The organism is Ruegeria sp. CG11, from assembly GCF_056537245.1.
Genome location: NZ_JBQFRE010000001.1, coordinates 450,140 through 507,387 on the forward strand (window position 1 = coordinate 450,140; position 57,248 = coordinate 507,387).

The following is a 57,248-nucleotide window of genomic DNA, read 5'->3' on the forward strand; positions in this document are numbered from 1 at the left end:
GTTCCTGTTATATCTGATTTGCCTGGGTTTCATCGGGCTGGTGGCATACGCCTATCTGGGCCCGTTCTTCGGCGTCGACTTTTCGGCGCCGCAAGAAGAGATACGAGAGCCGGTAATCCTGAATGTCGAATAAGGCCGCCGTGGTTGCGCTGTTTCTGGCCGGTTCGGCGCAGGCACAGCAGGAACCTCTTTCCGTCATAGAATGGCTAAGCGACCCGCCAGAGAACCTGCCGGGGACTGTGTTGCTGGAACCGCCCGTGACGCAGACCGGTGTTCAGCCGGATGTCGAGGTCACACCGCTTGAGGCACTGTCACCGCCGCTGGGGTTGGTGTCATCCTCTGTGACCGGGCTGCCAGTGGACCTGTGGCAGAACAGCGACCCCGACCGTCTGGCGCAACTGATCGCCCGCGTGCCGGTCAAGTACAACCCGGCGATGCAGCGCCTGTTGTTCACCCTGCTGCTGACCGAAGCCCGCGCTCCTGCCGGGCCGAATGCGCAAGAGACATTGCTACTGGCACGGCTCGACCGTCTGATGCAACTGGGGGCTGCCGATCCGGTGCAATCGCTGGTGCAGCTGGCCGGCCCCACCGATAGCCGCGAGCGGTTTCAGCGCTGGTTCGATGCGACGCTTCTGACCGGAGACGAGGATCGCAGCTGTACCTCGCTAATCGCACATCCACATCTGTCTCTGGACTATGCCGCGCAAATCTTCTGCAAGGCCCGTCGGGGAGACTGGAGCTCGGCTGCGCTGACGCTTGAGGCCGCCCATGCACTGCAGGTTCTGCCGCCCGAGGATCTGGATGTGCTGGACCGGTTCCTCAGCCCCGAGCTTTATGAAGAAGCAGAGTATCTGCCGCAGCCCGACAACCCCGACCCGCTGAGCTTTCGCCTGTTCGAGGCCATTGGCGAAAGGTTGCCCTCGACCCCGCTGCCGCGCGCATTCGCAAATGCTGACCTGCGAGACGTTGCCGGATGGAAGGCACAGATCGAGGCTGCCGAGCGCCTGACGCGGATTGGTGCGTTGACCCCCAACCAATTGCTCGGCCTGTATACCGAACGCTCTCCCGCAGCCTCTGGCGCGGTTTGGGACCGGGTCGCGGCGGTGCAAAAGTTCGAAAGCGCACTGGAAAGCGGCAAACCCGGCGCAGTTGCCAAAGCGTTGCCCAAAGTCTGGGAACAAATGCGCAGCGTCGGGCTGGAGGTTCCTTTTGCGGAACTGTTCGCCGATCGACTATCGCAGATGACCCTGCCCGATACGGCCGCCGAAAACCTGCGGTGGCGGATTCTGCTGTTATCCGAACTTTATGAAACCGCCGCCCTGTCGCCACCCGATGACTCGGTAGAGACTCAGTTCCTGGCCGCACTCGCGCAGGGCGATCCGGGGAGGACGCGCAGCCCGTCACCTTGGGCTGATGCGGTGGCTGAAGGATTTGCCTGGGCCGCGCCAGTGCCTTCAGACATTGATGCGATGCTAACTAACGGTCAGCTGGGCGAGGCTATTCTGGAAACGATGGAACTGTTTGCACACGGTGCGCGTGGCAACCTTGTCGATCTGACTGCCGCCGTTGCAACCCTGCGCCGTGTAGGCCTTGAGGACACCGCCCGTCGCGCCGCCTTGAACCTTCTGATCTTGCAGGACACCTGACCATGGTGGCCCCGGCAACCTCGGATCTGTGGATCTCCACCTTCCTGCAGGCGCAAGCCGCCGAGCTTGGGGCGGCCAACAACACTCTGCTGGCCTATGGGCGTGACCTGAAGGATTTTGCCGCTTGGTTGGAACGCCGAAAAATCGGGTTCGCCGAGGCCGAGCGAGATCGGATCGAAGACTATCTGATCGACTGTGACGCGCAGGGGCTGGCGCAATCGACCCGTGCGCGGCGGTTGTCGGCAATCAAGCAGATCTATCGTTTCGCGTTTGAAGAAGGCTGGCGCGACACCAACCCTGCCATTCAGATCAAAGGCCCCGGACGGCAGAAGCGCCTGCCCAAAACTCTGGACGTGCCCGAGGTCGACCGGCTGCTGCAGGCCGCACGTCAGACCGGACGCACCAAGGGCGACCGGGTGCGCAACACCTGCCTGATGGAGGTGCTCTACGCCACCGGTATGCGCGTGACCGAGCTGGTTTCGCTGCCGGTTTCATCCGCGCGCGGCGATCCCCGAATGCTTCTGGTTCTGGGCAAGGGCGGCAAGGAACGCATGGTGCCGCTCTCCCCTCCTGCCCGAGAGGCGCTGGCCGCGTGGTTGATCGTCCGGGATGAGGCCGAGGATCAAGTGGTCGCAGACGGAGGACAGCGATCCAGGTTCCTGTTTCCGTCTCGTGGGAAATCCGGGCACCTGACGCGCCACATGTTTTTTCTGCTGGTCAAGGAACTGGCGGTTCAGGGCGGCGTTTCCTCGGAAAAGGTCACGCCGCACACGCTGCGCCATGCTTTCGCCACGCACCTGCTAGCCAACGGAGCCGACCTGCGGTCGATCCAAACGCTGCTGGGCCATGCCGATGTGGCGACCACCGAAATCTATACTCATGTTCTGGACGAACGTCTGGCCGAACTGGTGTTAGAGCACCACCCGCTGGCCAAAGACCCCGAAGACAAGGGCTAACCCCTTGATCCGCAGGGGACGCGCCCCCATAACGGATGCAGCAACACCAATAACCAAGGACCGATGGAACCCTCTTCTTCTCTGATCGACGGCGCATTCTGGTTTACCACAGGCGCCATTCTGCTTTTGCTTGTCCTGTCGGGCTTTTTCTCGGGTTCTGAAACGGCATTGACCGCCTCATCGCGCGGCAAGTTGCGGGCGCAGGCCGATAAAGGCTCGCGCGGGGCGCAAAAGGCGCTGGATATCACCGATGACAACGAACGGCTGATCGGTTCGGTCCTGCTGGGCAACAACCTGGTGAACATCCTCGCGGCCTCGTTGGCGACCGCGCTGTTCACGCGGCTGTTCGGCGAAAGCGGCGTGGCGCTGGCAACACTGGTGATGACGCTGCTGGTTCTGATCTTTGCCGAGGTCCTGCCCAAAACCTACGCCATCACCAACGCGGAAAAAGCTGCCGCCCTTGTGGCGCCGATCATCAGCGTGGTTGTCACCGTGTTCTCACCCATGGTTGCTGCCGTGCGTTTGCTGGTACGCGGCGTGTTGCGCCTGTTCGGCGTGCAGATCGACCCCGACAGCAACATCCTTGCCGTACGCGAGGAGATCGCCGGTGCGCTGCATCTGGGCCACTCGGAAGGTGTGGTCGAAAAGGAAGACCGCGACCGTATTCTGGGCGCCCTTGATCTGGGCGACCGCACGGTCGAAGAAATCATGCTGCACCGCTCGAATATCGAGATGATCGATGCCGACGACGCGCCCGAGGCCATTCTGCAGCAATGTCTGAAAAGCCCGCACACTCGACTGCCCGTGTTCCGGGATGAGCAGGAGAACATCGTGGGCGTGGTGCACGCCAAGGACCTGTTCCGCGCGATGTACGCACATGCGGGCGCCAGCGAGGAAGACAGCGACCGGTTGAAATCCTTCGACATCTCGAAGGTGGCGAACGACCCTTATTTCGTGCCCGAAACCACCACGCTGGACGATCAGATGCGAGAGTTCCTGCGGATGCACAGCCACTTTGCGCTGGTGGTGGATGAATATGGCTCGCTGCGCGGCCTGATCACGCTGGAGGACATTCTCGAGGAAATCGTGGGCGAAATCGCCGACGAGTTCGACATCGAAGAAGACGTCCCCGTGACCCGCACCGACGACGGACAATTCCTTGTCGAGGGTGCGATGACCATCCGCGATGCCAACCGGGCGATGGACTGGTCGCTGCCGGATGAAGAGGCCAATACGATCGCTGGCCTCGTCATTCACGAGGCGCAGATGATCCCGGTGACCGGTCAGGTGTTCTCGTTCCACGGGTTTCGCTTCGAAGTCACTGCACGCGAAGGCAACCGGATAACAGAGCTGAAAATCCGCCCGCTCTGATCCCCGTTCAGCGACAAGCGATGTCGTGAACGGAACAGCCCACTCTGCCGCGCGCCTGCAGTCTTTGACCAAAATGTATGGGAGGCAGGAACATGAAGACCACAACTCAGGTAGCCGTCATCGGAGGCGGCGTTGTCGGGTGTTCGGTACTCTATCACCTGACAAAGCTGGGTTGGTCCGATGTTATGCTGCTGGAACGGTCGGAGCTGACCAGCGGGTCTACGTGGCACGCAGCCGGAGGGTTCCACACCCTGAACGGTGACACCAATATGGCTGCGCTGCAGGGCTATACCATCCGCCTGTATAAAGAACTGGAAGAGATCACCGGCATGTCCTGCGGCCTGCACCATGTAGGTGGGGTAACTCTGGCCGACAATCAGGACCGGTTCGACATGCTGTTGGCCGAACGTGCCAAGCACCGGTTCATGGGGCTGGAGACCGAGATCGTCGGACCGGAAGAGATTAAGAAGATCGCCCCGATTACTAATACTGACGGCATCATTGGCGCGCTCTATGATCCGCTGGATGGGCACCTTGATCCGTCGGGCACCACCCACGCCTATGCCAAGGCGGCTCGAATGGGCGGGGCAACCATCGAAACCCATTGTATGGTACGTGAAACCAATCAGCGCCCCGGTGGCACCTGGGACGTGGTAACTGATAAGGGCACCATACACGCCGAACATGTGGTCAACGCGGGGGGGCTCTGGGCACGTGAGGTCGGCGCCATGGCGGGCGTCTATTTCCCGCTGCACCCGATGGAGCATCAATATCTAGTCACGGACTCGATCCCCCAGATCGAGGCGATCATCGACGCTGGTGGCGAACACCCGCATGTGATGGACCCCGCCGGGGAAAGCTATCTGCGGCAGGAAGGTCGCGGTCTGTGCATTGGGTTCTATGAACAGCCCTGTAAGCCTTGGGCGGTGGACGGCACTCCGTGGGAGTTCGGGCACGAGCTGCTGCCAGACGACTACGACAAGATCACTGACAGTATCGAGTTCGCCTATAAACGCTTCCCCGTTCTGGCCGAGGCCGGGGTGAAATCGGTGATCCACGGGCCGTTCACTTTTGCACCTGACGGCAACCCGTTGGTCGGGCCGGTTCCGGGGATGCGGAACTATTGGTCTGCCTGTGGTGTGATGGCCGGGTTTAGCCAAGGCGGTGGTGTGGGCTTAACGCTGGCGCAATGGATGATCGAGGGCGAACCCGAACGCGATGTGTTCGCCATGGACGTTGCCCGGTTCGGCGACTGGATCAGCCCCGGCTATACTCGCCCGAAGGTGATCGAAAACTATCAGAAGCGGTTCAGCGTCGCCTACCCCAACGAGGAACTGCCCGCCGCGCGTCCCAACCGCACGACCCCGATGTACTACATCTTCAGCGATCTGGGCGCGGTCTGGGGTCAGCAATATGGGCTGGAAGTGCCAAACTATTTCGCCCAAGACGGCGAACCCGGTTACGAAACACCCTCATTCCGTCGCTCGGACGCGTTCGACGCAACGGGGCGTGAAGTGCGGGCAGTTCGCACAGGTGTCGGCATAAACGAGGTTCACAACTTCGGCAAATACCGCATCACTGGCCCCGCGGCTCGCGCCTGGCTGGACCGGCTCATGGCCGGACGGATTCCGCAGCCGGGTCGGGTGTCCCTGACACCGATGCTATCCCCCAAGGGCAAGCTGATCGGAGATTTCACCGTCTCCTGCCTGAGTGAGACTGAATTCCAACTAACGGCCTCCTACGGCGCGCAGGCGTTCCACATGCGGTGGTTCCTGCAGCACCAACAAGACGGCGTGACCATCGAAAACATCAGCGACCGTCTAAACGGGTTTCAGATCGCCGGTCCGAAGGCCTCTGACGTGTTGTCCGCCTGTACCCGCGACGACATCTCGGACCTGCGGTTCCTCGACGTACGGCACATGACGGTTGGTATGACCGACTGCATCGTGCAACGCGTCAGCTATACCGGCGATCTGGGGTACGAGATTTATTGCGATCCGATGGCGCAGAGGCAGCTCTGGTGGACACTGTGGCAGGCCGGTCAACCGCACGGCATGGTACCCTTTGGAATGCGCGCGATGATGAGCCTGCGCCTGGACAAGTTCTTTGGCTCATGGATGAGGGAATTCTCTCCCGATTACACCGCTGCCGAAACGGGACTGGATCGGTTTATTGCGTTCTCGAAACCCACAGAGTTCATCGGCCGGGCCGCAGCTGAACAGGACCGGACCCAAGGAACGGCACGCAAACTTGTGGCCTTAGAGGTCATAGCCGACGACGCCGACGTGAACGCGTATGAGCCGATCTGGCTGGACGGCAAAGTCGTGGGATTCTGCACGTCAGGCGGGTACTCGCATTATGCCCAAAAGTCGATTGCACTCGGGTTTCTGCCGACGGATCGGGCGACGGACGGTTTGGAGGTCGAAATCGAAATCCTCGGCAAATTGCGTAAAGCCAAGGTGATCTCAAGGCCTCTGTTCGATGCGGACGGAACGCGAATGCGGGGATGACACCGCACGGATCCGGCGGCATGGTGGCGGCATGACCGACATACCCATTCTATTGCTGGCCGCCGGGCAATCCAGCCGCATGGGCGGCACGGACAAACTGTTACAGATCGTGGACGGCGTGCCATTGCTGCGTCGCTCGGCCCTGATCGCCCTGCGTGCGGCCCCGGTGATTGTCGCGTTGCCCCCAGCCCCGCACCCACGGCATGACGCGTTGGACGGGTTGGACCTGCAGCGGGTCGATATCCGGGATGCCCATGAAGGCATGAATGCCAGTCTGCGCGGAGCGCTTGAACATGTATCAGGCGATGCACGCGCTGCGATGGTCTTGCTTGCGGATTTGCCAGACATCACCACCGAGGATTTGACAGCCGTGCTTGGTTCGGTTCGATCCCACCCGGACAAGTTGATCTGGCGCGGCGCAACGGCCAATGGCAAACCGGGCCATCCTGTCGTGTTTGATCGCAGCCTGTTTGAGCATCTTAGCGGGTTGTCAGGTGATGAAGGCGCGCAGTCCGTCGTCCGCGCCAATGCCGACAAAGTACATCTGCACACCCTACCCGGTCAAAATGCCATGCTGGATCTGGACACACCCGAGGATTGGGCAATGTGGCGCGCCAATCGCGGTACCTGAAACTAACGCGGCCCGGTCGAATTCGACCGGGCCGGTACCCAAAACAGGACTACCACTTTTCATCAATCCCGGAAACGCGGCCAATAATGCCTAATGGCATCCTGGCTATTCCGCCGCCGAACCTAAACAAGACCCCCTCGTTAACATGCCGCTCAGCGTTTCCAGTGACTGTGACAAGCCTTAGGCACCCCCTAGTGCCACTGGCTCCCCCTCGCTTGGGCTTTTTCATCGTCACCGATCCGATGCGATCAAACAACGTAAAATTGGAAAGAACGGTTAATTTTGCATCTTTCGGGATGGTTTTTGCGCAACATTGCCAAGATGAAATTCAACCTTAAGAAGAGCTGGAATTCCGCCTCATGCCCCATCAACCGCCATTAAGCACAAACCTAAGAAGATATCTGTCGTTTTTGCGCTCAATTGCATCTACGAGATTCGTCAATGTCCAAGCATGAACACAACTCAAGGGCGATCGCCGAAAAATGGAAAAATTTGGCAGCTGCTTTGTTAACGAAATTGATTCAATTCAACCCTTTTTGCCCCTTGGCATCCAAACCGGCAACAATCCACCGATTCGTACACGGTGATTCGCACAAATCCTCCGATCTCCGCCTTCGACTCGGCGGCATAGAACCGTCTGTTTGTGGCAAAATTAAGATTTCTTAACATTTCGCTCAGGAAACACTCAGACAAAGCGCGCATCTCCTGTTCCAACGCGCGGCCGCAACCGCGTGATATAAACAGGAGATAAAAATGAGCATCCGCAAAACCTCTCTTCTTTTGCCCGGGACAGCCAGTTGGGTTGGCGCCGGCGCGCTGAGCGCCGCCATGCTGACAACCACCGCCCTACCCTCGATGGCCGACGAAGCTTTGGCCGATCTGGTCGAAAACGTATCGCCTTCGGTCGTCACCATCATCGCGGAACAGGGAGCAGCACCGGTTCCTGCGCAGAACTTCAACCGTGACCAGCACTCGTTTGAGGAGTTCTTCAAACGCTTTGGCGCACCCGAAGGCTTTAACGCACCACAGCGCGGGCCAGCACAGGGGCTGGGGTCTGGATTTGTTCTGGATGAGGCCGGATACATCGTCACCAATCACCATGTCGTCGACAATGCTGAATCCGTGACAGTGCGCATGTCCGATGACCGTTCCTATGACGCTGAAGTCATCGGCACCGACCCGCTGACCGATATCGCGGTCCTTAAGATCGAAGCGGATGAGACTCTGCAGGCCGTCAATCTGGGCGACAGCGACGTGATCCGCGTAGGTGAGGACGTCGTGGCCATCGGCAACCCGTTCGGGCTGCATTCGACCGTGACCACCGGGATCGTTTCGGCCAAGGGCCGCAACATCTCGGCCGGGCCCTATGCCGAATTCATTCAGACCGATGCGGCCATTAACAAAGGCAACTCGGGCGGTCCGCTGTTCAACATGCAAGGCGAAGTGGTTGGCGTGAACTCGGCCATCTACTCCCCTACCGGCGGGTCCGTGGGTCTGGGCTTTGCGGTGACATCGAACATCGTGGAACACATTGCCGCCGATCTGCGCGATGACGGTCAGGTCAGCCGCGGCTGGCTGGGCGTGTCGATCCAGAATGTCAGCCCCGAGATCGCTGCGGCCATGGGCATCGATGCCTCGCATGGCGCACTTGTCGCAGATGTCGTTGATGGCAGCCCGGCGGATGGCGTGCTGAAGCAGGGTGATGTCATCCTGACCTTCAACGAGGAGGCCGTCGACTCCAGCAGCGATCTGCCGATCCTTGTCGGCACCACCAAGGTGGGCACCGACAGCGTTCTGACCGTTCTGCGCGATGGCACGGAACAGCAGATCGAACTGACCATCGGCCAGCATCAAAGCGCCTCGGCCGAGATCGACAAGTCCATGGACGAAACAATCTCGGGCACCGCATTGGGCGTGACCGTAGCCCCGCTGACCGACACCAACCGCGCCGAGATGGGTGTGGGTGAAAATGTCGCCGGTGTGGTCGTCACCGACCTGAAACCGGACAGCCCTGCCGCCAAGGCCGGTCTGCAGCGTGGCGATGTGATCGTGAAACTGGGCGGTCTGGAAACCGCGACACCGGACGCATTGAAAGCCGCGCTGGACAGCGAAAAGACCGATCCCGCGCTTGTGCTGATCAATCGCGGCGGAAACCAGATCTTCGTAGCGGTGGAAATCGCCTGATCTGACACCAGCGCGCGCCACGTGATGGGGAAATATGGCGGGCGCCTCCCTGGCGGGTTTGAATTGTCCGCAAACCGCCGGGACTGCCGGGTGCGAAATACCGCACCCGGCAGATTACTTAGCAAAACCATGTGCTTTGCCCGAAAACTATGCTTTACTTCCAGTAGAAAGGAATTCGGATCATGAGCCGTCGCCTGTTGGTCGTCGAAGATGACGCAGACACCAGAGATTTCATCGCCAAAGGATTTGGTGAAGAAGGGTATGTCGTCGAAGCAGCCGAGGACGGTCGCGAGGGCCTGTACCATGCCACGGACGGCGGATTTGACGCCGTGGTTCTGGACCGGATGCTGCCGGGGCTGGATGGGCTGTCCCTGATCAAGTCGATGCGCGCGGCTGGCGTGAAAACCCCGGTTCTTATGCTGACCGCGATGAGCGCCGTGGACGAGCGTGTCAAAGGGCTGCGGGCTGGGGCCGATGACTATCTGGTCAAGCCGTTCTCGTTCCAGGAACTGCACGCCCGGATCGAAGCCCTTCTGCGTCGCCCGCAAGAGGCCGAGGAAAGCCCCACCCTGACCTGCCGTGACCTTGAGATGGACTTGTTGACCCGCAAGGTCACCCGCAACGGGCGCGAGATCACCCTGACCCCGCGCGAGTTTCAGATCCTTGAGTTCTTCCTGCGTCGGAAGAACCGCGTGGTGTCGCGTACCATGCTGCTGGAAGGCGTTTGGGATTATCATTTCGACCCGAATACCAATGTGGTCGACGTCCATATCTCAAAGCTGCGGCGTCAGCTGGACGAAGGTGGTGAGCCGCCGTTGATCGAAACCGTCCGGGGTGCGGGCTACATGATATCTGATGGATAACATAAGGCTTTCCTTCAACAATTCACGCACACGCCTTGTACTGGCCAGCATGGTTCTCAGCACTTTGCTGACGGCCACCGTGCTGGCATTGGTCTATGTCACTGCCAACCGCAGTATTGAGGGCGAGACCCGTTCGGTCGTGTCGGCGGAACTGACCGGGCTGGCGGATGAATATGAACGCCGCGGCCTGATCGGATTGATGACCGCGATTGAACGGCGCATTCCGACCGCCTCGGAACGGGATGCTCTGTATCTTCTGACGGATCGGTTCGGTGCCAAGCTGGCAGGCAACCTCAAACAATGGCCCGAAGGGATCACGGCGGGCAGCGGTTGGGTCGATCTTGAGCTGCACCGCGCCGATAATGACCAGTTGGTGCCCATCTCGGCAGCCTCGGTCCGCCTGCCCGGCGGCGAACGCCTGCTGGTCGGGCGCGACGCGCTGGCGCGGCAACAGTTTGACCGGGTTCTGCTGCGCTCGGTTGGCATCGCGCTGGCGATTGCGCTGGCGCTGAGCGTGTTGACTGGCTGGCTGTTCACCCGTCTGGTCTTTTCCCGCCTGTCCGATATCGCCAGCACCGCCGAAAATATCGTCTCGGGCGACTTGTCCCGCCGAATGCCCCTACGTGGCACCGGCGATGAGTTCGATCAGGTGGCCGGTACACTCAACACCATGCTGGACAAGATCGAAGAACTGGTCAGCAATCTGCGCACCACATCGAATTCCATCGCGCATGACCTGCGCTCGCCCCTGTCGCGGTTGAAACAGAGGGTCGAGGCGTTGTCTAACCCGGGCAAGACGGATCAGGAGCGTGAGATCGACGTTGCGCGGGCCAGCACTGAAATCGACCACGTACTGCGCGTGTTGGGACAACTGACCGAAATCTCACGCGCCGAGGCCGGTGTCGGTCGGGAACAGTTCGAACCGGTCGACCTGCAACAACTGGTGGCAGATGTGGCCGAGTTGTACGACCCTGTTGCCGATGACCAGGGTATCCAGCTTGAGGTCACGGGCAGCGCTGGGTCAATCCCCGGGCACCGGCCGCTGTTGTCTCAGGCACTGTCGAACCTGCTGGAAAACGCAATGCGCTATGCCCCGCAGGATACGACGGTCACGGTCAACCTGTCCGAGGACGGCCCCTATGTCTGTCTCAGCGTCCGCGACCGGGGCCCCGGCGTACCGCAAGAGGACCTGCCGCGCCTGCAGATGCCGTTTGTCACGCTCGACCCAGCCCGGACCGAGCGCAATGCCGGGCTGGGATTGGCCCTGGTTGCCGCGATATCCCGAATGCACGGCGGCACGTTTGAAGCGCATAATTGCGATCCGGGACTTGAGGTGGTGATCAAGCTGGCGCGCAAGCCCTAAACCGGAATACCTTTGATCGCCATCGTCTTGTTTTTATAGCGTTTGTCCGCAGTCACATCTGCACCGAACCACTCGGGTGGGGTATAGTCTTCGGCTTCGGCCTCAGTCTGAAACTCAACCTCGACCAGACGTAGCGGCGCCAGATCTCCCAGAAACACGTCCAGCTCGAACACCCGGCCATCCGGCAACTGCCCGGTAAAGCGTTCCTTTTCCACCCGGCGCCCGTCCGTCTCGGGCCAGAAGGTATCGAACTGTTCCGCCGAGATTTCAGCCTCGCGCTCAACCCGAGCCAAAGCGCCTTCTCCCTTGAGGGTCAGAAAGTACCTGTCGTTTTTCTGACGCAGACGCAGTTCAGTGGAGTCGTCAGGTGCGGTCAGATAGCCCTGACGCACAACGGCCTTTTTCGCGCCGCTCAGGTCTGGCAGGTCCGCGACCAGAAACTTGCGTTCAATTTCGGTGCTCATTTGGTTGAAATCACTCCGTTTTCCAATTCATCGAACAGCGCCTGATAGGCGACATTTGCGGCGCTGCGCCCGGCGTAGATGCTGACCGGGGCGCGGTTCTGGCCCATGCGTTCGATATCCGCAGCAAAGGGAATCTCGGCGTGCAGGAACCGTTTTTTGTACACTTTGCGCATCTTCTCCATCGACTCCAGATGCAGGGTTTTGCGCCGCTGCACCATCGAAAAGAACGCCTTGAGTTTCTTCTTTGGCAGCTTGTGATCGTCGAAGAAATTCACCAGCTGTTCAAGCGTCCGTTCCGACAAAGTCGTCGGGATAACAGGTACGAGAATCTGATCGGCGGCTTTGAAGATATTCTCGGACAGGGTCGAAAAGTTTGGCGGGCAATCCAGAATGATCACATCATAATCACTGCCCGCGGTGACCAAGGCCTTTTTCAGGCGCGACCGTTTGTTCCTCATCCGCGAGAGGAAGACGTCGAAATCACGAAACGTCAGGTTGGCCGGCAATACGTCCAGCCCGTCAAAATCACTGGCCCGGATCGACTTGGTGAACCGTTCAACATCTTCGAAGAACCGCGCATCCGTCAGTTTTTTCGACGGCTTCACCCGGAAATAGAACCCCGACGCCCCCTGCGGATCGAGATCGCACAGAAGCACCGTGTACCCCGCTTGCGCATAGGCGTAAGCTAGATTCACCGAGGTCGCGGTTTTCCCCACTCCGCCCTTGTTGCTGTAGCAGGCAATGATCTTCACTCCTCAATCCTCCTTGTGGTGAAACAGGGTTCGGAACAGGTTCTGGATGTCCGGGCTGTCGAAATGCTGGAAATTGGCGATCACGCGGTCGCGTTCTGCCTTTTGGCGCTGGTCGAGCACAGCGATCAACCCGCCGACAGACATGGCGAGTTGCGCATTTGCCCGACCTTGCGCGTTGTTTTGGGATGCCACGAACTCCAACAACGCCTCTTGCTGGACCGAGTAGTCATTGAAGAGGCCCAGGTTATCCTGAAGCCTTTTCAACGGCTTGATGAGTGTTTTGAAATCACCCTTGTCGAACAGAGGGCCGAAAAACTCCATCAAATAGCGCAGTTTCTTGCAGTCGATCCGCAGGTCATGCACGATCTCATCCGGTGTTTCCGCTGTGATGCTGCGGGCCAGCTTGCACACCTTGCGATACCGTTTCCAGATTAGCGCACAGGCATAGCTATAGGCCCCGCGATCCGCATTTGGACCAGGTTCCAACCCTTTCAAGTCGGCGAATAAAGCCGCCAATTCATCCATCTTCTTGCCGTAGGCCGCGCTGCGAAGGCGCCGGGTCAGCGCGGTCAGAGCGCGGGTGCGCTCCTTGGCGAATTGGGCGAACATGGCCTCGGCACCTGAATGAAGGTTGGGCGGTATCAGATTGAAGTAAATGTCTTTTTCCAGAAGGTAGACATCCAAATCCCGCACTCGCCCAGTCGGGGCCATCAGATCCGAGAATTCGCGTTTCAGCGCGTTGGTCTGTTCCGGTGAGAATACACCTTTGAACAGGCTCAGCACCGACCGGACCCTGCGCAGCGAGACGCGGTAGTCGTGCAGGAACTCGGTGTCGATATCGGCGATCACGCCTGCCTCGTTCTGGCGCGCGACGGCCAGATAGGTGCGAATGATATCCGCTGCCACCTCGATGGACGGCTCCTGTGTGCCCAAAGTAACATCGGGCTTTGCGTTATAGGGGGTGGCGCCAGGAAAAAGGCTTGCAAACACCGCCTCAAACCCCGAGGCCGCCATGGTCTTCAGCGCCGTGCAGACAGCGTGAAAGGCACGGTCATAGCCGCGCATCGGCTGCACGTTCAGAAGGGTCGCCTGCCCCTCCTCTGTGGATAATGTCACAACGCTGCCCCGGACCTGCGTCTTTTGCAGGTCATCCAACACAGCAAAACTGCCGGTTTCGATCAGGCCCGAGCCTATGCTCATCAACGCGCGCAGTTTGGGGAACCCCGTCACCGCCGTTTTCACAGGGCCGTCCGGCAGGTCCTGAACGAACTTTCTTTTGCCGCTACAGGCCTGACCCAGAAAATCGCCGTCGGCCTGCAGCAATTGCAATGCGCCGTCGGCCTCAATCAGCAACTGCCCTTCTGACCGCAGCGACTGATCATGACAGTCCAGCAGGTCAAACGGTCGCGCGGCTGCTGGTATCTCGAATTCGGGCGTCAGCCCCTTGAGCGCGTCGGCAAACCCCGCCAGATCGAATTTGCCCGGAACGATGAAAAACCCGCTTGCCTGCCCCATCACGAATGACCCTTTTTCGGCGTATCCAGATAGTCATTCACCAAAGACTCGATGATCTTCCGGACGCTTACCCCCTCTTCGATTGCCCGGATCTTGAGGGCTATCAACGTCTTGCCGTCCAACCCAATAGAAGTGTTCTTTTTGCTCTTGTCAGGCGTTTCGCCGGCTTCCGTGTTCTTTGACATGGCCAACCTCTTGACAGCATAACGTCATGAAATCGCAGGGCAGCCTATCTGGCAAGTCCGATGTTGCACAAACCCTGCGTCAGGTCGACATCACTGCTCCACAGGGCTATGAGTTGGGCATGTCCGATCCCGTCTCTTCAATCCGCAACCTTGGCCCCGCTTTCGAACAGGCCTGCGCCCGCGCAGGGATTCACTCGGCGCAGCAGTTGCGTGAATTGGGTCCAGATGAAGCCTATGCCCGCTTAGTGCGTGCCGGAACCCGGCCACATTTCATCGGCTATTACGTGCTGGTGATGGGGTTGCAGGGGCGGCCGTGGAATGACTGCAAAGGCGATGAGAAAAAGGCCCTGCGTCAGAGGTTTGACGCGATCAAGGACAGCGTCAGCACTGCGCCTGAAACTCAGATGATCTCTGATCTGGACGCGGTCGGCGTGCGGGTCTCGGTGGACGACCTCAAGCCGGTATGAAAAAAGCCGCACCCGTTACCGGGAGCGGCCCATAAATCCGATCTGATGGCGGATTAGCCGACCAGTTCGATGCCCGAGAAGAAGTAGGCGATCTCAACAGCTGCGGTTTCCGGAGCGTCCGAACCGTGGACCGAGTTTTCACCAACCGATTCAGCGAACTCGGCGCGGATGGTGCCGGGTGCTGCGTCTGCGGGGTTGGTTGCGCCCATGACTTCGCGGTTCTTGGCAATGGCGCCTTCGCCTTCCAGAACCTGAACAACGACCGGAGCCGACGACATGAATTCGCACAGTTCGTCATAGAACGGACGCTCGGCGTGGACTTCATAGAACTTGCCGGCTTGTTCCTTGGTCATGTGGATGCGCTTTTGCGCGACGATGCGCAGGCCGGCTTCTTCGAACTTGGCGTTGATTTTGCCAGTCAGGTTGCGGCGGGTTGCATCGGGTTTGATGATCGAGAATGTGCGTTCCAGTGCCATGTCGGCCTCTCCTTAACATAAGGCGCGGGGTCGCGCCGAAATCCATCGCGCGCCGCCTAACACGGTATTTGGCTCATGAAAAGTACAATGATGAAACGGCGTGGATTTGCCGATCAGATTGTGTCGAGTGCCGTGTTCAACTGGTCGATCCAATGCGCGCAAGGCCCCGGCTAAAATGCCCACAGCGCCACGGGCGCTTGGCGAAGCAGAACCGATACCCGAGGATGATTGCCCCGAAAGCGCGAAGGATTGACGCAGTTTTCTGTATGAGCTTTTCTTTTCCGACTTTTTTAGTCAGCTATTCATTGCGCGAACAGAGACAGAAAACAAAATGAGAGCATCACGATGAAAATGACACTGACCCTGATCGCCGGTTTGACGGCAACCACCGCATTGGCCGCTGATCTTGCGGTGCCGCTGACATACGAAGTCTTTGAAACCTCAGTGGCCCACACGGATCTGGAAACCTGCCCAAAGAACTTGCCCCAAACCGAAACCTTTTGTCGCGCAACGCTATACCATGATGAGATCCACGTATTTGCCTTCAGCGAAAACGGCGACGGCCCCATGGTTGGCTTCAACTCTTACCCGTTAGAAGAGATCGCGTCGCACCTGAAATGATGTCAGGCAGCCAGCCTTAGCCAGCTTTGCCCTGATCAATCCCATTGACAAGGCTCGGGCGGTGCCTCAGTGCTCGGGCCATGTTACGGATCGAAGATATCACCTATGCAGTCGAAGGCCGCCCCCTGTTTGACGGGGCAAGTGCCACCATTCCCGACGGCCACAAGGTTGGACTGGTGGGGCGGAACGGCACCGGCAAGACCACCCTCTTCCGTTTGATACGGGGCGAACTGGCGCTGGAGTCGGGCAATATCGTGCTGCCGAAACGCGCTCGGATCGGCGGTGTGGCGCAAGAGGTGCCCTCCTCCGATGTGTCGCTGATCAACACGGTGTTGGCCGCCGATACAGAGCGCAGCGCACTGATGGCCGAAGCCGACAGCGCCGAAGACCCGGCGCGTATAGCCGAAATTCAGACCCGTCTGGCGGATATCGACGCTTGGTCGGCCGAGGCGCGCGCGGCCTCGATCCTCAAGGGACTTGGGTTCGACGATGAAGACCAGCTGCGCCCCTGTTCGGATTTCTCGGGCGGTTGGCGGATGCGTGTGGCGCTGGCGGCAGTGCTGTTTTCTCAGCCCGACTTGCTGCTGTTGGACGAACCGACCAACTATCTGGACCTCGAAGGCGCGCTGTGGCTGGAGAGCTATCTGGCCAAGTATCCTCATACTGTGATCATCATCAGCCACGACCGTGGGTTGCTGAACCGGGCCGTGGGGTCGATCCTGCATTTGGAAGACCGCAAGCTCACCTACTACGCGGTGCCCTACGACAAGTTCGCAGAACGCCGCGCCGAACGTATTGCGCAGGCGGAATCGGAAAATGCCAAGGCCAAGGCGCGCATCGCCCATCTGCAGAGTTTCGTAGATCGGTTCCGCGCCAAAGCCACCAAAGCAGTGCAGGCCCAGTCTCGCCTGAAGATGATTGAGCGCATCCAGTTGGTCTCGACCCCGCAAGAGGCAGCACTCCGTGCGTTCAGTTTCCCCGAGCCCGAGGAACTGTCCCCCCCTATCATCCACCTCGAAGGCGGTGTGACAGGTTATGGCGAAACCGAGGTGCTGCGCCGCCTGAACCTACGCATTGATCAGGACGACCGGGTTGCGCTGCTGGGCAAGAATGGTCAGGGCAAGTCGACCCTGTCCAAGCTGCTGTCCAACCGCCTGCCCCTGATGGCGGGCAAGATGACCCGCAGCAACAAGCTGCGCATCGGCTATTTTGCGCAGCATCAAGTGGATGAACTGCATGTGGACGAGACACCCCTGGACCACCTGCGCCGGCTGCGCCCTGATGAGGCGCCGGGTAAGTGGCGTTCGCGTCTGGCCGGGTTTGGGCTGAACGCGGACCAGGCAGAAACTCTGGTCGGGCGACTGTCCGGTGGTCAGAAGGCGCGCCTGTCATTGCTGATCGCGACCATCGACGCGCCGCATATGCTGATCCTTGACGAGCCGACCAACCACCTGGACATCGAAAGCCGCGAGGCTTTGGTCGAAGCGCTGACCGCGTATTCCGGCGCGGTGGTTCTGGTCAGCCACGACATGCACCTGCTGTCGCTGGTCGCGGATCGGCTGTGGCTGGTTTCGGACGGCTCGGTCAAGCCCTTCGACGGCGACCTCGAGGCCTATCGCACCATGCTGCTGGCCCGTGAAAAACCGGTCAAAGTGAAACCGCAGACCGCCAAGCCCAAGCGCCCCTCACGCGAGGCGATGTTGGCACTGCGCTCCGATCTGCGCAAATGCGAGGACCGGATAGAAAAACTGACGGATATGCACGACAAGCTCTCGGCCAAGCTGGCGGACCCGGCTTTGTACGAGGACGATAAGATCAACGATCTTGAAACCTGGAACCGGAAATTCGCCGAGGTCGTCGAAGCCATGCAAAAAGCCGAGGCCCTGTGGGTCGCCGCAGCCGAACGTCTTGAAAACGCCGAGAATGCCGCATGATGGATCTGGCCTTTTTCATCACCGCCTTCACCACCCTGTTCGTTGTGATCGACCCCTTCGGCACCACACCTATCTTTGTGGCGCTGACGCAGGACATGGACGCTAAAACCCGTCGCAAAACAGCGATCCGCAGCTGCCTGACGGCCGTCTGCATCCTGATCGCTTTCGCCGCTTTTGGCGAAGCCGTTCTGGGTTTTGTCGGCATCTCGATGGCCGCCTTCCGCGTTGCAGGGGGTGCGCTCTTGTTCCTGACCGCACTGGATATGCTTTTCGAACGCCGCACCAAACGGCGCGAGGACCGGGCCGAGGAAGAGGAACATCCCGACCCCTCAGTTTTCCCATTGGCTATCCCGCTAATCGCCGGACCGGGTTCAATTGCAACGATCATCCTTCTGGCGGGGCAGCATCCTGGCATTCTGGGCATCGTCGAGGCCTGCATCGTAATGCTGGCTGTCATGGCCGTCGTTCTGGCCTTCTTTCTGTCCGGCGGCCTGATCGCACGTGCGTTGGGTAAGACCGGCTTGAACGTATTGACCCGATTGCTTGGAATGTTGCTGGCGGCACTGTCGGTTCAGTTCATCCTGGATGGCCTCAAGGCCTTTGGTTTTGCGTCATAAACCCCATATACCTTGTAACAAACTGGTAAAGGTAACGGTATGGTCGGCGACGATATTGGACGTTTGGTTTATCTGGTCGTGCTTGGCACGGCGGTGGTGTTTTGGTTCGTTTCACAAAACCGCCAATCGCTGAACAAGACAATGCAGCAGGTTATGGCCTGGGTGTTCATCTTCGTTGGCGTCATTGCCGTTGTCGGATTGTGGGAAGACATCCGCTCGACCGTTGCCCCCGCTCCGCAGATGACCGTCACCGGCGAGACCATTGAAGTGCCCCGTGCCTATGACGGCCACTATTACCTGCCCGTTCTGGTGAACGGAGAGCCGATCAATTTCCTCGTCGATACCGGTGCCAGCCAGATTGTGTTCAGCGAACAGGACGCCAGACGCATAGGCGTTGACCCCGACCAACTGAATTACATCGGGCGCGCATCGACCGCAAACGGAGAGGTGCGCACCGCGCCCATCCGGCTGGACAGTCTTGAGCTGGGCCCGATCATCGACCACGGCGTTGCGGCCTGGGTCAACGAAGGCGATTTGCGTCAGTCGCTGCTGGGCATGGACTATCTGCACCGGTTCTCGAATATCCAGTTCACCGACGGCCGTATGATCCTGTCGCGGTAAAAGGTCTTTAGCGGCATTCCCCGATTGAGAACAAAGTGAGAACATGCTAGATTGATGGCATGTCTACAAACCTTCTTGGCCGCAAACCCGCGCGCGAGGCGCCGGGGCTAACCCTGCACACGCAGATCACCCTGCAACTGGCCCGCGTGCACGAGGCCTGTGGCCCCGCCCGGCGCAGCTTTGCCATGTGGTTGGCAGGTCAGACGCAGGGGCCGGTGCTGTGGATTTCGCCCGCGTGGGAACCCGGCCAGTTGAACCCCGACGGGATGATGCCCTTTGCCGACCCTGCCCGGTTCATCTTCGTTCGCCCCACCCGCGCCGAGGATTTGTTATGGTGCATGGAAGAAGCCCTGCGCAGCGGAGCGATCCCACTGATCATCGGCGACCTGCCCGGTGCGCCTGGCCTGACGCCGGTGCGGCGCATGCATCTGGCCGCAGAACAGGGTGGCGCGATGGGGCGGGCTCCGCTGGGTCTGCTGCTGACGCCCGGCGATGGCGGCGCGCAAGGGGTTGAGACTCGCTGGCACATGGCCGCCAACCATCAGGGAGAGACCCGCCGCTGGACCCTGACCCGTCGCCGCGCCCGCGCCCTGCCCCCGGTCAGTTGGCAAGCCACCCAGACCAAACCGCGCGCCGGACTGAACCTGCAACGGATCGAGACCGAAGATGTTTTGGTGTGACACCTCACGAGGATCACAAAACTTGTGACTGGCCAAAGCCCGGACCCCGTCCTAGCGTTCCAGCATGAGCCACCCAATCCATGACAGCCGCTATTCCTGGATACGCCTTCTAATCACGCTCGCCATTGCCACGGTGGCAAATGTGGGCATGTGGGCGGTGATCGTGGTGATGCCTGCAGTTGAGGCGCAGTTCGAGGCCAGCCGGGCCGAGGCTTCTCTGCCCTATGTACTAGCGATGATCGGTTTTGCGCTGGGGAACATGTGGCTGGGGCAGATGGTTGACCGGCTGGGCGTAACCAAGGCGCTTATCGGAGCCGCAATTCTAAGCGCAATCAGCTACCTGCTAGCAACATGGGCACCGAATATCCTGCTGCTGTCAGTGGCGCATCTGCTGCTGGGGCTGGGCACGTCGATCGGGTTCGGGCCGCTGATCGCTGATATCTCGCACTGGTTCATGCGGCGGCGCGGGATCGCCGTCGCGCTGGTGGCCAGCGGGAATTACCTGTCCGGGGCGATCTGGCCCACCCTCCTGTCGGGCATTCTGGCCCGCGACGGTTGGCAGCAGGTTTATCTGACGCTGGCTGTCATAACCTTGGCAGTCGTCATCCCCCTGTCCCTTCTTCTACGCCGCCAGGTACCGGTCGAGGCGCACAGCACCGCCGCCGCCAATGCGCAGATCAACGCCCGCAGCGTTGGGATTTCACCGCGTGCCCTGCAATACATTTTGGGTCTGGCCGGGATCGGGTGCTGCGTGGCCATGTCGATGCCGCAGGTTCACATCGTCTCGTACTGCGTCGGTCTCGGATACGGTCCGGCCGTCGGGGCCGAGATGCTGTCACTGATGCTTTTGGGCGGCGTGGTCAGCCGGGTAATCTCGGGCCTTGTGGCCGACAAGCTGGGCGGGGTGATGACCCTGCTGATCGGCTCGATCCTGCAATGTATCGCTCTGTTCCTGTTCCTGCCTTATGACGGGATGGTCTCGCTTTACGTCATCAGCCTGCTGTTCGGGCTGGCCCAAGGCGGCATCGTGCCCAGCTATGCGCTTGTGGTCCGCGAATACATGCCCCCGCAAGAGGCCGGCGCCCGCGTCGGGTTCGTCATGATGATGACGATCATGGGCATGGCTCTGGGTGGCTGGATGTCCGGCTGGATTTACGACGTGACCGGTAATTATCAACTGGCCTTCATCAACGGCATTCTGTGGAACGGCTTGAACATTGCCATCCTGCTGGTGCTGCTGAACCGTTCACGCCCCCGCAGGCAGGAGGCCTTGGCATGACCCACCTGACCCGGCGCACGCTTCTGGCCGGGTTGGCCACACTGCCTCTGATCCACCCGGCCCACGCTGGCCAGAGCCGTTACGTGCTGGTGCCCAAAGGAACATCCGTTGCCTTCACCTTCGATCTGTCAGGCCTTACCCAATCCGGCACAATGCCGATCCAGTCGGCAGATATTCGGATCGACCTGAGCAATCTGACCAACAGCCGCGTCAGTGTCACCCTGAACGCCGCCGAAGCCCGCACCAGACTGCCATTTGCCCGAAACGCGATGCTGGGAGCGGGCGTTTTGGAAGTTGCGCGGTTTCCAACCATTCATTTCGTATCGACCAGAGTGCAGTTGGGCGAAGGCGGGCGCATCTCGCGCGGGGCGAAAGTCATCGGTGACCTGACCCTGCGCGACGTCACGAAACCGATTGCCCTGCAGGCCGACCTCTTTCGCCCCTCGGGCAGCGCGTCGGACAATCTGGACATGTTGTCCATCCGCCTGACCGGCGCGCTGAACCGTCACGATTTCGGCGCGTCCGGCTATGCCGATCTGGTGCAGGACACCGTCGGACTGGACATACGGGCCGAGATCAAAAAAGCGGAATAGGCAAAAAACGACGCCTCCGCGTCGATAAGGCGCGCGCATTACTGGAATATTGAGTAAAGCTGGGCCCATCATGCGCACGATCATTTCCTTTGCCGCCCTTTTTCTTTCCGTCATTCTGCTGCAGCTTTCCACCGGCGGCGTCGGACCGCTGGATGCTATCTCGGGCATTACACTGGATTTCACGACCGAGCAGATCGGCCTGCTGGGGTCGTCGCATTTTCTTGGTTTTTTCATTGGTTGCTGGTGGGCCCCACGGCTTATGGGGAACGTCGGACACTCGCGGGCCTTTGCCGTCTGTACAGCCTTGGGGGCAATGGGGCTGATCGGGCACACACTGACTGACAACCCTTATTTATGGGCCCTGTTGCGGATCGCCTCGGGCACCTGCGTTGCGGGCAGCTACACCGTGATTGAGGCCTGGCTGAATGCCAAAGTCACCAACGAAACCCGTGGGCGGGCGATGGGGACGTATCGGTTCGTCGACATGGGGGCATCACTGGGGGCGCAGTTGATCATTGCCGTACTGCCGCCCGCCTCGTACGTGTCCTATAACCTGTTGGCGATCCTGTGTTGCGCTTCGCTATTGCCGCTGACACTGACCCGTGCCAGCCAGCCGATCACACCTGACGCCCCTCGCCTGCGACCCAAACTGGCTTGGCGCAGTTCGCCCCTGGCGGTGGCGGGTGTGATCGTTGCAGCGCTCAGCTCGGCCTCGTTCCGCATGGTCGGCCCCGTTTATGGGCAAGAGGTCGGTCTCGGCGTGGACCAGATCGCGTTCTTCCTCGCCTCATTTGTTCTGGGCGGAGCTTTGGCGCAATACCCGCTAGGCTGGCTGGCAGATAAATATGACCGGCGCTGGGTTCTGATCTGGCTATCCGGTGCTGCCGTGCTCAGCTGCGGTGTTACGATGGCCGCATCCGGCACCGGTACGCTGGGTGTAATGCTGGCGGCTGGGATCTTTGGCCTGACGACCTTTCCAATCTTCTCGGTATCGTCCGCGCACGCAAATGACTTTGCTACTACGGAGGAACGGGTGGAATTGTCAGCCGCGCTGATGTTCTGGTACGCGCTGGGGGCAATTGCCTCACCCTACATCTCATCCACGCTGATCGAGCAATTTGGTCCAGGTGCCCTGTTCGCCTTTGTGGCAGCCGGACATATGGTTCTGATCGTGTTTGGCGTCGCCCGGATGCGCTCGCGCCCGACACCGGACGAGCGGACCAACTATGTCTATGCGCCGCGCACCTCGTTCACCATCGGGCGGTTGCTCAAGAGGTCGCGCGAGGAATAAAGCCCTGGCCGTTACTCCGGCGGCGAGGACGGGATCATTTCATCCAGAAGTGCACCTGCCTCATAGCCCAACAGGTCAACTTCCATACGCGCCGGATCGCCGAAAGCCCAAGCGCCGACAAGGCGTTGCATCTTCTCATAGCCGACGAAATCAGCCATCGCCTTGTTGCCGTGCGCATTTTCGGCAAACATGATCTGACCCGCCGCTACTTTCTGCGGCATCACGCGTTCCAGATACAGTTCGACGACATTGATACCGGTCACATTGGAGCCGCCGTGATGGACGACATACATCTCGTCCCAGACCCTTTCGCTGACAGCAGCACGCGCATCAGACACAGCCTTGTGCAACGCGGAAAGCTCGGCCCGCGCCGCTTCGCGCATGTTGGCTGCCCAGACCGGTCGCATGTCGTTGATGGCATCTGAGACATCCTGCCGGTTGAGGGTGCCGCGCTGAACCGCTGCATTTGTGAAGTTACGCGCGGCCTCAAGCATTTGCCGTTGCCGGGCGATATCTTCTTCTGGCAGGTCGAGTTTCTCAATCCACGGCAAAAGCGTGTCGATTTCCTGCGCAATGGCCGCAAAGTCCTTTTTCCAACTTGCATCATCATCGTTTCCTTTGGGCCACGGTGTAACAGCACCGATAATCCCCAGAAGAACGTGGGATGTGGATTTGAAAATCAGGTAGTTAGGCGCGTCCCTTGGAAACGACACCTGACCATCCGTGGACAGGATCGTCACATCCCGAGCGATCACCATGACCGGCCGTGTCTGCGCCGTCAGTTCATCCTGACCGCTGTGGAAAATCGACAGCATCGCTTTGTCAAAACTGTCAATCGCATCCAAGGCTTTGCCTTGGTCTGCTTGGCCGCTTGGCGCTAAGAAAAGGGTGAAACAGAGAATTGCGGACGCCTGCATCAAGCGATGAACCAAGAATAGCTTCATTTTATCCCCCCTGAAAAATATGCACGCCCACCATACACGGTTCGGGACCATCACGCGAAGACCATGCTGGACATGCAGTTATCCGTCGTTTCGGGCGTTTACCGGCGAAACCGGGCTTTTGCTGACCGATCACATAAGGTAGACGGGCGCGCAGATAGATACGTGGAAACGCAAAATGGCTCGGATTCTCATCACCTCGGCGATCCCTTACATCAACGGGATCAAGCACCTCGGCAACCTGATCGGCTCGCAATTGCCTGCCGACCTGTACGCGCGCTACCAGCGTGGCCGGGGGAATGAGGTCATGTTCCTATGTGCCACGGACGAGCACGGCACGCCGGCCGAACTGGCCGCTGCCAAAGCGGGCAAACCCGTCGCGGAATACTGCGCGGACATGTATGCCGTTCAGGCCGACATCGCGCAGCGTTTTGGTCTGAGCTTCGATCACTTTGGCCGCTCGTCCAGCGAGCAGAACCGCAAGCTGACCCAGCATTTTGCGGGCAAGCTGGACGATGCCGGGCTGATCCGCGAGGTCAGCGAAAAACAGGTCTATTCCAACGCTGATCGCCGTTTCCTGCCCGACCGTTATATCGAGGGCACCTGCCCCAATTGCGGTTACGAACGTGCGCGCGGCGACCAATGCGAGAACTGCACCAAGCAGCTGGACCCGACCGATCTGATCGAGCCGCGCTCGGCCATTTCCGGCTCGACCGATCTGGAGGTGCGCGAGACCAAACACCTGTATCTGCGTCAGTCGGCGATGAAGGATCAGCTGGACGCGTGGATCGACAGCAAGACCGACTGGCCGATCCTGACCACCTCAATCGCCAAGAAATGGCTGCATGACGGCGACGGCCTTCAGGATCGTGGTATCACCCGAGATTTGGATTGGGGTGTACCTGTCAAAAAAGGTGATCAGGACTGGCCGGGGATGGAAGGCAAGGTTTTCTACGTCTGGTTCGACGCGCCGATCGAATACATTGCCTGCGCCAAGGAATGGGCGGATGCCAACGGCAAATCTGATGCCGATTGGGAGCGCTGGTGGCGCACCGACAAAGGCGCCGATGACGTGCGTTATGTCCAGTTCATGGGCAAGGACAACGTGCCCTTCCACACCCTGTCTTTCCCGGCGACCATTCTGGGTTCGGGCGAGCCGTGGAAGATGGTCGACCACCTGAAATCTTTCAACTACCTGAACTATGACGGTGGCCAGTTCTCGACCTCTCAGGGTCGTGGCGTGTTCATGGATCAGGCGCTGGAGATTCTGCCCGCCGATTTCTGGCGCTGGTGGCTGCTGAGCCATGCCCCCGAAAGCAGCGACAGTGAGTTCACGTGGGAGAACTTCCAACAATCGGTGAATAAAGACCTCGCCGACGTGCTGGGCAACTTTGTCAGCCGGATCACCAAGTTCTGCCGCTCGAAGTTCGGCGAAGCCGTGCCGGAAGGCGGCAGCTATGGCGAACGCGAACAAGCGCTGATCGAAGAACTCACCCGTCGTGTCCGCGCCTATGAAGGGCATATGGAGGCGATGGAGGTTCGCAAATCCGCGCAGGAGTTGCGAGCGATCTGGGTGGCGGGCAACGAATATCTGCAGGCTGCTGCCCCTTGGTCCACGTTCAAGGAAGATCCGGAACAGGCGGCAGCACAAGTGCGTCTGGGCCTGAACCTGATCCGGCTCTACGCCGTTCTCAGCGCCCCGTTCATCCCCGAAACCTCGGCCAAGATGCTGAGCGCGATGAACACGCTGGACACCGGCTGGCCCGAGGATGTCGAGGCCGCGCTCAGCGCCCTGCCCGCCGGTCATGAATTCACCGTGCCGGACGTTCTGTTCGCCAAAATCACCGACGAGCAGCGCGAAGACTGGCAGACCCGGTTTGCCGGTACACGCGACTGATCCAAAACTCAATGTCGAACACAAAAACGGGGGCCCGCGTGGCCCTCGTTTTTTTGTTCCGGCAGAAACTTGAAAAAGCGGGCTTAAGAAAGTCAGCCTAAGTCAGCCTGACGGCGCGAAAAATTCTGCCGACCGGAACGATTAATTCGCATTCAAGATGCTTGAGGTATACGCGCAAAACAGCCATCCTGACCGGAAATTCACTCGACTCGTCGGGGCGGTCAGTCTGCCCGGGCGCAAGATCCATAGCTTTAACGAGGCGCCTGCCATGTCCCTTGCATTGAAGAACTCTAAATCCCGCTTCTACGGGCCAGCCGTCGCCGCTTTGGTCTGTATGGGCATGGCAAATGCAGCCCTGGCGCAGGATCAAAGCGACGCCCCGCCCCCCAAGGTGTCCATCGCTGCGGCCTATACGCAGGAAATCACTGAAGAAGCCGTTTTTATCGGTCGTGCCGAGGCGATCGACAAAGTTGACATTGTAGCGAGGGTCAACGGATTTCTTGAGAGCCAAGAGGTGACTGACGGTTCACTCGTAAGCAAAGACGACTTGTTGTTCACGATTGAGCCCGATCTCTATGAAGCGACACTCGAAGCCCGCAAGGCCGATTTGGACCGTGCTGAGGCCAATCTGGAACTGGCAAAGGTAGAGCTGGCCCGAAAGGAAGAGCTTTACCTACGCGACGCGACCCCCGAATCCGAGCGGGACATCGCACGTGCGAATGAATTGGTCGCCGAGGCTGAAGTCAAATCAGCCCATGCCGCAATCCAGCAAGCTGAACTGGACCTGAGCTATACCAAAATTCACGCCCCCTTTTCCGGGCGTCTCGGCCGCGTCGCCACAAGTGTGGGCGACGTGGTTGGACCAACGAACCCTCCTCTTGTGAATCTGGTCAGCGAGGCGCCGATCTACGTGAACTTTTCGTTGAACGAAAAACAATTCACAACCGTTCTGGAGCAGTATGGTGAGAGCGCAGCCTCGTTGGCCGAAAGCAGCAAAAGTCCAAACGTGCACTTAACCCTGCCCAACGGCACCAACCTGGATGAAACCGGCAAGATCGTCTTCGTTGACAACCGCATCGACCCTCTGACAGGCGCAATTGCAGTTCGGGCGGAATTTGATAACACTGCTCGTTTGATCGTCGACGGTCAGTTCCTGAGCGTTCAGATCGAAGCTTTGGAGCCAACACTTGAGGTCCTGATCCCTCAGGCCGCGCTGCAACGTGACCAGCGGGGAGAATTCGTGCTGGTCGTGAATGACAAGCAGATGGTCGAGCAGCGCTATATCACCACCGGAGACACCGTCGAGACTGCAATCATCGTAAAGGATGGCCTGCGCGAAGGTGAAAGCGTCATCGTCGAGGGCCTACAAAGGGTTCGTCCGGGTGTGGCCGTGGATGCGGTCGTAGCCTCTGAGCAGCCGGGAGAGTAACCGATGTTCTCTGCCCTGTTCATCAGCCGGCCAAAGCTGGCGCTAGTTATTTCGCTTGTCCTGACCATCATGGGCATCATCGGCTACATGGTTCTGCCGGTGGCCCAGTTTCCGGACATCACGCCGCCCGTGGTCAGTGTGTCCACTACCTATACCGGCGCCAACGCCGAGACCGTGGAAAACACCGTCGCCGCACCGATTGAGGCACAGGTGAACGGTGTGGACGACATGATCTATATGACGTCCACTTCGTCCGACAACGGTTCGTACTCGCTGAACATCACCTTCGAGGTTGGTACCGATCCCGATATCGCCTCGGTCAACGTGCAGAACCGGGTGGCGCAGGCGATGTCTTCGCTGCCGACCGAGGTGACGTCCTCGGGCGTGGTAACGCAGAAGGCGTCGACCAACATGCTGTTGCTGGTCACGCTGACCTCGCCCAATGGCACCTATGACAGTGTGTTTCTGTCAAACTATGCCTCGATCAACCTGAAAGATGCTCTGGCTCGGGTTCAAGGCGTTGGTAAGGCGGACGTTCTGACAAATCTGGAATACGCTATGCGAATCTGGATGGATCCGGACAAGATGGCTGCATTGTCCATTACTCCGGGCGACGTAATCAGCGCCATCCGCGAGCAGAACGTTGAAGTGTCGGCCGGCTCAATCGGTGCCCCCCCTGTTCCCGAAGGGCAGACGTTTCAGTACACGATCAAAACCAAGGGGCGCCTGACCTCAGCCGCCGAATTCGGTGAAATTGTCATTCGAACCGGTGACGCGGGTTCGATCGTTCGGGTCAAGGATATCGCACGGGTTGAACTGGGTGCGCAATATTATGCGGCCTCCGGTTATTTTGACAGTGTTCCTGCAACCGTCATCGGTATCTACCAGGCTCCCGGCGCAAACGCATTGGCTGTGTCCGAGCGGGTCCAGGCCGAACTAGACCGCCTGTCGCGCAGTTTCCCTACGGACGTGGAATATGACGTTCCCTTCAACACCACCGACTTTGTGGAACAATCTCTGAACGACGTGATCACGACCCTGATCCTGACCTTTACTCTGGTGATCTCGGTTGTGTTTGTCTTTCTGGGCAGTTGGCGGGCAACAATCATTCCGGCCGTTGCGATCCCGGTGTCATTGATCGGGACGTTCGCTTTCCTGCTGCTGTTCGGAATGTCGCTGAACACGATCTCGCTATTTGCGCTGGTTCTGGCTATCGGGATCGTCGTGGATGACGCGATTGTTGTGGTCGAAAACGTCGAAAGGATCATTGCCGACGAGGGGCTGCCCCCTGCCGAAGCCACCCGCAAGGCCATGGGGCAGATCACCGGCCCGGTGATTGCGACCACGCTGGTTCTGCTGGCTGTGTTCGTACCGGTGACCTTCATGCCAGGTATCTCGGGGCGGCTTTATTCGCAGTTCGCAGTGACAATCTCGACCGCTGTTGTGATCTCGTCGATCAACGCACTGACCCTGTCACCGGCCTTGTGCGGGCTGGTTCTGCGCGCCCGCTCGGGCCCGCCAAAGGGGCTGCTGGCCGTCTTCGAGAATTTCATCGGCGGCATTCGCAACGGGTATGTGGCCATCGTGCGCAAGCTTCTGATCCTGCCGGTCGTCGGTCTCGGAGTCATCGTTGCGCTGGCGATGGGCACTGGTACCATCATGTCCAACACGTCCAGTGGCTTCCTACCCCTTGAGGATAACGGCTATCTGTTCGTTGATATTCAGCTGCCCGACGCGGCAACGCTGGAGCGTACCGAGATTGTCTCAGCCCGCGTGGATGAGCAGATTCAGCAGATCCCCGGCGTGGCAAGCACCGTTCTGATCAACGGCTTCTCGATCCTGAACGGCACCACGACGAACGGCGCTGCGATCTTTGTGAACCTCGACAACTGGGATGAGCGTCAGGAAGACGACCTGAGCGCGGACGCGATCCTGCAAAAGGTCCTGGCCATCGCCTATGGCGAGTCCGCGGCCTCGATCGTGGCCTTCAACCCGCCGCCCATTCAGGGCCTGGGCATGTCTGCCGGTGTCGAGATGGAAGTCCAGCAGACCGGCGGCGGATCGCCTCAGGATCTGGCCTCGGCCGTGGGGTCGTTCGTTTATGCGGCGAACCAGCGGTCTGAAATCGGTCAGGCCTACACCACCTTCCGCGCAAACGTGCCGCAGCTGTTCGTTGATCTGGACCGCGAAAAAGCCAAGACGCTGCAAGTGTCCGTGGCCGAAGTGTTCCAGACCATGCAGGCCCAGTTGGGATCGTACTACGTGAACGACTTCAACCTGTTCGGCCGGGTCTATCGCGTGATGATCCAGGCGGATGGCAGCTATCGCGACAAGGTCGATGATATCTCGAACCTTTACGTGCGTTCGACAAAAGGTGAGATGGTCCCTCTGGGTACGCTCGTTGATGTTGAGAACGTGCTGGGGCCGGTTCTGTTGAAACGCCACAACCTGTTCCGCTCGGCAACCGTGACGGCGGTTCCTGCCCCGGGACTTTCCACAGGTGATGCGATCACCGTCATGACCGAGGAATCGGCCACCGCCCTGCCCCCGGGCTATGCCTTCGAATGGACCGGGACAGCGCAACAGCAGCTGGCCTCCGGCAGCCTCGTAATCGTCATTCTGGGTCTGGCGATCCTGTTCGGCTATCTGTTCCTTGTCGGGCAATATGAAAGCTGGACGATGCCGGTTTCAATCCTTCTGTCGGTGATTGTCGCCCTGTTCGGAGCGGTAGCCGCAGTGGCCATCGTTGGCAGTGACATCAACCTCTATACGCAGATCGGGATGATCATGCTTGTGGGGCTGGCGTCGAAAAACGGCATTCTGATCGTTGAGTTTGCGATGGAACAGCGGGCCAATGGCCTGTCGATCAAGGACGCCGCCGCCGAGGCCGCTTACCAGCGTTTCCGCGCGGTGATGATGACCGCGCTGTCCTTCCTGCTGGGTGTTGTGCCGCTGCTGGCGGCCAGCGGTGCAGGCGCGGCCAGTCAGAGGGCCATCGGTGTCGCCGTGTTCGGCGGTATGCTGGCGGCCACGCTGGTCGGCGTCATTCTGGTACCGGTTCTGTATGCTCTGATGCAAAGCCTCAGGGAGTGGATCAAGGGAACCAAGAACGATCCAGAACCTTCCGAGGAAGCGGCGTAACTCAAAGAAAAGCCCCGCGAGATCGGCGGGGCTTTTTTCTTAGGCAGCGGCTTGCGCGCAGCGTTGTGACATCCAGTTTTCAATCCGGGCAATTTGGTCGGTCGTCAATCGCAGACCCAATTTGTTCCGGCGCCAGACCACATCCTCGGCCTTGCGCGCGTATTCCCTGTCCATCAGCCATTCCAGTTCCCGCGCAGTCAGCGTAGCACCAAAATCCTCGCCCAAATCCCCAAAGGTTTTCGCATCGCCCAGAATAGCGCGGGCTTCGGTACCGTAGGCTCGCACAAGACGTTCAGCCCAGGCGCGATCCAGAAAGCTGTAATCCGCCTCAAGCCCAGCCACCAGATCCTGCACCCCATCGACAGGGAAATCACCGCCGGGCAAGGAAACGCCTGCAGTCCAAGGTCCGGGCAGGTCTGCGAAATGCTCGGCCACTTTCTCCAACGCACTTTCGGCCAGCCGCCGGTAGGTCGTGATCTTGCCGCCAAACACATTCAGAACGGGCGCCCCGCCCTGCGCGTCGACCTTCAACGTGTAATCCCGCGTTGCCGCCGTCGCGCTGCTGGCCCCGTCATCGTACAAAGGACGCACGCCGGAATAGGTCCAGACAACATCCTCTCGGGTCACCGGCTTCTTGAAGTATTTCGTCGCGAAGGCGCACAGATAATCCTGCTCGGCCTCGGTACAGATCGGAGGTTCGGACGGGTTCGGATGATCCTGATCTGTGGTGCCGATCAGGGTGAAGTCGCGCTCATACGGAATAGCAAAGATGATGCGGCCATCCTCACCCTGAAAGAAATAGCATTTGTCGTGGTCGAACAGCCTGCGGGTCACGATATGGCTGCCACGCACCAGCCGGACACCTTCGCGCGAGTTCACGCGGATTTTTGACTGGATGATATCGCCGACCCACGGGCCGCCGGCGTTGATCAGCATTCTGGCACGAACCACACGTTTCTCGTCGCTGTCACGATCCCGGAGCGTCACCTCCCACAAGTCATCCGCGCGTTCCGCCGAAAGAACCTCGGTGCGCACCATGATCTTTGCCCCGCGCGCCTCAGCATCGCGGGCGTTGAGGACAACCAACCGGGAATCCTCAATCCAGCAATCCGAATACTCATAGGCCGTCTCGAACTTCTCCTGTAGCGGCCGCCCCTCGGGTGCGGTTTTCAGGTCCAGCGCGTCTGTGCCCGGCAGGATTTTGCGCCCACCCAGATGGTCATACATGAACAGACCCAGACGGATCAGCCAGGCCGGACGCCGACCCTTCATCCACGGCATCACCGTGCTGAGCAGGCGCGAGGTCGGGGTTTCCGAATCAAAGCGCATATCCTCGTGATACGGCAGCACAAATCGCATCGGCCAACTGATATGCGGCATTGCGCGCAGCAGGGTTTCCCGCTCGATCAATGCCTCGCGCACCAGGCGGAACTCGAAATACTCCAGATAGCGCAACCCGCCGTGAAACAGCTTGGTCGAGGCCGAAGACGTCGCCGAGGCCAGATCGTTCATCTCGGCCAAGGTCACCGACAGCCCACGCCCCGCCGCATCGCGGGCAATGCCGCACCCGTTGATGCCGCCGCCTATGATGAAGAGGTCAGAGACCTGTTGTTGTGTCTGTTTCATATCCGGGTGATTCCCCATTCGTGGAAAACGCGCGTTCATTAACCTTGCGCCCCCGCGTTTCGTCAACGTTTGTTTTCGTTTATGTTCGTTTTGTCACAGAGATTGTCAATTATTGCGCCCTTGGATGTCATTTTGTTGAATATTCCGAAAAATAGAACAAAAACGAACTCACCCAGTTTGGAGCCAACCGTGTCCCAATCTTTTCGCCAGTCCGACATTCTGAATATCGCCAGACAGGATGGCCGCGTGATGGTCGAAGATCTGGCCGCGCGGTTCGAAGTAACGGTTCAGACCATTCGCCGAGACCTGTCGGAACTGGCCGACATGGGAAAGCTCGACCGTGTGCATGGCGGTGCAGTGTTGCGCTCGGGCGTATCCAATATCGGCTATGAAGACCGCCGCGCCCTGAACGCCGACACAAAGGCGCGCATCGCGCAACTTTGCACGCAGGATATACCGGACGGAGCGTCCGTGTTTCTGAACATCGGCACCTCGACCGAAGCCGTTGCCCGGCAGTTGCTGGGTCACAAGGACCTGATGGTGGTCACCAACAACATGAACGTCGCAAACATCCTGGTCGAAAACCCAGATTGTCAAATCGTCGTGGCTGGCGGCGTGCTGCGTCGCTCGGATGGAGGGCTGATCGGCAACCTGACAATCTCAACCATCGAACAGTTCAAGTTTGACTATGCGATCATCGGCTGTTCCGCACTGGACATAAACGGAGACCTGCTGGACTTCGATTTTCAGGAAGTGCGCGTCAGCCAGACCATCATCTCACAGGCGCGCAAGACCTGCCTTGTTGCCGACCAGTCCAAGTTTCAGCGTACCGCCCCGGCTCGGATTGCTTCACTGTCCGAGGTGGACGTGTTCTACACCGACCAAGCCTTGCCCAACGATCTGACCCGCAAATGCAAGGAATGGAACACGCAGATAAAACTCTACGGTTGACGTCAAGTAATTCGCACTAAAGGTGAATCCAAGTCACTGGTTCTTGCCAGACTGATCTTCGCCTGACACACTCGCGCATATTGCAATCGTCGCACGGGAGGGGAGATCCGGGCCATGATAGCGCTTTTGTTTGCGTTACTTACAGCCACGATGGGGCTGAATTATTTTAATCGTACAACAGCCGCCAATGTGCTGTTCTTTTTCACGCTGGCGTTGAGTGTGTATTGGCTGAAATTCCACGCCACTAGCCAACTGACGATCCAGTTGTAGGAGAGCCCGGATGACACCTGAACTCTCACGCACGCTGAACGCACTTGGCATGTTGGCGGTCAGCCTCGTGCTGTTGCTGGCCTATGTCTATCAGTTGAAGCTCTATGAGCTGCCCTGCCCTTTATGCCTGTTGCAACGGGTTGGCTTTGTCGCTGTAGGCGTGGGTTTGGGGCTGAACCTGCTACATGGCGCCCGCCCCCGACACTATGGCATCATGCTGCTTGGCGCGTTGTTTGGCGGCAGTGTTGCCGTACGACAGATCCTGCTGCATATCGTTCCGGGCACCGGGCATTACGGCTCGCCCGTGCTGGGGCTGCATTACTACACTTGGGCGGCGATCTGCTTCTTCCTGATCTTGGTGGGCACGTCATTCATGCTGATGTTCGACCGCCAGTACGACAGTAAACCTCAGCCCCGCTTCGGCGGTAGTGTGCTGGCAAAAGCCGCATTTTTCATCATGTTCGGTCTGGCCGCGTTGAACGCGGTCTCGACCTTGGTGGAATGCGGGCCGGGCATCTGCGCTGACCCTCCCACCAGCTACAAATTGATTGACGAAATGGGTGGCAACGGCTGAGGATGGGGCAACCTTCCCAAAAGGAGGCACGAGCATGGGATTACTGGGACAGCCGCTTGGCTTTTACGACTATCTGACATTCGTGGCACTGATATTGCTGCTGGCGGCAGTAATGGCGCTGTTTCTGTTCATCATGGGGCTGCCCGGGCGGATCGCGATCAAGCGCAACCATCCCCATGCCGAAGCCGTCAAGATCATGGGCTGGATGGGTTTTCTGGCCGTTGTCCCCTGGGTTCATGCCTTCATGTGGGCATTCCACGATGGCGTCACGGTCGATATTCGTCGCACGCCCGACGACGAGAAAGACGCCATCCGCAAGGAAATCAAACGGTTGGGCGGTTCGGTAAAGGAAGAATACCGCGACCCGCTGGACCCTGACGACACCCAGAAGAGCTAAGGCCAAAGGAATTCACAGACTATGTTCGTCGCCCTCGGCATTACGCTGTTCTACATCATTTTCGTCTGGTTCATTTTTTTCAAAGTCCAATGGCTGAAATTCAACATCACCTGGGGGATTGTCACCTTCTGGATTGGCGCGCACCTGTTGTTGGTGTTTCTGGTGGCGCTGCGCTTCTTTCAGCCCTTCTCGATCGACAGCCATGTTGTGCGGTCAACCATCCAGATCGTGCCGCGTCTGACCGAACCGACCATCCTGACCGAGGTATTGGTCGAGCCAAACACCGAGGTCACGAAGGGCGATCCCCTCTATCGCTTCGACGACACCGTGTTCTCGCTTGAGGTCGAGGAGGCCACCGCGCAGCTGGTTGCTGCCGAGCAGAATGCCAAGATTTTGGAACAGGATGTCATTGTCGCGGCGGAAAACGTTGAACGTGCGAACGCGCAATTGGCCTATGCGCTGACACAACAGGCACGCTATGAAAATCTCGTGCCTGCGGGCGGCGCACGTCAGGACGAATTGGACCGCTGGAACGAACAGGTCACCGAGGATCAGGCGCAGATCAAAGAGGCCGAAGCCAATCTGGAGAAAGCACAATTGGCGCTGGATTCTCAGATTGACGGGGTGAACACGGGCATCCTGCAAGCGCAGGCGCAGTTGGAGAAAGCCCAGTATTTCCTTGATAACACGACAATTTACGCGCCCGAAGACGGCATGATCGTGTCGCAACAGGCGCGTCCGGGTCTGGTCGTGGGGGATATCCGCCTGGGGGCAATCGCCAGTTTTGTCACCAAGGACAACCCTTACATTCTGGCCACCTATCGCCAGCAGAACCTGAAATTCGTCGAAGTCGGCCAACCGGTTGAGGTCGCGCTGGATCTCTATCCCGGCGAGATTCTGACCGGCAAGGTCGAGGCGATCTGGTGGGCGACTCGTCAGGGTCAGTACCTGCCCTCTGGCCGTCTGCCAGGGTTCGAGTTGCCGAAACTACCGGGGCGCATTGCTGTACAAATCTCGGTCGACATTCCCGACGGTCACACTTTCCCTGCTGGTGGCCACGCGGCGGTGGCAATCTACACCGGACAGGGCAAAAGTTTCGAGTTCCTGCGGCGCATCAACATCCGCCTTTACTCCTTCGCCAACTTCATCCGACCACTGGATATCTGAGGACGCATGACATGACCCGGGCCAAGCTTCACCGCAGACTGATCGGCACCGCTCTATGCACGGCCCTGCTGGTCGGCTGCACTCCAGTTGGCCCGGACTTCGTGCGTCCGAACTCGCCCGTCGTGAAGGAATGGATCGAGGTCAACAGCCCCAGCGCTGGTCCCAGCGGACTGACCTCGCGCAGCGCGCCGGTGGTGAAATGGTGGGAGACCTTCAATGATCCCACCCTGAACAAGCTGATTGCCGAGGCCTACGCCCAGAACCTCGACCTCCAAGTGGCCGGTGCCCGTGTCCTGCAGGCCCGCGCGCAGTTGGGGATCGCATTCGGAGAGCTATACCCACAATCGCAAGCCATCGGTGGGTCGATCGAACGGCGGCAGATCAGCGACAATCTGGGGCCGATTTCGGATATCAACCGGATCATTCCTCTGGATACCGAGTTTTCGACCTCGCAGGTCGGGTTCGATGCGCAATGGGAGTTGGATGTTTGGGGCCAGCAACGCCGCGGCGTACAGGCGGCGCGGTCCAATCTGGCGCTGCAGGTGGCCAACTATGACGACGCACTGGTAACACTGACCGGAGACGTTGCAGCGCTGTATGTGAATATCCGCGCGCTGCAAGAATCTTTGAGGGTCGCGCGTGAGAACATTCAGCTGCAACAGGCTTCTGCGGACCTGACAGAATTGCGTTTCAACAACGGCGTGACAACCGAGTTGGACGTGCAGGAATCCACCGCCCTGCTGAACAACACCAAAGCCCTGGTTCCCGAGATCGAAAGCGACATTCAGCAGGCCAAAAATGCGTTGGCCGTGTTGCTGGGCACCACCCCATCGCGGATGACCAGCCTGCTGGGCAATTCCGGGCGCATCCCCTCGGCCCGCTCCAACGTGGCCGTTGGTGTTCCGGCCGAGCTATTGCGTCGCCGCCCGGATGTGCGTGCGGCCGAGCTGGCGGCGGCCACGCAATCGGCGCAGGTGGGGATCGCAATGGCCGACCTCTATCCGCAGTTCATTCTGTCGGGGTCCATAGGCCTGCAAGCCTCGGGCGGGCGGGATTTGTTTTCTTCGGCCAGCACAACCAGCCTGGCCAACGCCGGAGTGGTCTGGAACGTGCTGAACTATGGCCGGATCAAGAACAACGTCCGCGCGCAGGACGCGGCCTATCAGGCGTTGATCGCCAACTATCAGAACACCGTTCTTACCGCCTATTCCGAGGTTGAAAGCGCGATGGTTGCCTATGCCCAATCCCGCAAACAGGTTGGGTTTTATGAGAACAGCGTCGCTGCGTCCCGCAAGGCGGCCGAGATTGCAGTGGACCAATACCGCGACGGCATTGCCGACTATTCCCGAATCCTGAACACGCAGACTGCATTGCTCCGGTCGCAGGCCAATTTGATCGAGGCGCGGCAGCAGGTGTCCAGCAATTTGGTGGCGGTCTACAAAGGTTTGGGCGGCGGCTGGCAGATCCGTCAGAATCAGGAATTCCTGCCCGAAACCGTGCTGGCAGAGATGGCCTATCGCACCGATTGGGGCGACCTGCTGCAGCAAGATCCGACCCGGGCCAGCCTGAACTAAGCTACTTGGTCAGCCCGCGCAGCCCGCCGGATATTAGGATATTCACTTCATACAGGATTCGCGGTGCCGCGAAGCCACCGGGGCTGGCCAGATAGTTCGGGCTCCATTCCGGATCAAATTTCTGCTTGAACGACCGCAGCCCTTCGAAGTGATAAAACTGCTCACCATGCTCATAGACAAACCCGCCGACGCGATTCCAGAATGAAGCCAGCTGCCGATTCTCGATACCTGAAAACGGCGCAGCCCCCAGCGAGAACCAGTGGAACCCCTGCTCTGCGCCCCAGGACATCATCTCGGCAAACAAAGCGTCCATGATGAAATTCGAACCGTCCGGCTCGTACCGCATCAGGTCCAGCGACAGTTCGGATTTGTGGCCACCTTGAAACAGATTGGCAAAGGCAACGATCTGGCCTGTATCACCCTTCCGCAATACGGCGTGATCGAAGTAAGACAGGTATTTCTCGTCAAACCCGCCAAGGGCAAACCCCTTTTCCTCGCCCGCCTTTTGCGCAAGCCAGTCATCGGAAATTTCGCGTAGTTCGGGCAATACCGGGGCCAGTTCCTCTTTTGGGATGACTTCAAACACATAGCCTTCACGCTCGGCCCGGTTCTTGGCCTGCCGGAACCGCTTGCGGGACTTACCATCCAGCGAGAAGTCTTTCAGCGGCACCCGCGCGACCTCACCGATTTTCAGGATCGAAAGGCCAAGGTCCAGAAAGGTCGGCAGGTATTTGGTGGACACGCTGTAAAAGGCACAGAGCTTGCCTTCCCGATCAGCCATTTCGCGCAGTTGCCAGATCAATTGCTGACCAGCTTTTTCGTCGCCAACCGGCTCACCCTTGGTGATCAGCGCGTTGCCGGTATCGGCGTAGGCCAGAAACGCGCTTTCATCCGGTGCGATCAGGAATTGTTTGTCCCCGGTCAGCGAAATCTGCGCCTCGGTATCTTCGCTTTCCAAGGCCAGACGTTCCACGGCCGGAGGAATCTCGGTGCGCAGCAACTGGGGAATCTCCCGCCCGAACAGCGAGTTCACGGCCACCACACCTAGGATGACTGCTACTACAAGGCTGGACCGCAAAAAGCGCGAGGCATCGCCGTTCCACGCGAACTCCCACCACAGCGCGTTTTGGTATTCGACATGAGAATAGGCGAACAGCCCAATCCAGAAGATGACCGCCAGCAAAGCGAAGACGCTGACCAGCCATGGGATGTTCAGGCGAAAGATCGAGGCCCCGCTGACGCGGTAAAACGCCCCCCGGAACGTGGCCAGCACGGCGATGGACGCCAACATGCCTATCGCCTCATGCGTATCCAGCCCCTTGGTCAGCGACGCGACAAACCCCGCCACCATCAGCAACATCGCTACGATCCACGCGCGATAGAGTTTGCGGAACAGCCCGCGCGAGACAAGGATCAGCAGCACGCCGACCGCACTGCCCGCCAAATGCGAGGCTTCGACAAAAGACAAAGGCAGGAAGTCCCGCAACACACCGAGATTCTGCGTGCTGGACGGCAAGGCCCCCGAGACCAGCAGGATGACCCCCGCCACCGCAGTCACGCCCGCAGCCACCATCGGCACAATCGGTCGGATCGCACGATAGACCCAGGTCGCCGCGCCGCTGATATGGTGGCGATGCGTCAGCGCCGAGGCGACTGCGATAGACAGGCTGGCGATGACGAAGGGCAAGAAGGTGTAGACCAGCCGATACAGCAGCAAGGCCGCGATCACGTCTGAGCGACCCGAAGCGCCCAGACCGGCGATCAGCGTCGCCTCGAATGCGCCGATCCCGCCCGGGGCATGGCTGACGATACCAACGGCAATCGCACCGATATAGATCGTGAAGAAATAGGGATAGCCGACCCCAAGGTCATCGGGCATCAGCGTGTAAAGCACCATCGAGGCGCCAAAAAGGTCACCGATCGCGGCCAGAGTCAGCAAGCCAGCCAGCTTGCCACCAGGCAGGTTGAATCCAAGCCCGCCGTAAGCCAGCTTGCGGCCACCTTTCGCAAGCCAGATAAACAAGACTGCGAGGGCGGCAAGCATGCACAACCCGATCACTGTTTCCGTGGTGTCACTGATGGGCAGAACGTTGGAAATACCGTCGGGATGCAGCGTCAGCAGTATGCCCAGCAACAGAACCAGCCCAGACCAGAACGCGATCCAAGAGGTCGCGATGACGCCCGCGACCCGACTCAGGTCCAGCCCAAGCGAGGCATAGATGCGATACCGGATCGCCGTGCCGGTGATGTAGGAAAACCCAAGGCAATTGGATACGGCATAACCGCTGGCCCCGGCCATGCCTGCGACCGGCAGGGGCACCTCTCCATCTGCCACGCTTTGCACGGCGAACACGTCATACATGGACAGTGAAAGAAAACTGAAACAGGTCCAGCAGAAGGCGACGAACATCAGCTTCCACGACGTATTCGCCACATCCGTCTGCACGTCGCCCCATTTCACATGATGAGACAGCTCATGCAGCACCACCAACGCGATCAGGGTAACCAGGACCGGCACCGCAATCCTGACCAGAGGTTTTTCGAGAAACCCGGTGACCCGCTCAGCCCAGCGTACGGCCCAGAGTTCTTTGCCTGTCTCCTGCGTGGTCATGGTTTTTCCCTGCTCTGAGGTGCTGCTATGATCCCGCGGGCGGATCGGCCGCGCGAGGGAACTCTTGCACATTTTCCTTGAACCTCAAAGCACTATGGGCGGCTCAGACACGGCCCTTGCGCGTGGACAGCAACAGGTTGGTCTCGGACTTGGTAATCCCCTCCATCCGCCGAATCTGAAACAGAACCTCGTCCAGCTCGGCCAGAGTCTCGGTCCCGATTTCAGCGATCAGATCCCAACTGCCGTTGGTCGTATGCACGGCGCGGACCTGACGCAGGGCGGCAATACGGGCCATCGTGCGCTCAGTTCCGCGGCCTTCGATTTCCAGCATCATCAACCCGCGCACCGGGCTTTCCGCCACGTCCTGCCGGGTCAGGACGGTAAAGCCCACGATCTCGCCCGATTGCTTCAGGCGCTGCAGCCGGCTGCGCACCGTCGTGCGGGTGACCCCAAGCGTTTCGGCCAGTTCGGACAACGATGCCCGTGCGTCCCGGTGTAGGGCATTCAGCAATCTGCTATCCAAATCGTCCATAATTACTTTCCACTTCGATCGTGCGAGTTTCATTTTGAACAATTTGATCTCTTCTCGCAACCCAGCCCGCAGCTCTAAATAGTCATATGGACAACAAACACGTAATATTGGTCGGCGCCCCGATGGACGCAGGCAAGCGGCGTCAGGGCTGCCGGATGGGGCCGGATGCCTATCGCGTGGCGGGTCTGGATCAGGCCTTGACCGATCTGGGGCACCGGGTCACCGATCTTGGCGACATCAACCCAGACGAAACGGACACCCCTGAACACACACATCTGTTCGCCCTGCCCGAGGTGATCGGATGGACCAGCGCTTTGAGCCGCACGGCACAGGATACAGCGCCAAGAGGCCTGCCGATCTTCATGGGCGGCGATCATGCCCTGTCGATGGGAACCGTGGCCGGCATGGCCGCTCATGCGAAACAGATCGGACGCCCCCTGTTCGTGCTCTGGCTGGACGCCCATAGTGACTTTCATACGCCAGACAGCACCGGCAGCGGCAACCTGCATGGTACACCGGTGGCGTACTTCACCGGCCAGCCGGGATTTGACGCCTTTCCACCGGTGCCCGCCCCAGTACCGACCGACCGCGTTGGCATGATCGGCCTGCGTTCCGTCGATCCAGCCGAGCGCGCACGGCTGGAACAGGACCGCGCCATGCTGGCCGATATGCGCAGCATCGACGAGCACGGGATCAAAGCGCCGCTGATGGCGTTTCTGGATCGGGTTCGGGCGGCCGATGGCATTCTGCATGTCTCACTGGACGTCGATTTCCTCGATCCATCCATCGCCCCTGCTGTCGGCACCACTGTTCCCGGTGGAGCGACCGAACGCGAGGCGCATCTGGTGATGGAGTTGCTGCACGAAAGCGGCCTCGTCTGTTCGCTGGACCTGGTCGAGCTGAACCCGTTCCTCGATGAACGCGGCCGCACCGCAAAACTGATGGTCGACCTGGCCGCCTCATTGCTGGGCCGCCGCATATTCGACCGCCCAACCCGGAGTTTCTGATGCAATCTCTGCAAGCCCCATCAGCCGTCGTAATGATCCGGCCCCATGCCTTTACCTCGAACCCCGAGACACAGGGTGACAACGCGTTCCAGACACTCGCTACGCACACGGCGACACCCTCTGACGCTGCGCGCGCGGAACATGACAAAGCGGTCGCTCAATTGCGTGACGCCGGTGTGAGGGTTCACGTCTTCGACGATCACGGCGATCTGGACACGCCTGACAGCGTATTCCCGAACAACTGGTTCTCGACCCATCCCGGCGGGCATGTTGCGATCTATCCGATGTTTGTTCCGTCGCGTCGACGCGAGCGCCGGGCGGATGTCATCGAAGTGCTGAAACAGGAATACCGCGTTCAGGACGTGATCGATTATTCCGGTCTGGAACAAGACAAACTGGCGCTGGAAGGTACCGGCGCGATGGTCTTGGATCACATCGGCCGCGTGGCCTATACGGTCAAGTCCAACCGCGCCGATCCCGTGTTGCTGGAGCGTTTCTGCACCCATTTCAACTATGAGCCCATCGTGTTCGAGGCGAAGGATGCAGAGGGGCGCGATGTTTATCACACCAACGTCCTGATGGGCATCGGCACCAACTATGCACTGATTTGCCTGGACATGATCACCGACCTGGAGCGGCGTACGACGGTCAAGGCGCGACTTGAGGAAAGCGGCCGTACCGTCATTGATCTGAGCCACGAACAGATCGCCGAGTTCGCGGGAAACGCCATCGAGCTCAGCGGTCGCGACGGTCTGGTTCTGGCGCTGTCCAGCCGGGCGCTTGCCGCGCTTACCCCTGATCAAATCGCCACAATTGAGGCCAGCGCGACGCCGCTGCCGCTCTCGGTTCCGACAATTGAAACTGCCGGTGGATCCGTGCGCTGCATGATTGCAGGCATCCACCTGTCCCGCCGATAGGAGACCCCGATGCAACCTTCTGATAAGGCGCTTGTGCCCTTCGTGTCCGTCGACAACATGATGCGTCTGGTGCATCACGTCGGGGTCGAAAAAATGATCACCCAGATCGCGGCCCAAATTGAATCCGATTTCAAACGGTGGGAGAGCTTCGACAAGACCCCGCGCATCCCGGCTCATTCTCCGCACGGCGTGATCGAGTTGATGCCGACCTCGGATGGCGAGGCTTACGGGTTCAAGTACGTCAACGGCCACCCAAAGAACACGTCTGAGGGGCTGCAGACCGTAACCGCCTTTGGCCTGCTGGCGGACGTCTATACCGGTTACCCCACCCTGCTGACCGAGATGACAATGCTGACCGCGCTGCGAACAGCGGCAACCTCGGCACTGATCGGCAGCTATCTGGCGCCGAAGTCCTCAACAGTCATGGCCATGATCGGCAACGGCGCGCAATCGGAATTCCAATGTCTGGCCTTCAAGGCGATGTGCGGAATTACGACAGTGCGCCTCTATGACACCGACAGCAACGCGACCAGGAAATGCGCCGCCAACCTGCAAGGGACCGGTTTGACCGTCGTGCCCTGCTCAACCCCCGAAGAGGCTATCGAAGGCGCGCATATCATAACCACCTGCACGGCCGACAAGAAATACGCCACGATCCTGACCGACAACATGGTCGGCCCTGGCGTACACATCAACGCCATCGGCGGCGACTGCCCGGGCAAAACGGAACTGCACCGCGATATCCTTCTGCGTTCGGACATCTTCGTGGAATACCCCGAGCAAACGCGGATCGAAGGTGAGATTCAGGCGCTGGAAGACGATCACCCGGTGACCGAGATGTGGCAAGTCATGACCGGACAGGCCGAGGGTCGCCGCGACGACCGGCAGATCACCTTGTTTGACAGCGTGGGCTTCGCGATCGAGGACTTCTCGGCTCTGCGCTACATAAAGACCGCCATCGAAAGCACTGACTTCTTTGAACCTTTGGACATGTTGGCAGATCCGGATGACCCGCGCGATCTGTATGGGATGCTGATGCGGGCAAGCTAAAGAACCCGCAAATAGCAGTACCTCGCCCCCGGTTAACCCCGGGGGCTTTTTCTATCCGGCGAGGGACGGCAGGTAGAGAACGATGCCTGGGAACGCCACGAGCAGTGCGATGGTGACTGCGTCCGCGATGAAGAACGGGGTCACGCCTTTGAACACATCCTGAACGCTGAGATCGGGGCGTACCCCGGCCACCACGAAACAGTTCAGACCGATGGGCGGCGTGATCAGACAGAACTCCGCCATTTTCACGACCAGAATGCCGAACCAGATCGCACACATTGGGCCGGACATGCCGAACGTGCTTTCTGCTGCGCTGACCGTCTCTCCGCCATTCAGGGCCATCACCGCCGGGTAGACTACGGGCAATGTCAGCAGCAGCATACCGATGGCGTCCATGAACATGCCCAGCACAGCGTAGGCCAGCAAGATGCAGATCAGGATCAGCATCGGTGACATTTCCAGCGAAGTGATCCAGTCCGAAAACGCACCCGGCAGGTCAGCAAATCCGAGGAACCGCACGTAGATCAGCACGCCCCAGATGATCGAAAAAATCATCGCAGTCAGCTTGGCTGTTTCAAGCAGCGCGGATTTTAGCTCGGTCCAGCGCATGCCATGGATCAAGGCAAAACAGAAGACGATGAAAGCGCCGATGGCACCACCCTCGGTCGGGGTGCCCCAGGCCTTTTCACCGAACGGGTTGTAGACAAAACAGATGATGATCAGGATCACAGCCACAATCGGGAAAGCACCGGGCAAGGAAGCAAAGCGCTGTTTCCATGTAAAGCCCGTGACCGGGGGCCCAACGGTTTTGAAAATCACCGCGATTCCCACAATCAGCAGGCCGTAGATAACTGCCGAAAATGCCCCCGGGATGAACCCGGCCAGCAGCAGCTTGCCCACGTCCTGCTCGACGATGATGGCGTAGATCATCAGGATGGCTGACGGCGGGATCAACGAGGCCAGCGTGCCTCCGGCGGCGACAACCCCGGCAGCGAACTGTTTGTTGTAGCCGACGCTCAGCATCTCGGGGATGGCGATGCGCGCGAATACAGCGGACGTGGCGACCGATGCGCCCGAAACGGCGGCAAACCCGGCCGTCGCGAACACAGTCGACACAGCCAGCCCGCCTGGCACCCACGCCACCCAGCGTTTGGCCGCCTCGAACAATGCCTTGGTCAGGCCCGCGTAATAGGCCAAGTATCCGATCAGGATGAAGGTTGGGATCAGGCTGAGCGTATGGGCGGCCACCTTGGAATGCGGCACCTGCCCTGCCGTTTTGACAGCCACCGTTAAGGCTTTGCCAAACCGATCCGGGTCGTATCCAAACTTGGCCCAGAAAATCCAGACCAACCCCACCAACCCGGCAAGCCCAGCGGCAAAGGCGACCCGCATACCTGTGACGACCAATACCAGCAGGCCACCTGTAACCCACAGGCCGATGTCTATCGTGTCCATGCGCTAGTCCTGCCCTTCGAATTGCTCGGCTTCAGCAGCGGCCTGCGCTGCTGCATCCCGGATTAACGGCACAGCCACAGGGTGTTCGAGCCCCAGTACAAAAGCACGCCCATATCCCCAGATCTGCAACACCAGCCGCACGCACAGCACTGAAAATGCCACCGGCGCCAGCAACTTAGCGGGCCAGAGCGGGATGCCGATGTCAATCGAACTGTCGCGGCTCCATAGCGGTGCACCAAAATCGAAGGAGCGGTCGAAATGGGACCAGCTGCCCCAGACCAGCGCCAGCATCAGCACAAGGATCAGGACGACCGAGATCAGCTCGAAAAACCACAGCGCCCGGCCATGCAAGCGCGAGATGACGATGTCCATGCGGATATGACCGCCGCTGCGCTGCACGTAGGAGATGCCCAGAAAGGCGATCAGGGGCATGGCCTGTTCGATCCAGTCCACGTAACCCGGCAACGGCGCGTTGATCGCATTGCGGCCGCTGACAGAGACCACGGCCAGCACCATCAGCCCGAACACGGCCAGACCGCTGATCAGCGCAAGAAACTGCTCTAACTTTAATAGATGACGGTCCAGCCGACTGAGACGGCTGCCGTCCTCAAGCACCGTGGCCTGTCCTGCCATTCCGGTGATCCCCTGTATATTGATTGGTGTCCGGGTGCCCGGTCAGGCACCCGGAACGGGCAATCAGTTGCCGCCGCGTTGCTGCTTCAGCGTTGTCTGGACCAGATCATAAAGATCCTGCGCCGGAAAACCCTGAGCGGTCATGTCCGCGATCCACTGTTCACGGATCGGATCAGCGGCCTTGGCGCGGAACTCTTCGAGCACGGCATCGTCGATCGCGACCTTTTGGACGCCCTTTTCTTCCAGAACGCTGTCCCATTTCTCAAGCAACCCGCCGTAATTGGCGAGGTAGTGATCAATCGCCTCGCTGATCGAGCTGTTCAGCGCCTCTTTGTGTTCTGCGGGTAGCGCCTCATAGGCTTCGATATTCACAACAACCGGGCAATTGACGGTGCCGGGGTTCAGGTTGGCGGTCCACCAGTCGGCCTCGTTGATTGTGCCAAAAGACAGGTGCGCGTGCTGGGCAAAGGCGACTGTGTCGACAACCCCCGACTCCATCGCGTTGAAGGCTTCGGTTGCAGGTACCGAAGTCGGTACACCGCCGACCGCTTCGAACGCCTGCCCAAGACCACCGGTGGCGCGCACGCGCATCCCATCGAACTCGGCCAGTTCATCGCGCGGCTCACCGGTACCCACGATATTGTACTGAGGCATGGGTGAGGTCATGATGATGCGCGCGTTCCATTGCGCCATTTCATCCTTGACCGCCGGGTGATCATAGACGGCGTGACTGACGGCAACTTCCTCTTCGAGAGTGTTCACACCCAGAAACGGCAGCTCAAGTACAGTGATGGCGCGGTTCTTGTCGCGGTGATAACCGGCACAGAACTGGGCCATCTCGAAGGCGCCGATCTCGATCCCGTCCAGATTTTCCTTGGGCTTGGACAGGCCGCCATAGCTGACATTAATGGTGAACTCGCCACCGGTCTTTTCACTGACCAGTTCGGCCAGCTTTTCCACATGTTCAGTAAAGGCGCGCCGCTTGCCCCAGACAGACGCATTCCATTCGGTTGCAGCGGCCTCAGTGACGAATGCAACACCCAAGGCGGCGACGGCAGCGCCGCTCAATATCTTTTTCATGATGAGTTCTCCCTTTGCTGCGCTTCTTGTCCAAGCGCTTGATATTCAAGCTAGCGTCAACATCGAAATGTGCCAACCCCGGACGGGCCGTCGCATCGGTGACCGCCAGCGCTAACAACCAAAAGATGAAATGAATGTGCGCACAATATCGAAACCGCCCTGACGGGACACATCGGAAACTATTAACACTCAACATTTTGTTTTTTATTTATTTTCTCATTTATATCGTAATTTTTTTACTACTTTGCCAACGTTGGTAAAATTTGTTTACAAACAAATGCTGGAATTTCGGTAATTTATTTCATTGTTTTCAGTTCTCCGTATTATCCATGTAGGGGAGGAAACGGATCGACAGCGCTCGTCGGGCGGGCAATATCGGTCCAGAATTTTCAGTCCAGAGGGAGGAGCCTCAGTATGACAACCGCTGCCCAGGCAGATGCCAACGTCTATCCGCCGTCCGCCGAGACCGTTGCGCGTGCACATGTCGATGCCGACAAGTACAACGAAATGTACAAGGCCTCGATTGAAGATCCCGTTGCGTTCTGGGGTGAGCAAGGCAAGCGGATCGACTGGATCAAGCCGTACACCCAGGTCAAGGATGTCAGCTATGACTTTGGGTCGGTCAATATCAACTGGTACGCCGACGGCACGCTGAACGTTTCCGCCAACTGCCTGGACCGCCATCTGAAAACGCGCGGTGACCAGACCGCAATCATCTGGGAGCCGGATGATCCGTCTGAAGCGGCACAGCACATCACCTATGCCGAACTGCACCGCCGCACCTGCCGCATGGCCAACATCCTGGAGTCGATGGGTGTGCGTAAAGGTGACCGTGTCGTCATCTACCTGCCGATGATCCCCGAAGCGGCGTATGCGATGCTGGCCTGTGCCCGTATCGGTGCGATCCACTCGATCGTGTTCGCCGGTTTCTCTCCTGACGCTCTGGCAGCCCGTGTGAACGGAAGCGACGCCAAGGTTATCATCACCGCCGACGAAGCACCGCGTGGTGGACGCAAAACCCCGCTGAAATCCAACGCGGATGCCGCGCTGCTGCACTGCAAGGACACGGTGAAATGTCTGGTCGTCAAGCGGACGGGCGGTCAAACCACTTGGGTGTCCGGTCGGGACTACGACTATAACGAAATGGCTCTTGAGGCGGATGACTATTGCGCCCCCGCCGAGATGAGCGCCGAAGACCCGCTGTTCATCCTTTATACGTCGGGTTCGACTGGTCAGCCGAAAGGTGTTGTTCACACCACCGGTGGCTATCTGGTTTATGCTGCGCTGACCCACGAAATCACGTTCGACTACCACGAAGGTGACGTGTACTGGTGTACTGCGGATGTGGGCTGGGTCACCGGCCACAGCTATATCGTCTATGGCCCGCTAGCCAACGGCGCGACCTCGGTGATGTTCGAAGGTGTTCCGACCTACCCCGATGCGGGTCGTTTCTGGGAAGTCTGCGCCAAGCACAAGGTGAACCAGTTCTATACCGCTCCGACCGCCATTCGCGCCCTGATGGGCCAGGGCAACGAGTGGGTCGAAAAACATGACCTCAGCGATCTGAAAGTGCTGGGCACAGTGGGTGAGCCGATCAACCCCGAGGCGTGGAACTGGTACAACGAGGTCATCGGTAAAGGCAAATGCCCAATCGTTGACACTTGGTGGCAAACCGAAACCGGCGGTCATCTGATGACTCCCCTGCCCGGCGCACACGCTATGAAACCCGGTGCGGCCATGAAGCCTTTCTTTGGCATCGAGCCAGTAGTTCTTGACCCTCAGTCGGGTGTCGAAATCAACGGCAACGGTGTCGAAGGTGTTCTGTGCATCAAAGATAGCTGGCCCGGTCAGATGCGCACCGTCTGGGGTGACCACGAACGGTTCGAGAAGACCTATTTCTCGGACTACAAAGGCTACTACTTCACCGGTGACGGCTGTCGCCGTGACGAAGACGGCGATTACTGGATCACCGGCCGCGTCGATGATGTGATCAACGTGTCGGGTCACCGCATGGGCACCGCCGAGGTGGAAAGCGCGCTGGTGGCGCACGCCGCCGTGGCCGAGGCCGCCGTGGTGGGCTATCCCCATGAAATCAAAGGGCAAGGCATCTATTGCTATGTCACTCTGATGAATGACCGCGAGCCTTCCGACGACCTGGTGAAAGAACTACGCACTTGGGTCCGGACAGAAATTGGCCCGATCGCCTCACCGGATGTAATCCAGTGGGCTCCCGGCCTGCCCAAGACCCGTTCGGGCAAGATCATGCGCCGTATCCTGCGCAAGATTGCCGAGAACGACTTTGGCTCGCTGGGTGACACCTCGACCCTGGCCGATCCGTCGGTGGTCGAAGACCTGATCGAAAATCGCGCGAACAAGTGAGGTTGTGATGGACGTTGCCGCTACCACTACCCCCGCAGTTCTGATCCTTCTCGGCCCTCCGGGCGCCGGGAAGGGCACGCAAGCGCGTATGCTGGAAGACAAGTTCGGGCTGGTTCAACTCAGCACCGGTGATCTGCTGCGCGAAGCCGTTGCTGCAGGCACCGAGGCTGGTCTGGCCGCCAAGGCCGTCATGGAGGCCGGTGATCTTGTAAGCGATGAGATCGTCATCGCCATCCTGCGCGACCGCATGGCCCAACCGGATTGCGCCAAGGGCGTCATTCTGGATGGCTTCCCCCGCACCACGGTTCAGGCCGAGGCGCTGGATGGCCTGCTGGGCTCTGCCGGTCAAAAGATCAGCGCCGCGATCAGCCTCGAGGTTCAGGACGCCGAAATGGTGATCCGCATCTCGGGCCGTTACACCTGCGCCGGTTGCGGTGAAGGCTATCACGATCAGTTCAAGCAACCTGCCGAGGACGGCAAGTGCGACAAGTGTGGCCACACCGAATTCAAGCGCCGCGCCGATGACAATGCGGAAACCGTGGCCTCGCGCCTTGCCGCGTATCACGCGCAGACGGCGCCGCTGATTGACTACTATCAGGCCCAAGGCGTGCTGAAAGGCATCGACGCAATGGGTCAGATCGATGACATCGCCAACGACCTGCAAGGGCTCGTGCGCGAGGTCATGAATTAAGGGGAGGAGATAAGCCCCCGCGGCTTTGATCCTACAACAGAATACTTCAAAGGACCCGCCTTGGCGGACCGGTGGAGTTTTGCCTGACGCCAACCCGGTGTTCGGCACAATCGAGAAGCGGCCCGACGCGCTGGAGGAGTTGGGTGACGGGCCGCCCAACGAGGAAGCAAGGAGGAACCCGCAATGGCGGATAATTCTACAAACTCCGCGCAGGCTGCCGAGTCCGATAAGGGCTATTGGCAGGCCAACCTGCGCCTCATCTACATCAGCCTCATCATCTGGGCACTGGTGTCGTTTGGATTCGGCATTCTGCTGCGTCCGCTACTGTCGGGCATCGCCGTAGGCGGAACCGATCTGGGCTTTTGGTTCGCTCAGCAGGGATCGATTCTGGTCTTTCTGGTGCTGATCTTCAACTACGCCTGGCGCATGAACAAGCTGGACGCCGAATACGGCGTGGACGAAGAGTAAGGGAGAGCGGGGAAAATGGATCAGTTTACCATCAACCTGCTGTTTGTTGGCGCGTCCTTTGCGCTATACATCGGCATCGCGATCTGGGCCCGTGCGGGTTCCACATCGGAATTCTACGCCGCCGGTCGCGGCGTTCACCCGGTCACCAACGGTATGGCGACAGCGGCGGACTGGATGTCCGCGGCCTCGTTCATCTCGATGGCGGGCCTGATTGCCTTTACCGGCTATGACAACTCGACCTTCCTGATGGGTTGGACCGGTGGCTACGTGCTGCTGGCCCTGCTGCTTGCGCCTTACCTGCGTAAGTTCGGCAAATACACCGTCTCGGAATTCATCGGCGACCGTTTCTACAGCCAGACCGCACGTATCGTTGCTGTGATCTGTCTGATCGTCGCGTCGGTGACCTACGTGATCGGTCAGATGACCGGCGTGGGCGTGGCCTTTGGCCGCTTCCTTGAGGTCTCGAACACATCCGGTCTGCTGATCGGTGCCTGTGTCGTGTTTGCTTACGCGGTGTTCGGCGGGATGAAGGGTGTGACCTACACCCAGGTTGCTCAGTACTGCGTGCTGATCACAGCCTACACCATTCCGGCGATCTTCATCTCGCTGCAGCTGACCGGCACGCCGATCCCGGCCCTGGGTCTGTTCGGTGACACCGCCAGCGGTGAGCCCCTGCTGACCAAGCTGGACGCAATCGTGACCGAGTTGGGTTTTGCTGACTATACGGCGCACCACTCGAACACGCTGAACATGGTTCTGTTCACGCTGTCGCTGATGATCGGTACCGCCGGTCTGCCGCACGTGATCATGCGCTTCTTCACCGTGCCGAAAGTGTCTGACGCACGTTGGTCGGCTGGCTGGACGCTGGTCTTCATCGCTCTGCTGTACCTGACCGCCCCTGCGGTTGGCGCAATGGCGCGTCTGAACATCACCGACATGATGTGGCCCAACGGTGGCATCGAAGGTGGCGCTGTCTCGGTCGAGGAAATCGACACCGATCCGCGTTACGACTGGATGAAAACCTGGCAGAAAACCGGTCTTCTGGATTGGGAAGACAAGAACGGCGACGGCAAGATCCAGTACTACAACGACAAGTCCGAAAAGATGCAGGTCATCGCGGAAGAAAAAGGCTGGGTTGGTAACGAGCTGACCAAGTTCAACCGTGACATTCTGGTTCTGGCCAACCCCGAGATTGCCAACCTGCCGGGTTGGGTGATCGGTCTGGTCGCGGCTGGTGGTCTTGCGGCTGCCCTGTCGACCGCTGCGGGCCTGTTGCTGGCGATTTCGTCGGCTGTGTCCCACGACCTTGTCAAAGGCGCAATCAACCCGCAGATCTCGGAAAAAGGCGAGCTGATGGCGGCTCGGATCGCGATGGCTGTGGCTATCGTTGTCGCAACCTATCTGGGTCTGAACCCACCGGGCTTTGCGGCGCAAACCGTGGCCTTGGCCTTCGGTCTGGCGGCTGCCTCGATCTTCCCGGCGCTGATGATGGGGATCTTCTCGACCCGCATCAACAACACCGGCGCGGTTGCAGGTATGCTGGCGGGTCTGACCGTTACGCTGATCTACATCTTCCTGCACAAGGGCTGGCTGTTCATTCCGGGCACCAACTCGTTCACCGATGCTGACCCGCTGCTGGGTCCGATCAAGTCGACCTCGTTCGGCGCCATCGGTGCGATGATCAACTTTGCAGTCGCATATGTTGTCGCCGGTATGACCAAAGAGACTCCGCAGGAGATCGTCGAATTGGTCGAAAGCGTTCGCATTCCCCGTGGCGCGGGCGCAGCTCAGAACAAATGAGCATGATGCGGCATCTGGCTAACTTCCATGTGCCGCATTTTTCGATCTACTACTCCCGTCCGGCACACCACCGGGCGGGATTTTTGAACCAAAGACCCAGGATTTCGTGATGCCCCTTTCACATGATCAGATCACCCGGTTTCTGAAATCCGTACACCCCTATGACGCCCTACCCGCCACAGCACTGGACGATCTGGCCAAACAGATCGAGGTGCGTGAGGTGGATGAAGGCTCCCCGGTTTACAGACTGGGCCACAGCCTGCCCGGAATCTTCCTGATCTACGAAGGACAGGTTGAGATCACCGATGAGAACGGCGCCGTGGTCTCTCATCTCGGGCTTAGAAATTCCTTTGGCGAGCGCGGCCTGCTGAAAGACGGCAAAGCCGCAACGCATGCGTACGCTGACACTCCGGCTGTTCTTTTTGTTCTGCCCCCCGCTGTGGTGCGCCAGCTGATCGACAACCATGACTTCGTCGCCAAGTTCTTTAACCGAACACGCGGCGAACGGTCCGGCCCGCAAAGCCTAGCCACCAGTGCGATTGATGTATTGATGGCCCGCAACCCGGCCACCTGCCCCGCAGCCATGCCGGTTCAGGAAGCTGCGCGGTTGATGCGTGACCGCCATATCTCAAGCCTCTGCGTGACCGAGGGCGAGTCGTTGTTGGGCATCGTCACGCTGCGCGACATCTCTGGCAAATACGTGGCGGACGCCATGCCCGAGGCCACGCCGGTGTCGGCAATCATGACCGCTGATCCGATCACCTTGTCGCCCTCCGATATCGGCTCGGATGTGCTGCATGTGATGATGGAGCGCGGGATTGGTCATATCCCGGTCGCCGAGGGCGGCAAGCTGGTCGGCATCGTGACACAGACCGACCTGACCCATTATCAGGCCGTCAGTTCTGCAGAACTGGTTCGCCAAATCGCACTTGCCAATTCGGCCGAGGAAATGGCGCAGGTCACCGCTGAAATCCCACAACTGCTGGTGCAACTGGTTGCGGCTGGCAACCGTCATGAAATCGTAACCCGTCTGATCACCGACATTGCCGACACCGCCACGCGCCGACTGCTGGCGCTGGCGGAAAGAAAGCTGGGCCCGGCGCCGGTGCCCTATCTGTGGCTGGCCTGCGGTTCGCAGGGGCGTCAGGAACAGACCGGCGTGTCGGATCAGGACAACTGCCTGGTACTGGATGACCGCGTGACCGATGGGGATATGGCCTATTTCACGGAACTGGCGAAATTCGTGTCAGACGGGCTGGATACCTGCGGATATTTCTATTGCCCCGGGGACATGATGGCGACCAATCCCCGCTGGTGTCAGCCGGTGCGCGTCTGGCGCGACTATTTCAAGGGCTGGATCGCGAAACCGAACCCCGAAGCGCAGATGCTGGCCTCGGTAATGTTCGACTTGCGCCCGATCGGCGGCGCGTTCGAGTTGTTTACCGATCTTCAGTCCGACACGTTGGCTGCCGCCAATGCGAATTCGATCTTCGTGGCACACATGATCTCGAACTCGCTGAAACACACACCGCCGCTTGGCCTGCTGCGGGGCTTCGCCACTATCCGCTCGGGCGAGCACCGCAACACGCTGGACCTGAAACACAACGGCGTGGTGCCGGTAGTCGATCTGGCCCGCGTCTACAGCCTCCAGGGCCGGCTGACCGAGGCCAACACCCGCGCCCGCCTGAAAGCTGCCGAAGCGGCCGGAGTGCTCAGCCCCGCAGGTGCGCGCGACATTCTGGACGCCTATGACCTGATTGCCGAAACGCGGCTGGAACATCAGGTGAGGCTGGTCAAATCCGGCGAAAAGCCCGACAACTATCTTCCGCCCTCCGCCCTGTCGGATTTCGAACGAAGCCACCTGCGCGACGCCTTCGTTGTTGTAAAAACGATGCAATCTGCGGTGGGGCATGGCAAAGGTATGCTGGGCTAGGCCGGAATAACACTAAAGGGACGCAAGCGTCTGAAATTCGGAGAGACACATGTTTCTGGAACTGATCGGCACCATCTTTGCAGGCTTCGCCTTTGCAGGCGTGGTGATGGTATTGAACAAACTGACGGGCGGCCGCCTGCCCCGCTGGGCCGCTCCGGTCGCCGCGGGTCTGGGCATGATCGGCATGACCATCGCCAGCGAATATTCCTGGTACGACCGCACCGTTGAAACCCTGCCCGAAGGCATGGAAATCGTGCAAGAGGTCGAAAGCCGCGCTTTCTATCGCCCATGGACCTATGCGGTGCCTTTCGTCGACCGGTTCGCGGCCATCGATACGGTCTCGGTCCGCACCAATGAACAGGTACCCCAGCAACGCCTTGTGGACATGTATTTCTTTGGCCGCTGGGCACCGATTTCAAAATTGCCGGTAGCCGTCGATTGCGCCTCCAACAGCCGGGCCAGTCTGGCCGACGGCGTTGAGTTTGGAGATGACGGCCATCTAATAAACGTCGACTGGCTGAGTGTCGAAGACGGTGACCCAATCATCGAGGCAACCTGCGGAGTGTAACATGCTGACCCGGCTAAGCCTGCGCATACGTATTTTCCTGTTTTTCTGCCTGCTGGCCTTGGGGGGCGTGGCGGTCAGCTCTCTGGCGCTGTGGATCAGCTACAGGCGCGCAGCCGACCCGGCCCTAGCAAATGCCTTCATATTCGCCGAAATCCTGATGGCCTTCGGCATGGTCGGGTTGATTGTCGGCGTGTGGCTGCTGTTTGACGACAATGTCGCCAAACCGATCGAGCGTTTGTCGGCTCAACTGCGCGCCCGTGCTCATGCCGGCGTCAGTACGGATGTCGACATGCAGGCCGCGCGCTATCTGGGCGATCTGGCCCCAGCCGCCGCCGGTCTCGCCGATCAATTATCCGGCAAGACGATGGATGTCGCCGAGGCCGTGGCGGCCGAAACGGCGCATTTGGCCGCCGAAAAGCAAAGGCTGACGGCGCTGCTGACCGAGATCCCAGTGGCGATGGTTCTGGCCAGTCCGACCCATAAGATCGTTCTCTATGACGGTCAGGCTGCCGGGGTTCTGGCACAAATCGCACATCCTCGCCTGAATTCCTCTCTCTTCGAGTACCTGCAGCCCGCAGCTCTTCAAGAAGCCTATGAAAAACTAAGCAAAACCGGGCTCGAGGTTACTTGCACCCTGACCAGCATCGACGGCGCGCAGACCTATTCCACCCGTATGAAACCGTTGGGCGACGCTCCCGGTTACCTGCTGATCTTTGATGACAGCGCAGCCAATATCGAACCAGAGGCCGCGCGGCCTCTGGTTTATGACTTCGACCTGCTGAACAGTGCGGCCGGAGGCCAGTTCGAAACCCTCGCGCTGCAGGATCTGTGCTTTGTCGTCTTTGACACCGAAACCACCGGGTTGCTGCCGCACAAGGATGAGATCGTTCAGATCGGCGCGGTTCGGGTGGTCAACGGCCGGATTGTCGAGGGTGAGAAGCTGGACATGCTTGTCAATCCGGGGATGCCGATTCCGCCGGCATCGACCAAGGTTCACAAGGTCAGCGACCGCATGGTCGAAGGCGCACCGAATATTGCCGATGCCGGACGCACCTTTCACCAGTTCGCGCGGGATGCGGTGATCGTCGCGCACAACGCGCCCTTCGACATGGCCTTTCTGCGGCGTCACGCCAAACGTATGGATGTCGAATGGGGCCACCCCATTCTGGACACGGTCTTGTTGTCTGCGGTTCTGTTTGGGGCCAGCGACAAACACACGCTGGACGCCCTCTGCGACAGGCTGGAGATCACCATTCCGCACGAACTGCGCCACACGGCGCTTGGGGATGCGGTCGCCACGGCTCAGGCACTGGTCAAGATGCTGCCGATGCTGCACGCACGCGGAATGACGACCTTCGGGGCCGTCATCGAGGCCACCCGTCAGCACGGCCGTCTGCTGGAAGACCTGAACTAACCGTAAAATATTCGAGCCAAATTCACCTTTTCATGGACAATCCCCGCAGGCCGTGGCACCTGATGCGCGGCCACTGCACGAGCGCGCGATGTCGGAAAAGACCTTCACCCCTACCCCGGATAACAGCCCCGCGTTTCGCGAAGCACTGGGGTGTTTCGGAACCGGAGTCACCGTCGTCACGACGGACTCGGGCAACGGACCGCGCGCGATCACCGTCAATTCGTTTTCGTCGGTATCACTGGACCCGCCGCTGGTGTTGTGGTGTCTGGCCAAGGACTCGCACCGGTTCGCCTCCTTCAATGCGTGTCTACACTACTCCATTCACGTGATGGCAGAAGAGCAGCAAGATCAGGCATTGCGGTTCGCTCGCGACGGGCTGGATTTCTCACATGCAGATTGGGAAACCGATCACAAAGGTCGCCCGCAACTTGCCAATTGTCTCGCGCGGTTTGACTGCCAGCTTCATGCCAAGCACGACGCCGGGGACCATCTGATTCTAGTGGGTGAGGTTGAAAAGGTGATGTACCGAACCGGAAAGGGCCTGATCTTCAAGCGTGGCCAATTCGGCGGATTTGCGGATTTGCTCTAAAACTCAAATCTGCATATGTGCTAGGGCTGTCCGGGCGTAAATCATAGAAACAGACAGTAAAGCATGATCAGTAAGAAACACCGCTTTTTATTTGTCCATATTCCCAAGAATGCCGGCACTTCGATTTCGGCGGCTCTCCAAGGGCATTTCAGGAATCTAAACCCACTTGAAAAACTGGCAAACAGAATCTCCAAACGCGTTTCTGGAGAAAAAATAATAAAGCCGGTTGAACGGCTTAAAGATCACGCGTCAGCATTAGAGTATATTGAACATTTGGGCGATCAATACTGGAAAATGTACAGCTTTACCTTTGTCAGGAATCCCTTTGATCGCTTGGTTTCGCTGTTCCACTACATCCAACAAAACCCAGCCCATCAACTGCACAACCAAGTTCAAGAGTTAAATTTCACCGAATTTGTTTCTCTGGCCCGCACCACACCGAGATTAACCCGCAGCCAAACGTCTTTCTTCACGGACTCGGACGGAAACTGCCTTGTTAAAAAAGTAGGCAGGGTAGAAAACGTTGAAGCGGATTTTGGCGACGTATGCCGCAATTTACATGAAGACATTGAACTGGGTCATACCAATCAATCAAAAAGAAAAGATTTTTCTGTATACTATGATGCTGAGTTAACAGAATCCGTGGTCAATCTGTTCCAGCAGGACTTTGACCTTCTCGGCTACAGCACTGAGCTCAACAGCACCGAAACATCCCCCATGCAAATGGAAATGCACCCCAGACTGGTGGGTTAAACGTCAGTCATCCAACGAGCCGTGAATAGCGAGCGCTTCAAGATGGGTTTCTTGCGGGATGATGGTGCGGAACGCTTCGTGGACACCGGTTTCGGACAATTCCCGGGCTACCGTCAGTAAGGTATTGGGCGCGTGTTCCTCACACAGCTCGGCCATATGGGCGATCTCGGTCTGCGCCACACCCAAAGCGGCCTCGACCGAAGGCGCGCCGTAGAATTGCACGAAATGCTCGGCCAGGTTTTGCGCGATCTGGTCCAGTTCCGACTGTTCGATCTGTGTGACGGCGACAAAGGTCACCCGTCCGAATGTCTCGACCCCCAGCCAGCCGTTCGAAAAGGCCTGCCGCGCCTTGCCTTCAAGATCGGCCTGCCCCCAGTTCGAA

At 59.2% G+C, this 57,248-nt stretch carries 52 protein-coding genes (2 of these 52 running past the window's edge); 39 read left to right on the forward strand and 13 right to left on the reverse strand.

Going from position 1 to position 57,248, the window contains the following annotated elements:
• The 9 genes from ACR0KW_RS02240 to ACR0KW_RS02280 form a co-directional block, all read left to right on the forward strand.
• Positions 1–133: the 3' portion of a hypothetical protein gene (locus ACR0KW_RS02240; RefSeq protein ID WP_170324678.1), read on the forward strand. The gene continues 17 nt to the left of window position 1, outside the view; the window shows 133 of its 150 coding nt (coding positions 18–150); its start codon lies beyond the left edge, outside the window; its stop codon occupies positions 131–133.
• Complete coding sequence (locus ACR0KW_RS02245) at positions 123–1,646, forward strand: hypothetical protein (RefSeq protein WP_480803546.1); 1,524 nt, start codon at positions 123–125, stop codon at positions 1,644–1,646. The genes ACR0KW_RS02240 and ACR0KW_RS02245 overlap by 11 nt, the downstream gene beginning before the upstream one ends.
• Positions 1,647–1,648: 2 nt before the next feature.
• A complete protein-coding gene (locus ACR0KW_RS02250) occupies positions 1,649–2,602 on the forward strand; it encodes a tyrosine recombinase (protein WP_480803547.1) in 954 nt (317 codons plus the stop codon).
• A 63-nt stretch (positions 2,603–2,665) separates the two neighbouring features.
• Positions 2,666–3,973, forward strand: a complete 1,308-nt coding sequence (locus tag ACR0KW_RS02255; protein WP_480803548.1) for an HlyC/CorC family transporter — start codon at positions 2,666–2,668, stop codon at positions 3,971–3,973.
• A gap of 92 nt (positions 3,974–4,065) precedes the next feature.
• Positions 4,066–6,483: a GcvT family protein gene (locus tag ACR0KW_RS02260; protein WP_480803549.1), complete on the forward strand. Its 2,418-nt coding sequence runs from the start codon at positions 4,066–4,068 to the stop codon at positions 6,481–6,483.
• 31 nt (positions 6,484–6,514) lie between these two features.
• Complete coding sequence (locus ACR0KW_RS02265; RefSeq protein ID WP_480804186.1) at positions 6,515–7,114, forward strand: nucleotidyltransferase family protein; 600 nt, start codon at positions 6,515–6,517, stop codon at positions 7,112–7,114.
• 753 nt (positions 7,115–7,867) lie between these two features.
• The gene (locus ACR0KW_RS02270; protein WP_480803550.1) at positions 7,868–9,298 is read left to right on the forward strand and encodes a Do family serine endopeptidase; all 1,431 of its coding nucleotides are present in this window, start codon (positions 7,868–7,870) and stop codon (positions 9,296–9,298) included.
• A 182-nt stretch (positions 9,299–9,480) separates the two neighbouring features.
• Positions 9,481–10,161, forward strand: coding sequence for a response regulator transcription factor (locus ACR0KW_RS02275; RefSeq protein WP_170324671.1), 681 nt, complete (start codon positions 9,481–9,483; stop codon positions 10,159–10,161).
• Entirely contained in the window at positions 10,154–11,524 is a 1,371-nt protein-coding gene (locus ACR0KW_RS02280) for a sensor histidine kinase (RefSeq protein ID WP_480803551.1), read from the forward strand. The genes ACR0KW_RS02275 and ACR0KW_RS02280 overlap by 8 nt, the downstream gene beginning before the upstream one ends.
• Here the strand turns inward: ACR0KW_RS02280 and ACR0KW_RS02285 are convergent.
• The 4 genes from ACR0KW_RS02285 to ACR0KW_RS02300 are packed head-to-tail and all read right to left on the reverse strand — an operon-like array spanning position 11,521 to position 14,440.
• Positions 11,521–11,988 (reverse strand): CYTH domain-containing protein, encoded by a 468-nt coding sequence (locus ACR0KW_RS02285; protein WP_480803552.1) that lies wholly within the window; start codon positions 11,986–11,988, stop codon positions 11,521–11,523. The genes ACR0KW_RS02280 and ACR0KW_RS02285 overlap by 4 nt on opposite strands.
• A complete protein-coding gene (locus ACR0KW_RS02290) occupies positions 11,985–12,740 on the reverse strand; it encodes a ParA family protein (protein ID WP_480803553.1) in 756 nt (251 codons plus the stop codon). Before ACR0KW_RS02290 ends, ACR0KW_RS02285 begins: the two co-directional genes overlap by 4 nt.
• Positions 12,741–12,743: 3 nt before the next feature.
• On the reverse strand, positions 12,744–14,255 hold the full coding sequence (locus tag ACR0KW_RS02295; protein WP_480803554.1) for a CHAD domain-containing protein: 1,512 nt from the start codon (positions 14,253–14,255) through the stop codon (positions 12,744–12,746).
• Complete coding sequence (locus tag ACR0KW_RS02300; RefSeq protein WP_480803555.1) at positions 14,255–14,440, reverse strand: hypothetical protein; 186 nt, start codon at positions 14,438–14,440, stop codon at positions 14,255–14,257. Before ACR0KW_RS02300 ends, ACR0KW_RS02295 begins: the two co-directional genes overlap by 1 nt.
• A gap of 119 nt (positions 14,441–14,559) precedes the next feature.
• Between ACR0KW_RS02300 and ACR0KW_RS02305 the strand changes: the two genes are divergently transcribed.
• Positions 14,560–14,907, forward strand: coding sequence for a TfoX/Sxy family protein (locus tag ACR0KW_RS02305; RefSeq protein ID WP_480804187.1), 348 nt, complete (start codon positions 14,560–14,562; stop codon positions 14,905–14,907).
• A 53-nt stretch (positions 14,908–14,960) separates the two neighbouring features.
• On the opposite strand, the gene ndk is transcribed toward ACR0KW_RS02305, so the two are convergent.
• Entirely contained in the window at positions 14,961–15,383 is a 423-nt protein-coding gene (gene ndk, locus ACR0KW_RS02310; RefSeq protein ID WP_068334875.1) for a nucleoside-diphosphate kinase, read from the reverse strand.
• A 345-nt stretch (positions 15,384–15,728) separates the two neighbouring features.
• On the opposite strand from ndk, the gene ACR0KW_RS02315 reads away from it, so the two are divergent.
• The 8 genes from ACR0KW_RS02315 to ACR0KW_RS02350 all read left to right on the forward strand — a co-directional run bounded on the left by ACR0KW_RS02315 (position 15,729) and on the right by ACR0KW_RS02350 (position 23,019).
• Positions 15,729–16,004, forward strand: coding sequence for a hypothetical protein (locus ACR0KW_RS02315; RefSeq protein WP_480803556.1), 276 nt, complete (start codon positions 15,729–15,731; stop codon positions 16,002–16,004).
• 80 nt (positions 16,005–16,084) lie between these two features.
• Complete coding sequence (locus ACR0KW_RS02320; RefSeq protein ID WP_480803557.1) at positions 16,085–17,938, forward strand: ABC-F family ATP-binding cassette domain-containing protein; 1,854 nt, start codon at positions 16,085–16,087, stop codon at positions 17,936–17,938.
• Complete coding sequence (locus tag ACR0KW_RS02325; RefSeq protein ID WP_480803558.1) at positions 17,935–18,555, forward strand: MarC family protein; 621 nt, start codon at positions 17,935–17,937, stop codon at positions 18,553–18,555. Before ACR0KW_RS02320 ends, ACR0KW_RS02325 begins: the two co-directional genes overlap by 4 nt.
• A 39-nt stretch (positions 18,556–18,594) precedes the next feature.
• Positions 18,595–19,176, forward strand: a complete 582-nt coding sequence (locus ACR0KW_RS02330) for a retropepsin-like aspartic protease family protein (RefSeq protein ID WP_480803559.1) — start codon at positions 18,595–18,597, stop codon at positions 19,174–19,176.
• 59 nt (positions 19,177–19,235) lie between these two features.
• Complete coding sequence (locus ACR0KW_RS02335) at positions 19,236–19,856, forward strand: ImuA family protein (RefSeq protein ID WP_480803560.1); 621 nt, start codon at positions 19,236–19,238, stop codon at positions 19,854–19,856.
• A gap of 64 nt (positions 19,857–19,920) precedes the next feature.
• Positions 19,921–21,135: an MFS transporter gene (locus ACR0KW_RS02340; RefSeq protein ID WP_480803561.1), complete on the forward strand. Its 1,215-nt coding sequence runs from the start codon at positions 19,921–19,923 to the stop codon at positions 21,133–21,135.
• Complete coding sequence (locus ACR0KW_RS02345) at positions 21,132–21,728, forward strand: YceI family protein (RefSeq protein WP_480803562.1); 597 nt, start codon at positions 21,132–21,134, stop codon at positions 21,726–21,728. Before ACR0KW_RS02340 ends, ACR0KW_RS02345 begins: the two co-directional genes overlap by 4 nt.
• Before the next feature lie 70 nt (positions 21,729–21,798).
• Positions 21,799–23,019, forward strand: coding sequence for an MFS transporter (locus tag ACR0KW_RS02350; protein ID WP_480803563.1), 1,221 nt, complete (start codon positions 21,799–21,801; stop codon positions 23,017–23,019).
• 11 nt (positions 23,020–23,030) lie between these two features.
• Here the strand turns inward: ACR0KW_RS02350 and ACR0KW_RS02355 are convergent, their stop codons facing one another.
• Positions 23,031–23,963: a hypothetical protein gene (locus ACR0KW_RS02355; RefSeq protein ID WP_480803564.1), complete on the reverse strand. Its 933-nt coding sequence runs from the start codon at positions 23,961–23,963 to the stop codon at positions 23,031–23,033.
• A gap of 175 nt (positions 23,964–24,138) precedes the next feature.
• On the opposite strand from ACR0KW_RS02355, the gene metG reads away from it, so the two are divergent.
• From metG to ACR0KW_RS02370, 3 genes are all read left to right on the forward strand, one after another.
• Positions 24,139–25,857, forward strand: a complete 1,719-nt coding sequence (metG, locus tag ACR0KW_RS02360; RefSeq protein ID WP_480803565.1) for a methionine--tRNA ligase — start codon at positions 24,139–24,141, stop codon at positions 25,855–25,857.
• 268 nt (positions 25,858–26,125) lie between these two features.
• Positions 26,126–27,286, forward strand: a complete 1,161-nt coding sequence (locus tag ACR0KW_RS02365) for an efflux RND transporter periplasmic adaptor subunit (RefSeq protein ID WP_480803566.1) — start codon at positions 26,126–26,128, stop codon at positions 27,284–27,286.
• Positions 27,287–27,289: 3 nt separating this feature from the next.
• Positions 27,290–30,427, forward strand: a complete 3,138-nt coding sequence (locus ACR0KW_RS02370) for an efflux RND transporter permease subunit (RefSeq protein WP_480803567.1) — start codon at positions 27,290–27,292, stop codon at positions 30,425–30,427.
• A gap of 39 nt (positions 30,428–30,466) precedes the next feature.
• On the opposite strand, the gene glpD is transcribed toward ACR0KW_RS02370, so the two are convergent.
• A complete protein-coding gene (glpD, locus tag ACR0KW_RS02375; protein ID WP_480803568.1) occupies positions 30,467–32,053 on the reverse strand; it encodes a glycerol-3-phosphate dehydrogenase in 1,587 nt (528 codons plus the stop codon).
• A 189-nt stretch (positions 32,054–32,242) separates the two neighbouring features.
• Between glpD and ACR0KW_RS02380 the strand changes: the two genes are divergently transcribed.
• From ACR0KW_RS02380 to ACR0KW_RS02405, 6 genes are all read left to right on the forward strand, one after another.
• On the forward strand, positions 32,243–33,004 hold the full coding sequence (locus ACR0KW_RS02380; protein WP_480803569.1) for a DeoR/GlpR family DNA-binding transcription regulator: 762 nt from the start codon (positions 32,243–32,245) through the stop codon (positions 33,002–33,004).
• A 114-nt stretch (positions 33,005–33,118) separates the two neighbouring features.
• A complete protein-coding gene (locus tag ACR0KW_RS02385; RefSeq protein ID WP_170331252.1) occupies positions 33,119–33,274 on the forward strand; it encodes a DUF5993 family protein in 156 nt (51 codons plus the stop codon).
• A gap of 10 nt (positions 33,275–33,284) precedes the next feature.
• A complete protein-coding gene (locus ACR0KW_RS02390; protein ID WP_480803570.1) occupies positions 33,285–33,848 on the forward strand; it encodes a disulfide bond formation protein B in 564 nt (187 codons plus the stop codon).
• Between the two features lie 34 nt (positions 33,849–33,882).
• On the forward strand, positions 33,883–34,245 hold the full coding sequence (locus ACR0KW_RS02395) for a DUF3302 domain-containing protein (protein ID WP_170324649.1): 363 nt from the start codon (positions 33,883–33,885) through the stop codon (positions 34,243–34,245).
• A 21-nt stretch (positions 34,246–34,266) separates the two neighbouring features.
• Positions 34,267–35,412, forward strand: a complete 1,146-nt coding sequence (locus ACR0KW_RS02400) for an HlyD family secretion protein (RefSeq protein ID WP_480803571.1) — start codon at positions 34,267–34,269, stop codon at positions 35,410–35,412.
• An 11-nt stretch (positions 35,413–35,423) separates the two neighbouring features.
• Positions 35,424–36,986 carry an efflux transporter outer membrane subunit gene (locus tag ACR0KW_RS02405; RefSeq protein ID WP_480803572.1) on the forward strand — a complete coding sequence of 521 codons (1,563 nt, stop codon included), beginning with the start codon at positions 35,424–35,426 and terminating at the stop codon, positions 36,984–36,986.
• A gap of 1 nt (position 36,987) precedes the next feature.
• Here ACR0KW_RS02405 and mprF read toward each other — a convergent pair whose 3' ends face one another.
• Entirely contained in the window at positions 36,988–39,597 is a 2,610-nt protein-coding gene (gene mprF / locus ACR0KW_RS02410; protein ID WP_480803573.1) for a bifunctional lysylphosphatidylglycerol flippase/synthetase MprF, read from the reverse strand.
• A gap of 103 nt (positions 39,598–39,700) precedes the next feature.
• A complete protein-coding gene (locus tag ACR0KW_RS02415; RefSeq protein ID WP_170324645.1) occupies positions 39,701–40,129 on the reverse strand; it encodes an Lrp/AsnC family transcriptional regulator in 429 nt (142 codons plus the stop codon).
• Between the two features lie 86 nt (positions 40,130–40,215).
• On the opposite strand from ACR0KW_RS02415, the gene rocF reads away from it, so the two are divergent.
• From rocF to ACR0KW_RS02430, 3 genes are read left to right on the forward strand one after another with little or no spacing between them, the layout of a single operon-like run.
• Positions 40,216–41,136 (forward strand): arginase, encoded by a 921-nt coding sequence (gene rocF, locus ACR0KW_RS02420; protein ID WP_480803574.1) that lies wholly within the window; start codon positions 40,216–40,218, stop codon positions 41,134–41,136.
• Positions 41,136–42,053: a citrulline utilization hydrolase CtlX gene (gene ctlX, locus ACR0KW_RS02425; RefSeq protein ID WP_480803575.1), complete on the forward strand. Its 918-nt coding sequence runs from the start codon at positions 41,136–41,138 to the stop codon at positions 42,051–42,053. The genes rocF and ctlX overlap by 1 nt, the downstream gene beginning before the upstream one ends.
• A gap of 9 nt (positions 42,054–42,062) precedes the next feature.
• Entirely contained in the window at positions 42,063–43,103 is a 1,041-nt protein-coding gene (locus ACR0KW_RS02430; RefSeq protein ID WP_480803576.1) for an ornithine cyclodeaminase, read from the forward strand.
• 51 nt (positions 43,104–43,154) lie between these two features.
• Here the strand turns inward: ACR0KW_RS02430 and ACR0KW_RS02435 are convergent, their stop codons facing one another.
• The 3 genes from ACR0KW_RS02435 to dctP form a co-directional block, all read right to left on the reverse strand.
• Positions 43,155–44,558, reverse strand: coding sequence for a TRAP transporter large permease (locus ACR0KW_RS02435; protein ID WP_480803577.1), 1,404 nt, complete (start codon positions 44,556–44,558; stop codon positions 43,155–43,157).
• Positions 44,559–44,561: 3 nt separating this feature from the next.
• On the reverse strand, positions 44,562–45,191 hold the full coding sequence (locus ACR0KW_RS02440) for a TRAP transporter small permease subunit (protein ID WP_480803578.1): 630 nt from the start codon (positions 45,189–45,191) through the stop codon (positions 44,562–44,564).
• 63 nt (positions 45,192–45,254) lie between these two features.
• The gene (gene dctP, locus ACR0KW_RS02445; protein WP_480803579.1) at positions 45,255–46,271 is read right to left on the reverse strand and encodes a TRAP transporter substrate-binding protein DctP; all 1,017 of its coding nucleotides are present in this window, start codon (positions 46,269–46,271) and stop codon (positions 45,255–45,257) included.
• Between the two features lie 414 nt (positions 46,272–46,685).
• On the opposite strand from dctP, the gene acs reads away from it, so the two are divergent.
• The 9 genes from acs to ACR0KW_RS02490 all read left to right on the forward strand — a co-directional run bounded on the left by acs (position 46,686) and on the right by ACR0KW_RS02490 (position 56,866).
• Positions 46,686–48,650 (forward strand): acetate--CoA ligase, encoded by a 1,965-nt coding sequence (acs, locus tag ACR0KW_RS02450; RefSeq protein WP_480803580.1) that lies wholly within the window; start codon positions 46,686–46,688, stop codon positions 48,648–48,650.
• Positions 48,651–48,657: 7 nt separating this feature from the next.
• Entirely contained in the window at positions 48,658–49,341 is a 684-nt protein-coding gene (locus ACR0KW_RS02455; RefSeq protein ID WP_480803581.1) for an adenylate kinase, read from the forward strand.
• A gap of 183 nt (positions 49,342–49,524) precedes the next feature.
• On the forward strand, positions 49,525–49,809 hold the full coding sequence (locus tag ACR0KW_RS02460) for a DUF4212 domain-containing protein (protein WP_170324636.1): 285 nt from the start codon (positions 49,525–49,527) through the stop codon (positions 49,807–49,809).
• 15 nt (positions 49,810–49,824) lie between these two features.
• Positions 49,825–51,609, forward strand: coding sequence for a sodium:solute symporter family protein (locus tag ACR0KW_RS02465; protein ID WP_480803582.1), 1,785 nt, complete (start codon positions 49,825–49,827; stop codon positions 51,607–51,609).
• Positions 51,610–51,718: 109 nt separating this feature from the next.
• Positions 51,719–53,542, forward strand: coding sequence for a DUF294 nucleotidyltransferase-like domain-containing protein (locus ACR0KW_RS02470; protein WP_480803583.1), 1,824 nt, complete (start codon positions 51,719–51,721; stop codon positions 53,540–53,542).
• 49 nt (positions 53,543–53,591) lie between these two features.
• Positions 53,592–54,110: a hypothetical protein gene (locus ACR0KW_RS02475; protein ID WP_480803584.1), complete on the forward strand. Its 519-nt coding sequence runs from the start codon at positions 53,592–53,594 to the stop codon at positions 54,108–54,110.
• Position 54,111: 1 nt separating this feature from the next.
• Complete coding sequence (locus ACR0KW_RS02480) at positions 54,112–55,524, forward strand: 3'-5' exonuclease (protein WP_480803585.1); 1,413 nt, start codon at positions 54,112–54,114, stop codon at positions 55,522–55,524.
• An 88-nt stretch (positions 55,525–55,612) separates the two neighbouring features.
• On the forward strand, positions 55,613–56,113 hold the full coding sequence (locus ACR0KW_RS02485; RefSeq protein ID WP_480803586.1) for a flavin reductase family protein: 501 nt from the start codon (positions 55,613–55,615) through the stop codon (positions 56,111–56,113).
• 63 nt (positions 56,114–56,176) lie between these two features.
• The gene (locus ACR0KW_RS02490; RefSeq protein ID WP_480803587.1) at positions 56,177–56,866 is read left to right on the forward strand and encodes a sulfotransferase family 2 domain-containing protein; all 690 of its coding nucleotides are present in this window, start codon (positions 56,177–56,179) and stop codon (positions 56,864–56,866) included.
• A 3-nt stretch (positions 56,867–56,869) separates the two neighbouring features.
• On the opposite strand, the gene ACR0KW_RS02495 is transcribed toward ACR0KW_RS02490, so the two are convergent.
• On the reverse strand, positions 56,870–57,248 hold the 3' portion of the coding sequence (locus tag ACR0KW_RS02495) for a DUF6505 family protein (protein ID WP_480803588.1). 101 nt of this gene lie beyond the right edge of the window; the window shows 379 of its 480 coding nt (coding positions 102–480); its start codon lies beyond the right edge, outside the window; the stop codon is at positions 56,870–56,872.

Excerpts from the sequence above, each read along its gene's own strand:
- ctlX (WP_480803575.1), top strand. The coding sequence starts at position 41,136 with ATGCAATCTCTGCAAGCCCCATCAGCCGTCGTAATGATCCGGCCCCAT.
- ACR0KW_RS02465 (WP_480803582.1), top strand. The coding sequence starts at position 49,825 with ATGGATCAGTTTACCATCAACCTGCTGTTTGTTGGCGCGTCCTTTGCG.
- ACR0KW_RS02325 (WP_480803558.1), top strand. The coding sequence starts at position 17,935 with ATGATGGATCTGGCCTTTTTCATCACCGCCTTCACCACCCTGTTCGTT.
- acs (WP_480803580.1), top strand. The coding sequence starts at position 46,686 with ATGACAACCGCTGCCCAGGCAGATGCCAACGTCTATCCGCCGTCCGCC.
- ACR0KW_RS02270 (WP_480803550.1), top strand. The coding sequence starts at position 7,868 with ATGAGCATCCGCAAAACCTCTCTTCTTTTGCCCGGGACAGCCAGTTGG.
- ACR0KW_RS02480 (WP_480803585.1), top strand. The coding sequence starts at position 54,112 with ATGCTGACCCGGCTAAGCCTGCGCATACGTATTTTCCTGTTTTTCTGC.
- ACR0KW_RS02390 (WP_480803570.1), top strand. The coding sequence starts at position 33,285 with ATGACACCTGAACTCTCACGCACGCTGAACGCACTTGGCATGTTGGCG.
- ACR0KW_RS02315 (WP_480803556.1), top strand. The coding sequence starts at position 15,729 with ATGAAAATGACACTGACCCTGATCGCCGGTTTGACGGCAACCACCGCA.
- ACR0KW_RS02460 (WP_170324636.1), top strand. The coding sequence starts at position 49,525 with ATGGCGGATAATTCTACAAACTCCGCGCAGGCTGCCGAGTCCGATAAG.
- ACR0KW_RS02335 (WP_480803560.1), top strand. The coding sequence starts at position 19,236 with ATGTCTACAAACCTTCTTGGCCGCAAACCCGCGCGCGAGGCGCCGGGG.
- ACR0KW_RS02340 (WP_480803561.1), top strand. The coding sequence starts at position 19,921 with ATGAGCCACCCAATCCATGACAGCCGCTATTCCTGGATACGCCTTCTA.
- ACR0KW_RS02280 (WP_480803551.1), top strand. The coding sequence starts at position 10,154 with ATGGATAACATAAGGCTTTCCTTCAACAATTCACGCACACGCCTTGTA.
- ACR0KW_RS02370 (WP_480803567.1), top strand. The coding sequence starts at position 27,290 with ATGTTCTCTGCCCTGTTCATCAGCCGGCCAAAGCTGGCGCTAGTTATT.
- ACR0KW_RS02455 (WP_480803581.1), top strand. The coding sequence starts at position 48,658 with ATGGACGTTGCCGCTACCACTACCCCCGCAGTTCTGATCCTTCTCGGC.
- ndk (WP_068334875.1), bottom strand. The coding sequence starts at position 15,383 with ATGGCACTGGAACGCACATTCTCGATCATCAAACCCGATGCAACCCGC.
- ACR0KW_RS02415 (WP_170324645.1), bottom strand. The coding sequence starts at position 40,129 with ATGGACGATTTGGATAGCAGATTGCTGAATGCCCTACACCGGGACGCA.
- glpD (WP_480803568.1), bottom strand. The coding sequence starts at position 32,053 with ATGAAACAGACACAACAACAGGTCTCTGACCTCTTCATCATAGGCGGC.
- ACR0KW_RS02260 (WP_480803549.1), top strand. The coding sequence starts at position 4,066 with ATGAAGACCACAACTCAGGTAGCCGTCATCGGAGGCGGCGTTGTCGGG.
- ACR0KW_RS02485 (WP_480803586.1), top strand. The coding sequence starts at position 55,613 with ATGTCGGAAAAGACCTTCACCCCTACCCCGGATAACAGCCCCGCGTTT.
- ACR0KW_RS02320 (WP_480803557.1), top strand. The coding sequence starts at position 16,085 with ATGTTACGGATCGAAGATATCACCTATGCAGTCGAAGGCCGCCCCCTG.
- ACR0KW_RS02345 (WP_480803562.1), top strand. The coding sequence starts at position 21,132 with ATGACCCACCTGACCCGGCGCACGCTTCTGGCCGGGTTGGCCACACTG.
- dctP (WP_480803579.1), bottom strand. The coding sequence starts at position 46,271 with ATGAAAAAGATATTGAGCGGCGCTGCCGTCGCCGCCTTGGGTGTTGCA.
- ACR0KW_RS02395 (WP_170324649.1), top strand. The coding sequence starts at position 33,883 with ATGGGATTACTGGGACAGCCGCTTGGCTTTTACGACTATCTGACATTC.
- metG (WP_480803565.1), top strand. The coding sequence starts at position 24,139 with ATGGCTCGGATTCTCATCACCTCGGCGATCCCTTACATCAACGGGATC.
- ACR0KW_RS02295 (WP_480803554.1), bottom strand. The coding sequence starts at position 14,255 with ATGGGGCAGGCAAGCGGGTTTTTCATCGTTCCGGGCAAATTCGATCTG.
- ACR0KW_RS02350 (WP_480803563.1), top strand. The coding sequence starts at position 21,799 with ATGCGCACGATCATTTCCTTTGCCGCCCTTTTTCTTTCCGTCATTCTG.
- ACR0KW_RS02245 (WP_480803546.1), top strand. The coding sequence starts at position 123 with ATGTCGAATAAGGCCGCCGTGGTTGCGCTGTTTCTGGCCGGTTCGGCG.
- ACR0KW_RS02400 (WP_480803571.1), top strand. The coding sequence starts at position 34,267 with ATGTTCGTCGCCCTCGGCATTACGCTGTTCTACATCATTTTCGTCTGG.
- ACR0KW_RS02255 (WP_480803548.1), top strand. The coding sequence starts at position 2,666 with ATGGAACCCTCTTCTTCTCTGATCGACGGCGCATTCTGGTTTACCACA.
- ACR0KW_RS02365 (WP_480803566.1), top strand. The coding sequence starts at position 26,126 with ATGTCCCTTGCATTGAAGAACTCTAAATCCCGCTTCTACGGGCCAGCC.
- ACR0KW_RS02405 (WP_480803572.1), top strand. The coding sequence starts at position 35,424 with ATGACCCGGGCCAAGCTTCACCGCAGACTGATCGGCACCGCTCTATGC.
- ACR0KW_RS02285 (WP_480803552.1), bottom strand. The coding sequence starts at position 11,988 with ATGAGCACCGAAATTGAACGCAAGTTTCTGGTCGCGGACCTGCCAGAC.
- ACR0KW_RS02430 (WP_480803576.1), top strand. The coding sequence starts at position 42,063 with ATGCAACCTTCTGATAAGGCGCTTGTGCCCTTCGTGTCCGTCGACAAC.
- ACR0KW_RS02470 (WP_480803583.1), top strand. The coding sequence starts at position 51,719 with ATGCCCCTTTCACATGATCAGATCACCCGGTTTCTGAAATCCGTACAC.
- ACR0KW_RS02475 (WP_480803584.1), top strand. The coding sequence starts at position 53,592 with ATGTTTCTGGAACTGATCGGCACCATCTTTGCAGGCTTCGCCTTTGCA.
- ACR0KW_RS02265 (WP_480804186.1), top strand. The coding sequence starts at position 6,515 with ATGACCGACATACCCATTCTATTGCTGGCCGCCGGGCAATCCAGCCGC.
- ACR0KW_RS02305 (WP_480804187.1), top strand. The coding sequence starts at position 14,560 with ATGTCCGATCCCGTCTCTTCAATCCGCAACCTTGGCCCCGCTTTCGAA.
- ACR0KW_RS02275 (WP_170324671.1), top strand. The coding sequence starts at position 9,481 with ATGAGCCGTCGCCTGTTGGTCGTCGAAGATGACGCAGACACCAGAGAT.
- ACR0KW_RS02250 (WP_480803547.1), top strand. The coding sequence starts at position 1,649 with ATGGTGGCCCCGGCAACCTCGGATCTGTGGATCTCCACCTTCCTGCAG.
- ACR0KW_RS02330 (WP_480803559.1), top strand. The coding sequence starts at position 18,595 with ATGGTCGGCGACGATATTGGACGTTTGGTTTATCTGGTCGTGCTTGGC.
- ACR0KW_RS02355 (WP_480803564.1), bottom strand. The coding sequence starts at position 23,963 with ATGAAGCTATTCTTGGTTCATCGCTTGATGCAGGCGTCCGCAATTCTC.
- ACR0KW_RS02385 (WP_170331252.1), top strand. The coding sequence starts at position 33,119 with ATGATAGCGCTTTTGTTTGCGTTACTTACAGCCACGATGGGGCTGAAT.
- ACR0KW_RS02440 (WP_480803578.1), bottom strand. The coding sequence starts at position 45,191 with ATGGCAGGACAGGCCACGGTGCTTGAGGACGGCAGCCGTCTCAGTCGG.
- mprF (WP_480803573.1), bottom strand. The coding sequence starts at position 39,597 with ATGACCACGCAGGAGACAGGCAAAGAACTCTGGGCCGTACGCTGGGCT.
- ACR0KW_RS02300 (WP_480803555.1), bottom strand. The coding sequence starts at position 14,440 with ATGTCAAAGAACACGGAAGCCGGCGAAACGCCTGACAAGAGCAAAAAG.
- rocF (WP_480803574.1), top strand. The coding sequence starts at position 40,216 with ATGGACAACAAACACGTAATATTGGTCGGCGCCCCGATGGACGCAGGC.
- ACR0KW_RS02490 (WP_480803587.1), top strand. The coding sequence starts at position 56,177 with ATGATCAGTAAGAAACACCGCTTTTTATTTGTCCATATTCCCAAGAAT.
- ACR0KW_RS02435 (WP_480803577.1), bottom strand. The coding sequence starts at position 44,558 with ATGGACACGATAGACATCGGCCTGTGGGTTACAGGTGGCCTGCTGGTA.